48 protein-coding genes are annotated in these 57,671 nt (G+C 61.6%); 21 read left to right on the forward strand and 27 right to left on the reverse strand.

Annotated elements, in window-relative coordinates; translation table 11 throughout:
* Positions 1–169 precede the first annotated feature (169 nt).
* On the forward strand, positions 170–370 hold the full coding sequence (locus JL39_RS10100; protein ID WP_037149325.1) for a DUF2735 domain-containing protein: 201 nt from the start codon (positions 170–172) through the stop codon (positions 368–370).
* 62 nt (positions 371–432) lie between these two features.
* On the opposite strand, the gene JL39_RS10105 is transcribed toward JL39_RS10100, so the two are convergent.
* Positions 433–1,473, reverse strand: a complete 1,041-nt coding sequence (locus JL39_RS10105; RefSeq protein ID WP_037149327.1) for a YeiH family protein — start codon at positions 1,471–1,473, stop codon at positions 433–435.
* 109 nt (positions 1,474–1,582) lie between these two features.
* Here JL39_RS10105 and JL39_RS10110 point away from each other — a divergent pair, with 109 nt between their 5' ends.
* Complete coding sequence (locus JL39_RS10110) at positions 1,583–2,485, forward strand: LysR family transcriptional regulator (protein ID WP_037149686.1); 903 nt, start codon at positions 1,583–1,585, stop codon at positions 2,483–2,485.
* 571 nt (positions 2,486–3,056) lie between these two features.
* On the opposite strand, the gene JL39_RS10120 is transcribed toward JL39_RS10110, so the two are convergent.
* The 7 genes from JL39_RS10120 to JL39_RS10150 all read right to left on the reverse strand — a co-directional run bounded on the left by JL39_RS10120 (position 3,057) and on the right by JL39_RS10150 (position 9,400).
* Positions 3,057–3,299 carry an acyl carrier protein gene (locus tag JL39_RS10120; RefSeq protein WP_037149331.1) on the reverse strand — a complete coding sequence of 81 codons (243 nt, stop codon included), beginning with the start codon at positions 3,297–3,299 and terminating at the stop codon, positions 3,057–3,059.
* Positions 3,296–4,540, reverse strand: coding sequence for a dihydrolipoamide acetyltransferase family protein (locus JL39_RS10125; RefSeq protein ID WP_037149333.1), 1,245 nt, complete (start codon positions 4,538–4,540; stop codon positions 3,296–3,298). The genes JL39_RS10120 and JL39_RS10125 overlap by 4 nt, the downstream gene beginning before the upstream one ends.
* Entirely contained in the window at positions 4,537–5,544 is a 1,008-nt protein-coding gene (locus JL39_RS10130; protein ID WP_037149334.1) for a pyruvate dehydrogenase complex E1 component subunit beta, read from the reverse strand. The genes JL39_RS10125 and JL39_RS10130 overlap by 4 nt, the downstream gene beginning before the upstream one ends.
* Positions 5,541–6,527: a pyruvate dehydrogenase (acetyl-transferring) E1 component subunit alpha gene (gene pdhA / locus JL39_RS10135; RefSeq protein WP_037149337.1), complete on the reverse strand. Its 987-nt coding sequence runs from the start codon at positions 6,525–6,527 to the stop codon at positions 5,541–5,543. Before pdhA ends, JL39_RS10130 begins: the two co-directional genes overlap by 4 nt.
* The gene (gene acsA / locus JL39_RS10140) at positions 6,524–8,311 is read right to left on the reverse strand and encodes an acetate--CoA ligase (protein ID WP_052182795.1); all 1,788 of its coding nucleotides are present in this window, start codon (positions 8,309–8,311) and stop codon (positions 6,524–6,526) included. The genes pdhA and acsA overlap by 4 nt, the downstream gene beginning before the upstream one ends.
* Positions 8,312–8,370: 59 nt before the next feature.
* Positions 8,371–8,877, reverse strand: coding sequence for a hypothetical protein (locus tag JL39_RS31925; protein ID WP_081952781.1), 507 nt, complete (start codon positions 8,875–8,877; stop codon positions 8,371–8,373).
* Positions 8,878–8,980: 103 nt separating this feature from the next.
* Positions 8,981–9,400 carry a CBS domain-containing protein gene (locus tag JL39_RS10150; RefSeq protein ID WP_037149339.1) on the reverse strand — a complete coding sequence of 140 codons (420 nt, stop codon included), beginning with the start codon at positions 9,398–9,400 and terminating at the stop codon, positions 8,981–8,983.
* Positions 9,401–10,260: 860 nt separating this feature from the next.
* On the opposite strand from JL39_RS10150, the gene JL39_RS10155 reads away from it, so the two are divergent.
* Both JL39_RS10155 and JL39_RS31520 read left to right on the forward strand, forming a co-directional pair.
* Complete coding sequence (locus tag JL39_RS10155; protein ID WP_037149340.1) at positions 10,261–10,905, forward strand: alpha/beta family hydrolase; 645 nt, start codon at positions 10,261–10,263, stop codon at positions 10,903–10,905.
* Between the two features lie 214 nt (positions 10,906–11,119).
* Positions 11,120–11,413 carry a phosphoribosyltransferase family protein gene (locus tag JL39_RS31520; RefSeq protein ID WP_152601093.1) on the forward strand — a complete coding sequence of 98 codons (294 nt, stop codon included), beginning with the start codon at positions 11,120–11,122 and terminating at the stop codon, positions 11,411–11,413.
* An 81-nt stretch (positions 11,414–11,494) separates the two neighbouring features.
* Here the strand turns inward: JL39_RS31520 and JL39_RS10165 are convergent, their stop codons facing one another.
* From JL39_RS10165 to JL39_RS10180, 4 genes are all read right to left on the reverse strand, one after another.
* A complete protein-coding gene (locus JL39_RS10165) occupies positions 11,495–12,031 on the reverse strand; it encodes a hypothetical protein (protein ID WP_037149344.1) in 537 nt (178 codons plus the stop codon).
* Between the two features lie 19 nt (positions 12,032–12,050).
* Positions 12,051–13,415, reverse strand: coding sequence for a nicotinate phosphoribosyltransferase (locus JL39_RS10170; RefSeq protein ID WP_052182796.1), 1,365 nt, complete (start codon positions 13,413–13,415; stop codon positions 12,051–12,053).
* 118 nt (positions 13,416–13,533) lie between these two features.
* Entirely contained in the window at positions 13,534–14,685 is a 1,152-nt protein-coding gene (locus JL39_RS10175) for a CapA family protein (RefSeq protein WP_200883935.1), read from the reverse strand.
* A gap of 986 nt (positions 14,686–15,671) precedes the next feature.
* Positions 15,672–16,406 carry an IclR family transcriptional regulator gene (locus JL39_RS10180; protein ID WP_037149346.1) on the reverse strand — a complete coding sequence of 245 codons (735 nt, stop codon included), beginning with the start codon at positions 16,404–16,406 and terminating at the stop codon, positions 15,672–15,674.
* A 302-nt stretch (positions 16,407–16,708) separates the two neighbouring features.
* On the opposite strand from JL39_RS10180, the gene JL39_RS10185 reads away from it, so the two are divergent.
* The 8 genes from JL39_RS10185 (at position 16,709) to JL39_RS10225 (ending at position 28,828) form a co-directional block, all read left to right on the forward strand.
* A complete protein-coding gene (locus JL39_RS10185; RefSeq protein ID WP_037149348.1) occupies positions 16,709–20,566 on the forward strand; it encodes a hydantoinase B/oxoprolinase family protein in 3,858 nt (1,285 codons plus the stop codon).
* Positions 20,567–20,637: 71 nt separating this feature from the next.
* The gene (locus JL39_RS10190; RefSeq protein WP_037149350.1) at positions 20,638–22,194 is read left to right on the forward strand and encodes an ABC transporter substrate-binding protein; all 1,557 of its coding nucleotides are present in this window, start codon (positions 20,638–20,640) and stop codon (positions 22,192–22,194) included.
* A 55-nt stretch (positions 22,195–22,249) separates the two neighbouring features.
* Entirely contained in the window at positions 22,250–23,257 is a 1,008-nt protein-coding gene (locus tag JL39_RS10195) for an ABC transporter permease (RefSeq protein ID WP_037149351.1), read from the forward strand.
* A gap of 14 nt (positions 23,258–23,271) precedes the next feature.
* Entirely contained in the window at positions 23,272–24,162 is an 891-nt protein-coding gene (locus JL39_RS10200) for an ABC transporter permease (protein WP_037149352.1), read from the forward strand.
* Positions 24,163–24,175: 13 nt separating this feature from the next.
* Complete coding sequence (locus JL39_RS10205) at positions 24,176–25,063, forward strand: ABC transporter ATP-binding protein (protein ID WP_037149354.1); 888 nt, start codon at positions 24,176–24,178, stop codon at positions 25,061–25,063.
* Positions 25,060–25,887 (forward strand): ATP-binding cassette domain-containing protein, encoded by an 828-nt coding sequence (locus tag JL39_RS10210; protein ID WP_052182797.1) that lies wholly within the window; start codon positions 25,060–25,062, stop codon positions 25,885–25,887. The genes JL39_RS10205 and JL39_RS10210 overlap by 4 nt, the downstream gene beginning before the upstream one ends.
* 467 nt (positions 25,888–26,354) lie before the next feature.
* Entirely contained in the window at positions 26,355–27,332 is a 978-nt protein-coding gene (locus JL39_RS10220) for a tripartite tricarboxylate transporter substrate binding protein (RefSeq protein ID WP_081952782.1), read from the forward strand.
* Between the two features lie 92 nt (positions 27,333–27,424).
* Positions 27,425–28,828 carry an MmgE/PrpD family protein gene (locus JL39_RS10225; protein WP_161784751.1) on the forward strand — a complete coding sequence of 468 codons (1,404 nt, stop codon included), beginning with the start codon at positions 27,425–27,427 and terminating at the stop codon, positions 28,826–28,828.
* Positions 28,829–29,047: 219 nt separating this feature from the next.
* Here JL39_RS10225 and JL39_RS10230 read toward each other — a convergent pair whose 3' ends face one another.
* From JL39_RS10230 to JL39_RS10275, 10 genes are all read right to left on the reverse strand, one after another.
* Entirely contained in the window at positions 29,048–30,547 is a 1,500-nt protein-coding gene (locus JL39_RS10230) for a tripartite tricarboxylate transporter permease (RefSeq protein WP_037149357.1), read from the reverse strand.
* A gap of 1 nt (position 30,548) precedes the next feature.
* Positions 30,549–31,007, reverse strand: a complete 459-nt coding sequence (locus JL39_RS10235; protein ID WP_037149359.1) for a tripartite tricarboxylate transporter TctB family protein — start codon at positions 31,005–31,007, stop codon at positions 30,549–30,551.
* 469 nt (positions 31,008–31,476) lie between these two features.
* Positions 31,477–32,739 (reverse strand): benzoate/H(+) symporter BenE family transporter, encoded by a 1,263-nt coding sequence (locus JL39_RS10240; protein ID WP_037149360.1) that lies wholly within the window; start codon positions 32,737–32,739, stop codon positions 31,477–31,479.
* Positions 32,740–32,816: 77 nt separating this feature from the next.
* Entirely contained in the window at positions 32,817–33,623 is an 807-nt protein-coding gene (locus tag JL39_RS10245; RefSeq protein WP_037149362.1) for an enoyl-CoA hydratase/isomerase family protein, read from the reverse strand.
* 37 nt (positions 33,624–33,660) lie between these two features.
* Complete coding sequence (locus JL39_RS10250) at positions 33,661–35,178, reverse strand: AMP-binding protein (protein ID WP_037149364.1); 1,518 nt, start codon at positions 35,176–35,178, stop codon at positions 33,661–33,663.
* A complete protein-coding gene (locus JL39_RS10255; RefSeq protein ID WP_037149366.1) occupies positions 35,171–35,683 on the reverse strand; it encodes a (2Fe-2S)-binding protein in 513 nt (170 codons plus the stop codon). The genes JL39_RS10250 and JL39_RS10255 overlap by 8 nt, the downstream gene beginning before the upstream one ends.
* Positions 35,671–36,498, reverse strand: a complete 828-nt coding sequence (locus JL39_RS10260) for an FAD binding domain-containing protein (protein WP_037149367.1) — start codon at positions 36,496–36,498, stop codon at positions 35,671–35,673. The genes JL39_RS10255 and JL39_RS10260 overlap by 13 nt, the downstream gene beginning before the upstream one ends.
* Complete coding sequence (locus tag JL39_RS10265) at positions 36,495–39,464, reverse strand: molybdopterin cofactor-binding domain-containing protein (protein WP_037149370.1); 2,970 nt, start codon at positions 39,462–39,464, stop codon at positions 36,495–36,497. Before JL39_RS10265 ends, JL39_RS10260 begins: the two co-directional genes overlap by 4 nt.
* Positions 39,465–39,568: 104 nt before the next feature.
* The gene (locus JL39_RS10270) at positions 39,569–40,423 is read right to left on the reverse strand and encodes an AraC family transcriptional regulator (protein WP_037149373.1); all 855 of its coding nucleotides are present in this window, start codon (positions 40,421–40,423) and stop codon (positions 39,569–39,571) included.
* Between the two features lie 118 nt (positions 40,424–40,541).
* Positions 40,542–41,306 (reverse strand): GntR family transcriptional regulator, encoded by a 765-nt coding sequence (locus JL39_RS10275; RefSeq protein ID WP_052182800.1) that lies wholly within the window; start codon positions 41,304–41,306, stop codon positions 40,542–40,544.
* A gap of 164 nt (positions 41,307–41,470) precedes the next feature.
* Between JL39_RS10275 and JL39_RS10280 the strand changes: the two genes are divergently transcribed.
* Genes JL39_RS10280 through JL39_RS10310 form a run of 7 tightly spaced genes read left to right on the forward strand, consistent with a single transcriptional unit; the run spans position 41,471 to position 50,138 of the window.
* Positions 41,471–42,736: a M20/M25/M40 family metallo-hydrolase gene (locus JL39_RS10280; protein WP_244446861.1), complete on the forward strand. Its 1,266-nt coding sequence runs from the start codon at positions 41,471–41,473 to the stop codon at positions 42,734–42,736.
* 21 nt (positions 42,737–42,757) lie between these two features.
* A complete protein-coding gene (locus JL39_RS10285; protein ID WP_037149378.1) occupies positions 42,758–44,308 on the forward strand; it encodes an ABC transporter substrate-binding protein in 1,551 nt (516 codons plus the stop codon).
* A gap of 60 nt (positions 44,309–44,368) precedes the next feature.
* A complete protein-coding gene (locus JL39_RS10290; protein WP_037149709.1) occupies positions 44,369–45,316 on the forward strand; it encodes an ABC transporter permease in 948 nt (315 codons plus the stop codon).
* Positions 45,309–46,133, forward strand: coding sequence for an ABC transporter permease (locus JL39_RS10295; protein ID WP_037149381.1), 825 nt, complete (start codon positions 45,309–45,311; stop codon positions 46,131–46,133). Before JL39_RS10290 ends, JL39_RS10295 begins: the two co-directional genes overlap by 8 nt.
* Positions 46,134–46,143: 10 nt before the next feature.
* Entirely contained in the window at positions 46,144–47,775 is a 1,632-nt protein-coding gene (locus tag JL39_RS10300) for an ABC transporter ATP-binding protein (protein ID WP_037149383.1), read from the forward strand.
* Positions 47,776–47,797: 22 nt separating this feature from the next.
* A complete protein-coding gene (locus tag JL39_RS10305) occupies positions 47,798–49,018 on the forward strand; it encodes a M20/M25/M40 family metallo-hydrolase (protein WP_037149384.1) in 1,221 nt (406 codons plus the stop codon).
* A 1-nt stretch (position 49,019) separates the two neighbouring features.
* Entirely contained in the window at positions 49,020–50,138 is a 1,119-nt protein-coding gene (locus JL39_RS10310) for a Xaa-Pro peptidase family protein (RefSeq protein ID WP_037149386.1), read from the forward strand.
* Between the two features lie 299 nt (positions 50,139–50,437).
* On the opposite strand, the gene preA is transcribed toward JL39_RS10310, so the two are convergent.
* Positions 50,438–51,751 carry an NAD-dependent dihydropyrimidine dehydrogenase subunit PreA gene (gene preA / locus JL39_RS10315; protein ID WP_037149387.1) on the reverse strand — a complete coding sequence of 438 codons (1,314 nt, stop codon included), beginning with the start codon at positions 51,749–51,751 and terminating at the stop codon, positions 50,438–50,440.
* A 15-nt stretch (positions 51,752–51,766) separates the two neighbouring features.
* On the reverse strand, positions 51,767–53,128 hold the full coding sequence (locus JL39_RS10320; RefSeq protein WP_037149388.1) for an NAD(P)-dependent oxidoreductase: 1,362 nt from the start codon (positions 53,126–53,128) through the stop codon (positions 51,767–51,769).
* A gap of 225 nt (positions 53,129–53,353) precedes the next feature.
* On the opposite strand from JL39_RS10320, the gene JL39_RS10325 reads away from it, so the two are divergent.
* Positions 53,354–53,767 carry a DUF2325 domain-containing protein gene (locus JL39_RS10325; RefSeq protein WP_037149391.1) on the forward strand — a complete coding sequence of 138 codons (414 nt, stop codon included), beginning with the start codon at positions 53,354–53,356 and terminating at the stop codon, positions 53,765–53,767.
* Entirely contained in the window at positions 53,748–53,969 is a 222-nt protein-coding gene (locus JL39_RS32115) for a hypothetical protein (protein WP_037149394.1), read from the forward strand. The genes JL39_RS10325 and JL39_RS32115 overlap by 20 nt, the downstream gene beginning before the upstream one ends.
* 32 nt (positions 53,970–54,001) lie before the next feature.
* On the opposite strand, the gene JL39_RS10335 is transcribed toward JL39_RS32115, so the two are convergent.
* The 3 genes from JL39_RS10335 to JL39_RS10345 are packed head-to-tail and all read right to left on the reverse strand — an operon-like array spanning position 54,002 to position 57,602.
* Positions 54,002–55,651 (reverse strand): ABC transporter ATP-binding protein, encoded by a 1,650-nt coding sequence (locus JL39_RS10335; RefSeq protein ID WP_037149397.1) that lies wholly within the window; start codon positions 55,649–55,651, stop codon positions 54,002–54,004.
* Complete coding sequence (locus JL39_RS10340; protein WP_244446863.1) at positions 55,648–56,595, reverse strand: ABC transporter permease; 948 nt, start codon at positions 56,593–56,595, stop codon at positions 55,648–55,650. The genes JL39_RS10335 and JL39_RS10340 overlap by 4 nt, the downstream gene beginning before the upstream one ends.
* Positions 56,595–57,602 carry an ABC transporter permease gene (locus tag JL39_RS10345; RefSeq protein ID WP_037149398.1) on the reverse strand — a complete coding sequence of 336 codons (1,008 nt, stop codon included), beginning with the start codon at positions 57,600–57,602 and terminating at the stop codon, positions 56,595–56,597. The genes JL39_RS10340 and JL39_RS10345 overlap by 1 nt, the downstream gene beginning before the upstream one ends.
* Positions 57,603–57,671 lie beyond the last annotated feature (69 nt).

Here is a 57,671-nt window from a genome sequence, read left to right on the forward strand (position 1 = left end):
TCCTGATGCTCTGCGATGCGAGATTACTCGCGGGGAATTTTGGCATCTCATTTAGTGCCTAGCGTCACGGGTGCGTTTGATATAAAATAATGCAATAAGCACAAAAAATGTGCAAATTTGTGCTCTGTGTGCGTTAGATGCACGGCCTAGGAACGTAGGAGACGATAGGATGAAGACGAACATCCATCGTGAAACGGCGAAGATCTACCAGTTCCCGATCCGCCCCCGACAGCGGCCGGGCAACGGCAGGACAGTGCCGGGCGATGAAATCCATGAGGTCGCGGCAAACGTGTTGGATACTTGCTGGTATCATGACGAAGCTGTGCGCGACGACGAAACTCGCTCCAACGACCGTCCGAAGCCTTGTTGATCCGCCTGGAAGCGAAGACCGCGCCATTTCCGACGCAGCCCTGATTTCGCAAGTCCTCGTTCTTAGAACGCGAACAGTTTCAGCATCGCGTAACCGAATGCTGCGATGAAAAGCCATCCGAAGGCGCCGAGCGCGAGTGGTCGCCAACCTTCGGCCTTCAACTTGCGAATATCCGTGTGAAGGCCCATGGCGGCAAGCGCCATGGAGAGCAGGAAGTTGGTCAGCGTCACCAGCGTCTGGCTGGCGCCTGTGGGGATGGCGACCGCGCTGTTGACCAGCATCATTCCGATGAACCCCAGCACGAACCACGGCATGGGTGCCGAAGCCTTGGCCGGACCTTCCGCGCCCGAACGCATGGCGAATGCAAGCGTCATGATCAGCGGCGCCAGCATGACGACGCGGGCGAGCTTGGAGATCGTGCCGAACTGGCCGGCGACATCGCCTCCCTGGAACGCGGCGGCGACGACCTGCGCGACTTCATGGATCGTTGCGCCGGTCCAGAGCCCATAACCGCGTGCATCAAGGCCGAGCGGGCCAGCCAATAGCGGATATATGAGCATCGAGAGCGAACCGAACAGCGTGACGCAGGCGACGGCGTAAGCGACATGCTCCTGCTTGCCGCGCACAACCGTGTTGGCGGCGATGACCGCCGATGCGCCGCAGACCGAGGTGCCGGCAGCGATAAGATCGGTGAGTTCCTGCTCCACACCCATCGCCCTTCCGACGATGCGGATCGCGAGGAAGGTCGCAACCAGCGTCAAGGCCACCATCGCCAAGCCTGCTCCGCCCAGAGAAAGGATCTGGGCAAGCGTCACCTGCAAACCCAGCAACACAATGCCGAAGCGCAATATGCGTCTCAAAGAGAAGGCTATGCCTGGTTCAGCGGTCGCCGAAAGGGGCAGGGCGTTACGGATCAGCATGCCGATGAGGATGGACACGATAAGCGGGCTCAGCGCCATCCAACCGGTCAGATTGCGGATGACGATGGCCGTCGTGGCAATCGCGGCGGTGAGAAAGAGGCCAGGAAGAAGCTGTGTTGTGGGGGCGAGGCGGATCGTGGACAGAAGGGGACGATGTTCTGCGGACGTCGGTGTCGACTTCATGATTTTTCCAAGTATTTTCTATTTTGTCGAAAATCATTCTCCATCTTGCAAAATCACAAATCCAATTGATAAGTTTTCTGAAATTGTTCGATTTTGGCGATTGATGTCGATGACGCTTGAACAGCTCAAGATTTTTCTGGAAGTGGCGGCTCGCGAACATGTTACGCGGGCGGCCGAGGCATTGAACCTCACTCAATCGGCGGTAAGCGCGGCAATATCCGCCCTTGAGGCGCGGCACGCAGTGATCCTGTTCAACCGTGTCGGACGGCGGATCGAACTTACAGAGGCCGGCAGGCTCTTTGTCCCGGAGGCGCGCGATGTGCTTGAACGAGCGCGATCCGCCGAGCTTATGCTTGCCGATCTTGGCGGCTCGGCCTCCGGAACCCTGCGCATCCATGCCAGTCAGACTGTCGCAAGCTACTGGCTTCCGGCGCGGCTCGTAAGTTACCACGAACGGTTTCCGAGGGTCGACGTACGGCTCACGGTCGGCAATACCCAGAGTGCGGCGGATGCGGTGCTGACTGGCACTGCGGAGCTGGCGGTCGTGGAGGGGCAGGTTTTTCTAGCCGGCCTTAAGCGCCGCAAGGTTGCTGAAGATCGGCTTGTTCTGGTGGTCGGCAGTCGCCACCCCTGGGCCGATGGACGCAGGATCCATTCGGTCGATCTTCTGGAAACCAACTGGATCATGCGCGAGCAGGGGTCCGGCACTCGAGCGGCCTTCGAGGCTCAGCTTGCCAATCTCGGCATCGAGCCGCTGTCGCTTTCAGTGGTCATGGAAATGCCGTCGAACGAGGCCGCGATGGCCGCCGTCGAAACCGGGCTTGCCGCCACGGTGCTTTCCAGCCGCGCGGCGGCGGTACATTCCCTTTCCGGTCGGCTGCATATTGCCGATTTCGCGATGCCGCTCCGGCAGTTCTCGGCGCTCTATCATGCGGAACGACATGTCACCCGGGCAGTGCGGGCCATGCTCGACCTGTTGGGCGAACCGGAGGATACGGTTGGGGGGCGTTAAGTCACTGCTTATTCCATGAGCCCGGGGGCCTTCCTTCGCGAGCGTACCGACCGCCAGATGCACTTTAGGAAGCATGGCGGGGGATTTCGGCCGAACCTCATACGTATCGAATGTCGCCGCGGGTACCGATTTTCAATATCTGCCGTAAACTCCTAGCTGCCACATCATCGCGCGCCAAGCAGCAGGGCAGCCAAGCGAGGCACATCTCCGGCACGTGCGGCATCGCGCGGATCGTCTCCAGATCGTCGAGCCGCAGTCTGGAGCGCGGGAAGCGCTCAGCCAAGATCGACCGGCGCCGGACATATCTGGGTCCGGTTACTGTCGCGTCTTCAGTAGACGATCCCGTCATTCCGACGAGGTCCTCCAGAGGCGCAGACGGCCAAACACTTCCGCTCAGGGAAGAACGCATCAGTACGCATCGAATCTATTCAGTCGGTATGCCGGCGATCCATGTCAAGAGAGGCGGCAGAAAAGATCGTTGGGGTTCTGCGAAGCGCTCCTATGTCAAGTTCGGAGGGGAATAGGTCGCGCGTCATGCCGAGGACTGATCAGGGTTTCCTTGCGCGAGCAGCTAGCGCCGCTTCGTTAGATATTTGACGATGCCGTCCATGGTGAATAGCTTCGGATAGTCCTCCTCGGGAATCGCTACACCAATCCGCTTGTGGAGCGCGATCACAAAGTTGAGGAAGTCCATTGAATCGATGTCGAGTTCCTCGCGGATGTCCTTGTCACCAGGAAGCGCGTCCGGATCCGTTTCTGGTGCGATTTCGGAGAGGAGCTCGCAAGCAAGCTTGCGGATATCAGCTTCGGTCATAGGGCTTCAGGGTCCTGCAGAAAGCGGTCTACGGCAGAAAGGAACAGGCCGCCGGCATGGCCGTCGCTCACGCGGTGGTCGGCGGCGAGTGATGCCGTGACGAGGGGGCGAGCAGTGATCTGGCCCCCTACAGCCCACGGCCGCTCGAGCACCTGGCCGAAGCCCAGGATGGCGACCTGCGGCGGATAGATAACGCCCAGAACGGACTCGACACCGCGCTCGCCGAGGCTGGTAACCGTGAAGGTCGGGTCCATCATCTCCGAGCCCCGGATGCCACCGCTGCGGGCGCGCGCCACCAAGTCGCGCAACGCTTTCATGAGGCTCGGCAGGGAGTGTTTGTCGACCTCGTGAATGGCGGGAGCAATGAGACCACCACCCCGCAGCGAAATCGCCCAACCGATGTGGATGCCGTCCGCCGGCCGGAACCGGCCACCCTCCCCAAAACCGTTGAACCGCGGATTTTCACGCAGAGCAAGCGCTGTCGCCTTAAGAAAGAGGACAGCCGGTAACAGTCGCTCCGCCGGTTCGCGCTTCCTGTTGAACACCTCCAGCCAGGTGAGGGGCCGGCTCATATCGATAGTGTTCATGAGATAGTAGTGCGGGATTTCCCGCTTGGAGCGCGACATGGCGGCCGCGATGGCCTGGCGCATCTCGTCGGGGTCGAAACCCTTGTTGCGCGCAGCAGAGGAGGCCGCCTTCGCCGGCGCGCCTGTTGCCGCCGCCAGTTCGACGTCGGCAAAGGTCACTGAACCGTCGATACCGGTTCCCTGAAGCAGGTCCGGATTGATGCAGAGCTTACCAGCTCGCCGACGGGCGGCCGGGCTCACCTTAACCCGGGCCGGACCGATCGACGGCTGGGGCGCGGGAATGATCTCCTCTGGTGTCGTAGCTTCCGCTGCCGGTGCCCCGGTAGGCGGCCTCTCCACATCCCTGGCGGCGCCCTCGGGGGGGCGTTCGGCCTCGGCCGTCGGCCTCGCAGCTCGTTTGGGGGCCGCTTCCTCCGCGACCGGCGTTGCCAGGTGCGCAAGAACTGCGCCGACAGGCAGTTCCTCACCCTCCTTGGCGCGGAGTTCGGAGATGACGCCGTCCTCGAAAATGTCGATCTCGAACGCGCCCTTATGCGTCTCGACGACGGCGATGACATCGCCTTTCTTGACGGTGCTGCCGGGTTTCACGAGCCACTGGACGAGCTTGCCGCTCTCCATATCGGCGCCCAACGATGGCATCACGAAATCGCTCATTGTGGCGTCACCAGGCTGCGGGCGGCATGCACGATCTGTGAGATCTGCGGCAATGCCGCCTCTTCCATATGCGCCGCATAGGGGATCGGCACCTCGCGGCTGCAGATGCGGCGCAGCGGAGCGTCGAGCTCGAAAAACAACTCTTCCGACAGACGCGCCGCGATCTCGGCCGAAATAGACCCGCTCTTCCAGCCCTCATCGACAATGACGCAGCGACGGGTACGGGCGACGGATTCGAAGATGGTGGCGTTGTCCAGCGGGCGCAGTATGCGCAGATCGACGACCTCAGCCTCGATTTCTTCTGCGGCCAGCGTCTCGGCAGCGGCCAATGACTTCGGCAGGCCGTTGCCATAGGTGAGGATGCTGATGTCGCGGCCGGGCCTGCGGATCCTCGCCTTCGCGATATCGACCTCGGTAATGTCCGGGTCCAGCTCGCCCTCCGCGTTGTAAAGTACGATATGCTCGAAGATCAACACCGGGTTGGGATCGGCCAGTGCGGCCTTCAGCATGAAGCGTGCGTCCTCGATCGTGCCGGGCGCCAGCACCTTGAGGCCGGGAATGTGGGCGAACCAGCCCTCCAGGCTGTGCGAGTGCTGTGCGGCAAGCTGTCGTCCCGCGCCCGTCGCCATGCGGATGACCAACGGTACGGCGAATTGCCCGCCTGACATATGGGGGATCGTGGCGGCATTGTTCATGATCTGGTCGAGCGCGAGCAGGCTAAAGTTGCAGGTCATAATCTCCACAATCGGCCGCAGGCCCGCCATCGCAGCGCCTATGCCGGCACCGACGAAGGCGGCTTCCGCAAGCGGCGTGTCACGGATGCGGTCGGGGCCGAACTCGCTGAGGAGGCCCTTGGAGACGGCATAACAGCCGCCATAGAGACCGATATCCTCGCCCATCAGGAAAGTGCGCGGATCGTTGATGAGGGCTTCGCGGATCGCCTGTCGGCAGGCCTCGCGATAGGTTAAAAGGTTCGTGCCCGCTTTGGCCGTCTGGCCGTTCATTTCGGCACCTCGTCGATCACAACGAAGCGGTCGAGGTCTTCGATCTTTTCCCATTGGCTCTGTTCCGCGAAAGCCACCGCCTCCTCGATCTCGGCTTCGACTTGCGCCTCTATCTCGCTTAGCACCTGCGGCGAGACCATGTGGTTTTCTTCCAGCCACCTCCGCATGCGTGGGATGGGGTCGCGCTGCTTCCAGAGGTCGATCTCCTCGCGTGTGCGGTAGAGCTGGGCATCGAACATGGAGTGGGCTCGGAAACGGTAGGTGCGGCATTCTAGAAAATAGGGTCCGTTCCCGACGCGAATCGACTCGACCGCTTTCCTGGCCGCTGCCTCCACGGCAATCGGATTCATTCCGTCGACCGCTGCGGCTGGAGTGCGATAGGCGGCGGCCTTGCGGAAGATGTCCGTTTCGGCTTCTGCCAGCTCAAGCGGCATGCCCATGGCATAGAGATTGTTCTCGCAGACGAAGAGCACCGGCAGATCCCAGAGCTCCGCGAGGTTCATGCTTTCGTGGAACTCCCCTTCGCCGGCAGCTCCCTCGCCAAAAAAACAGGCCGTCACGGCTCCCGGGCGAAGCTGTTTGTCGGCCATGGCGATACCGACGGCGAGCGGCAGTCCACCGCCTACGATCGCGTTGCCACCGTAAAAGCGCCTGGAGCGATCGAAGAAATGCATGGACCCACCGCGACCGCGTGAGCACCCATCCACCTTGCCGTACATCTCCGCCATGAGCACGCCCATGGGTAGCCCCTTGGCGAGAGCATGCCCATGGTCGCGATAGGTGGCGACGACTGCGTCGCCATCTTCCAGGGCCTCCATAATGCCGACGGCGACTGCCTCTTCGCCGTCATAGAGGTGCAGGAAGCCGCGTATCTTCTGCGTCTGATAGAGTTCGGCGCATTTGCCCTCGAAGCGCCGGATGCGCAGCATCCGCCGGAACAGATGCTGGCCGTGTTCGGGGCCGAGATGCGGCTTCTGTGTCATTTCTCGTCGCTTTCAAGGGTTGACAGGTCGCCTTCGGGAAGGCCGAGTTCGCGCGCCCTCAGGAGCCGCCGCATGATTTTGCCGGAGCGGGTCTTGGGCAGGTTGGCGCGGAAGTCGATCTCCTTGGGCGCCACGGCCGGCCCCAGGCGCTTGCGCGCGTGGCCGAGAAGTTCCTTGCGCAGCGCTTCCGAGGGCTCATGGCCGGGCTTCAGCGCGACGAAGGCCTTGACAACCTCGCCGACGGTGGGATCGGGCTTGCCGATCACGCCCGCTTCGGCGACCGCCGGATGCTCCATCAGAGCGCTTTCGACCTCGAACGGCCCAATCAGGTGCCCTGCCGACTTGATGACATCGTCGCTACGGCCGACGAACCAGTAGTAGCCGTCCGCGTCGCGCTTTGCGAGGTCGCCCGTCAGATACCAGTCACCGGCGAAGCACTTGCGATAGCGTTCATCCTCATTGAGGTAGCCGCGCATCATAGAGGGCCAGCCCCTCTTCAGCGCCAGTTCGCCCTCGACCATCGGCTCCTGTATCACCTCCACGTCCTGACCTTCGTCATGGCGTAGGATCGCCGCCTCTATGCCAGGCAGCGGAAGGCCCATTGAACCGGGTTTTATGTCAAGAGCCGGGAAGTTGGCGATCATGATGCCGCCGGTCTCAGTCTGCCACCAGTTGTCGTGGAACGGCAAGTCGAAGGCGTCAATGCCCCACACGACGGCCTCGGGATTGAGCGGCTCGCCGACGCTTGCCGCGAAGCGTAGCGCGGAAAGATCGTAGCCCCTGGCGGCATCCGCGCCGAGCCGCATCATCATCCGGATGGCGGTTGGCGCGGTGTACCAGACCGTCACCCGCTCGTGCTCAAGCGTCGAATACCACGTCTGGGGATCGAACTCGGCCTCGACGACAATACTGGTGACGCCATTCGTAAGCGGTGCAAGAATCCCGTAGCTCGTCCCGGTAACCCAGCCGGGATCTGCCGTGCACCAGTAAATATCGTCCTCGTGCAGATCGAGCGCGTAGAGGCCCGTCACATGATGTGCCAGCACCGCGCCATGCACATGGATTGCCCCCTTCGGCCGCCCCGTCGTGCCGCTGGTGAAATGCAGGAGCGCCATATCCTCGGGATTGGTCGAGGCGATTTCGAAGTCGGGCGACGCCGCCTCGACGAGCGCCGACCAGCGATGGATGCCGGGGCCGTCGGCTTCGCCGTCTCCGACAAGGATGATATGCGACAGGCTCGGCATCCGGTCGCGCACGTTTTGAACCTTGCGGCGATAAAGCTCCGGGGTCGTGATGAGCACGCGGCCCTCGCCGATGCCGATCCGGGTCGCGATAGGTTCGGGACCGAAGGCCGAAAAGAGCGGCGAGGCCACGCACTGGGCCTTTAGCGTCCCGAGGACCGCCACGTAGAGTTCAGGCAGCCGTCCCATGAGAAGGAAAACCCTCTCTCCCGGCTTGAGGCCGAGACTGACGAGCGCGTTGGCAAAACGGTTCGTATCGCGGCGGAGATCTATATACGTCAGGTCACGCCGCGCTCCTGTCTTGCCGATCCAGCGGATCGCCAGCTTCTCGGCGTGCGATCCGGCCGCATGGCGGTCGACGGCCTCATGGGCGATGTTGTAGCCCGTGCCGCCCGGCAGGCCATCGAGCAACGTCCAGGCGTTGGCCCAGTCGAAACGTGCCCGCTCCGCCTCGTAGTCGTACAGATGCGGCCGCGGAGAAAGGGCGGTGCGATCCTTTCTGATGCGCTGATCGGATGTTCTGGGTTGAGGGTTTCCATTCATCGCTGGCCGTGCTTTCCCATCAGCTTGACGGTGCTTGCCTGAGGACCTTTCTCACCGACCTATTCGGCGAAGGTGACGTGAACACCGGGCTCGAGCCGATCGAACGCGCCCTTCAGGACGTTGTTTCGATGAAAGCAGATCTGCTGGATGTCCGGGGTGGTGATGAAGCCGAATTCGCCCGAGGGGTCGATGCTTGCAATCGTGCTGGCCGGCCGCGGCTCATAGTGCTTCGTCTGGCCCCGGAGCCGCCGGGCCTCGGCCTGCAGCAGCCGGCGAGCCCGCTTGAACGTGTCGTTGCTCGCGAAGTGGATGTCGGAGTAGCGTTCATCGCCGTGATCGATACGATCGACCGCAATCTCCCCCCGGTCCGGCAACGCCCGATGAATACGCATATCGTAGAGCCCGCCGGAACGGTGTCTATGCGCCGACCCGGTAACAACGATGCGGCCGCTGGTGATAATACGCCCGGAACCACTCGCTAACTCGCCGATATGCCCCTCCAGGACCTCGCCAATAGCAGGTAACACGTTGATCCCGTGAACCTCGATTTCGACCGGTGTTTCCATGGCTCCCACCCGAGTTCGTCCAGTAAACTGCCCTGTGGGCAGGTGGATTCCTGCCGACAGCCGTCCCTGTCTTTACCCGACTCCTCCCCCCAGGGGCGGCTCCCTAGGGATGGTGTTCGCTCACCGCCTTCATAAGCTCGTCGGTGAGGCGCTTCCTGCCAAAATGAGATACGTCGCCGACGCTTAGGATTCCGACCATCCGCTTGTTTGAGTCGATGACGGGCAGCCGTCGGATTTTCTTCGTTTCCATCAGTTGGACAGCCTCTTCGAGGGTATCCTCCGAGCGGCAGTAGGAGATGTCTGGCGTCATCACATCGCGTGCGCTCATGGACGATACGTCACGTCCGTCCAGCAATGCACGGATCGCGATATCGCGGTCCGTCACCATTCCGATCAGGCGATCATTGTCGCCGACGGGCACGGCTCCAATATCCTGCTCCTTCATGATTTTCGCGATTTCCGGAATGGGCATCGTCGGCGGTACCCAGGAAACATTCTTATGCATGGCTTCCGAGACTCTCATCCCTTCTCTCCTTTGCGAAAGTTCGCTCCTTTGCGAAAACGTGTAACAATACCGCAGTTTTCCGACGCGGGTTTTGACGCTGATCAATGCAACGCCGTTCGTCGCCAGCGACTAGCCTCGATGGCTGTCCAGAACGGCCGACAGTGCAGCCCTCTTCAATCAAATGGCGGATCTCCTCGAAATAGAGGTGCCAATCCGTTGCGCATACATGCGTATCAACGTACGGTGGCGACGCTTGAGGACCTGCCGGAAAGTGTCGCCGCGATGATCAGGAAGCCGGTGGCTTGCAGAGCTCCAAGACATGCGGGGCCTCGAGTGTAAGATGGAGGGAATTTTCTGGCAGGGCACTTGGAGGAAGTGGAGGCGTGAACGCCTTCAACGCGGGCGGTGCTGACCGCAATCCCAGGTCATGGCCGAACGCGGCCAATATGCACGAGGGTGAACGATTGTCCCTCCGGAATACCAGCGTGAGGTCACTGGCCGTTCAGACAGGTTCCATGCCGGCCCCACGGCGACGGACCGTATCGGTATCAGTTTCATCTGCTTGCAATGTCGATCAGACATTTGCGGATCAAACCACAGTCCCACTGGACAGGAGTCGAAGAAGCGGCCCGAGCCCACGTTCTCGACGAGGCTGTTTTTATGGGCATCTTTGAGCACAAGTAAGCCCATTGCCAATGCCTAGTCGTGGGAGGCGATCATCGATGTGCGCCCAACAGTGTACGCGCCTCTGGGAAATGCGCTTCGAACGTCACAAGTTCGGAGCCATCGTCCAAACAGCTTGATGGGGATCAATGCCACAGATGGAATAGTGCGGTTGTCTTGTCGTCAGGCAATCGTCACTTTCCGAGGTCGTGAATATGACTGCTCGCGACATTTTAATTCCGCCACTCGGTCTTCCGGGTGTTTTGCGGCTCCCGAAAGCATCGAGGGCCATTGTTGTCTTTGCCCATGGCAGCGGCTCAAGCCGACTGAGTCCGAGGAATACCTACGTTGCCGCGGCGTTGAACAAAGCCGGATTCGCGACATTGCTCTTCGATCTTCTTTTGGCGAATGAAGAGGCCGACAGGAAGAACGTGTTCGACATTTCCCTCCTGGCGGCGAGACTGGTCACCGTGGTCAGATGGACTTCCGCCCGGTCCGATTTGACGGGGATGTCGTTTGGCCTGTTTGGCGCCAGTACCGGGGCCGCGGCCGCTCTGGTCGCGGCTGCCGAACTGGGAGATGCGGTCGGGGCCGTCGTCTCACGCGGCGGGCGACCCGATCTTGCAGGCGAGGCTCTCGAGGCCGTCCGTGCTCCCACTTTGCTCATCGTTGGCGAAGACGATCGTGAGGTGCTGTCGCTGAATGAGCAAGCGTTCGTCCGATTGAACTGCCAGAAGGCTCTGAAGATTGTTTCCGGTGCGACCCACCTGTTTCCCGAACCGGGAGCCCTGGATTCAGTGATTGCGGAAGCGACGGCGTGGTTCACGACACATCTTACTGAATCGAATGCGAGGAGTTGAAAAATGTCCTTCGTCGATCGTTCCGATGCGGGTGGAAAGCTCGCGCTGGCCCTTAAGGGACACAAAGACGAAAATGTCGTCATGCTCGCGCTTCCGCGCGGCGGAGTAGAGGTCGCGGTCGAGGTCGCGAGATATCTTGGCGCACCTCTCGATCTGTTGTTGGTGCGCCAAGATCGGGGTACCTATCCAGCCAGAGCTCGCCATGCGAGCTGTCATGGACGGCCCCGAGCCGATTGTCGTGCGTAACGAGGAGGTCATTCGCCTGGCCCGGGTTTCACCGACTGAGTTCGAGGGCGTGCAGCGGCGCGAAATAGCAGAGATCGAATGCCGGCGTCGTCGCTATCTCGGCGGCCGGTCTGTTCAAGACGTTTCCGGTCGCGTGGCCATTATCGTTGATGATGGAATTGCCACGGGGGTGACGATGCTGGTGCGATCCGGGATTGAGACGACGCAAACCGAGCAAGATCGTCGTGGCGGTGCCGGTCGCACCGTTGGAAACGGTGGCTAGGCTGAAGCTGGAGGCCGATGACGTGGTGTGCCTTATGACCCTGGACGTTTCGCTGAACAAGATCTGATGTCGCCCATGTCCTCATGTCGCAACGACCTTTACATCGGCGGCTGCGAGGCGCTGGTACAAGCGGCGTCGGAGGGCGATAGACCACCAATCATAAAGGAAGATTTCGAGCGGCCGCCAATTCGCGACCCAGCCGAAAATAAGGAGACTTTCGCTGAAAACTCTGGCCAGCGTCGCTGGTCCCGTTGTGTTTATAATGAGCTGGCTTGCCGCGATGCTCAATGCCAGGATGGGAACTCCGACAAGAAGTTCACGGCGACCTTCCCGAATAAGCTCGCGCAGTTCCCGGCTGGTACGAGCAATGCGGTCCTCGAAATTATATCGAATTGCCTGTCGCATCGTCAGGGCCGCCTCGGCTCCGGCTTCCTGCCCTGGAACTTGTATCACAATTTCGAAACGCATGCTGCGAGGCGCGTCTTGGGCCCATTCGACGATGAAACGTTCGGCCTCCGGGTCCAAATCCCTCTCTCGGAACGGCGTTGGATCAAGGGAATTGAATAGACGCGCTGCGCGGTCGACTTTCACAATGATCGTATATCTTTCACCTTCCACCGGATGTGCGCCGATCTTTCTATAATGAGGGGTTGCTAGGCAGCGATCCGCCCGCCTGTTCTGCCAGATTTCTCGTGTGCACCTCATATGCGTTCAGAGCTGAGCTGATTTCAACGGAGAAAGGGGGCGCTGTGGGTTCAAGTAAGCGAACAGGGTCCGGAAGTTCAGCGATCCAGGCAGCCGCGGCAGATCGGATTGCAGACAAATCCGATGCGCGGTTCCGGCGCCTGCCTCTGGACACCATGAGCTGAAGCAACGGCCGCTGCCCGTGCGGCTTCTCCATGGCTGTGGTGATGGTGTCACCCGTTGCGTGGCTGCCCATGAAGTGGCGGAAGACCTGTTTGCTGCCGGGAAGATTACGCTTGCCGACAGAGAGCTTCATGCGACCGATGCCGTCGTATTCGCAAAGCTTGTAAGCGATGTCGAAAGCGGGAGCGTCGACGGACACGATCATGTCTGTACCGACACCGAAAGCGTCTATCGGTGCTCCCTCCGATAAAAGCCGGGCGATCTTCCATTCATCGAGGCCACCACTTGCGAAAATCCGCACATTTCTCAGGCCGGCCTCGTCGAGGATTTGCCTGGCGCCGCGGGCAAGCTGGAGCAGGTCGCCGGAATCCAGCCTGACCGCCTGTACCTTGAAGGAGGGGCCAAGCTCTCTTGCCAGAGCGGCCACGTTATTGACGCCGGCAAGCGTATCGTAGGTGTCGACGAGCAACGTGGTCTCCGGAAACAAATGGGTGAACGCCCGAAAGGCTTCCATCTCGGTTGGGAAGGCTTCAATAAAACTATGTGCAACCGTTCCCGTCACCGGAATGCCGTAGAGGCGCCCAGCCTCCACATTCGAGGTGGCGGAGGCTCCGGCGATGAAGGCTGCGCGTGCACCCTTGATAGCCGCGTCTATCCCGTGAGCACGGCGCCCGCCGAAATCAACGATCGCACGGCCTTTAGCCGCCGCGACCACCCGCGCCGTCTTTGACGCGATCATGGTCTGGAACCCGACTTGATTGAGAATGAGCGTCTCGAGCAGTTGCGCTTCGGCAATGGGGGCGGCCACTTCCAGAATAGGTTCGTTTTCGAAGAAGGGCATGCCTTCCGGCAGGGCATAGATGTCGCCGGTGAACCGAAAAGACTTAAGCCAGGACAGGAACTCCGGTCTGAACCGCTTCAAGGAAGCGAGGTATGCGACGTCTTCGTCGCGAAACCGCAATTCCTCAATGTCTTCGATCAGGCCCTCAATGCCGCAGGCGATCAGGAAATTGCGGTTTGTGGGAAGTTTGCGCACGAACAGGCTGAAGACAGCGGTCCTTTCCATGCCGAGAGCATGATATGCATCGAGCATGGTGAACTCATAGAGGTCGGCAAACAGAGAAGATGCGGGCATGGCAACTGTATCTGCTCCGATGGTAAAGGGGCTTATACCAACAAATAACACGGCCGTTCATCGATGGTCGCATTGATGCGCATCAATAATGCGGCAGGCTCTATGGGAGTGCATATCCTCAGCTGCTGTCGGTATCGGTCAGCGGAGACCACAACAGCGTATTCTGCTCATCAAGCCGGACATGTCCGCCAAAATGCCGGCATTCTCGATCCAATGTCTCGCATAGCCAAAGGGCTTCCTCATAAGTGGCTCGGGTAAGCTGAAAGCGTTGCAGGCGGAAGGGGATCATCTCGAGGCGGCGCAGATGATGTGTTTCGTCGTCAACATCGACGAAATAGGCCAGCGTAAGGTCGGGTCGGAAAGCCTGATGTCCGCCGATACCTTCATAGTCGTTGATGAAATCGCCGCATCCGTAGAAGACTGGCCTTTCCGCATGGACCTCGATTGCCAAGGGGTGATGCGAGGAGTGACCGTGAACGATGTCGACATTGGCGAAGTCGATAAGGTTGCGGGCGAAGTCTCGATGTTCCAAAGATATATCATAACCCCAATTGGCTCCCCAGTGCAGAGAAACGAGGATGATGTCGCCCGATCGCCGCCACGCATTGATGGCATGTGCGACGTTCATACGCGAGGCTTGTGCAAGATCAGGAAGCAAATTCACGCCCGGCAAATTACGCCCCGCAGCCCAGTGTTCCGGGACGCCGGCAGAGACGCAGGCAAAGGCAAAGACGAGCAGTCGCTTACCTGAAGCCGCCTGAAGCACGGCTGGGCGAATGGCGGCATCTGCATCGAGACCGGCGCCCGCCGATGCGATCCCGGCCGTTTGCAATGCCAGCAAGGTGTCCTTCAGGCTTTCCAGTCCCCAATCTGCGACGTGGTTGTTGGCAAGGACGCAGCAGTCGATCTTTGCTGCATCGAGGCAACCGATATTGCCGGGATGCATGCGATAGTTGATTCCTTTATGTTCGGGTAGGCCGTCTGCTGTGATGCACGTTTCGAGATTGATGATCTGCAACTCCGGATTGCGTTGTTCGATTTCGGCAAGCGCATCGCCCCAGATATAGTCGAAGGGAACGTGCCTTGGGATTTCGCCGGAGCGGCGTTCCGCCAACCTGACATAGTCGAGCGCAGAGCGAGCATAGGGCTCGTATAGGACCGGATCGGCAGGATGCCGCATGATCTGATCGATACCACGTCCCGTCATCACGTCGCCGCACAAAAAGAGCTTCATGTCCTTCGGCTCCTGTTCGCTGGAAAGGCGTGTCATCAAACTGCGGGGCAGTGCAACAAACTGCCGGTCGGCAAGCAGCGGAAGCCATTATTGACGGCAGATGCCGCCGCCTCCGCTCTTCCACCTTAAGGTCTCCTCGGAGGCGCTCGATTGAAGGGCGGTGGGTCCGTCTTGCAGACGTCACAGCCGATCCGGTCCCTTGCTGCCGCTGATGACGCTCCAAGCGCATCGTTGCGGGAGCTTCGCGTGACCCGGCTCGATCCGGCAGAGGTATAAAAAAGGACGTTCGGGCGAAGGTGGCATTGATGCGGATCAAGCTATAGGCAGGCGGGAGGATTATTGCTCGGTTTCATCGAGAGTGCGTTTCACCTTGCGGATAATGACACCGCGCCTTTTCGTCGGCCGCCTTGTCCAATCTTTCTTGCATGTCCGCAGCCAGCGATTGAGCATCGTTGTGCCGATCCTTCCGTCCGAACTGGAGTGCGCAAGCCGGGAAGGTGCCAGATATTTGAAATGTCCAACACGTCCCTAGAAGCGAGTTCGTAGGTCGCGTCAGGACAGGGGTCGACGATCGTAAGGTGGGGCTGCATTGCCGAAAGACGTTCCCTCATGCCCGCGATTGCCGCCAGTTCGCCATGTGCCAGAACGACGGTTTTCTTCATCGGCCGGCGGTCGATGCCGCGAGTTCCGGTTCGTCGGCATGGCCGCTATCTCACCGAGATGTGGAAGACCTCCTTGGTTCGCCTTGAACACCTTTGAACCACTCTGGTTCGTCAAGGCTTGAATGGTTATTCTATCAAGGCTCCCCGTGCCCCCAACTGGTTACGGTTGGCCAATTGAAGGTTGCGTAACGATTTCCTCTCAAGGGCCTGACACGTGGGCGATGAACAAACATTGATGGCTGCCAAACCGTCCGTCGTTGAAAGATGCGAGAAGCCTGCCAACATCATGTGAGCCCCTGCTCAACGACTGGGTCAACGGTTCGCATCTGTTGTCTCGATATATCCGTATGACGCGGCGGCCTACTTATGGCGAAGCAGATTGGTCTTCATGTTAGCCAAGAGGCGCGTTATCTTATCCTGCAGTTCAGGTGTTCCCATCACTGTAGGGTAGGAAATTGCCACTCCGATAACCTCTCCGGTGCCTGGATCGCGGAAAGCCATACCTTCAGAAGAGACGCCATCGTAGGAATCGTTGGTGGAATGTGAGCGTCCGGTTTCATGAATGATCCGGATCCGGTCCAGCAATTCTGCATGGTTCTGCGGCGCTTGCGTCGTCACGAAGGGCAACTTGTCTGGAACGCGAAGCTTCCATTCCTCCTCGTTCAGCAGTGCCAGCATGGCGCGTCCGTTTGAGGTCGCATGTGGCCAAGCACGATATCCGGGCGTCGAGGTGATCGCCAGCGGGCTTGAGCCGCGCACCATGCGCAGCACGACGAGCTGATATCCGTCAAATACGGTCACATAGGCCGTATGCCCGCCGATGGCGCAGACCTCCTGCAGCTCGGTATTCACTAGATCCAGGAAATTATGGTTCGAGCGACAGATCTGCCCAAGCTCGAAGAGGCGGACACCGGGCGTGTAGAGGCGCGTCACGGGATCGAAATCAAGAATTCCGTTTTCGCGCAGAACCTTCATCACGCGTGATGCCGTCGCCTTGGGACAGTCGGTGCGGCGCGCCAGTTCCGCCTGCGACAGAGAAGGCTCGGCCAGCGAGAAGCAACCGAGAATGGAGATCGCATCTTCGAGAGAGCTCATGTTTCGTCCTATGCGCGTAAATCACCCTGCATAGTTCCATTATTGGAACTTGTTGTCAAATATGAAACTAGCGCTAGACTCCTTTGATCTTGCCGCCTATAAAGATGTCAAAACAATTCATGCTTAAAAAAACGGCGGAACAGGCAGGCATTAGATCCATCCCCTCTGCAGGGGGAAGGTTTACCCATCCGCATGCCGGGCACCCAGAACCCGAGATGAATGAGCCATGCGCGCCGCGAGAAGATGACGGCGTTGATCGGGCCGTTGCGCGTCTTCGGCCATCCGTTATGGGGAACATACGAATGCAAGAGACTTCCAGGAGCTTCCGTGCCGGCGTCGATATCGGTGGCACTTTCACCGACTTCATCCTGTTCGACGAAAAGGCGGCTTCCATCCGCCTGCACAAGTGCCTGACGACGCCAAAAGATCCCTCCCAGGGCGCATTGGGCGGTCTCGGAGAACTGGTCGACGCAGCCGGAATTTCGGTTGCAGACCTCTCCGAGATCGTTCACGGCACGACGCTGGTGACGAATGCGGTGATCGAGCGCAAGGGCGCCCCGGTCGGCCTGATCACCACGGAAGGTTTTCGCGATGTTCTCGAGATCGGTACCGAGCAGCGCTACGACATCTACGACCTTTTCATCGAATTCCCCGAGCCGCTGGTCAGCCGTTCGCGCCGCATCGAGATCTCCGAGCGCATCGGCGCCGATGGTGGCGTCATCAAGCCGCTGGACGAGGTTTCGGTCCTCCGCGCCGTGAAGAAACTGGTCGCCGACCGCGTCGAAGCGATCGCGGTCTGCCTCATGCATTCCTACCGCAATCCCGCTCACGAAAAGCGGGTCCGCGAAATCATCAAGCACCACTATCCGGACATGTCGGTGTCCATCTCTTCGGAAGTCGTCGCCGAAATCTCCGAATATCCGCGCTTCGTCACCACCTGCGCCAATGCCTATGTGCAGCCGCTGATGGACCGTTACCTGAAGCGTTTCGAGCAAGAACTGAAGGCCCGCGGCTTTACCGGCGCGTTCCGTCTGATGCATTCGGCCGGTGGTCTCGTCTCCGTCGATGAAGCCCGCGAATTCCCGATCCGCCTGCTCGAATCCGGCCCCGCCGGCGGCGCGCTGGCGACCGCATGGTTCGGCAAAGCGGCCGGCCAGGAAAACGTCATCGCCTTCGACATGGGCGGCACGACGGCCAAGGCCTGCATGATTGAAAACGGCATGGCGCATATCGCCTCCTATCTCGAAGCCGGCCGTGTGCGCCGCTTCCGCAACGGCTCCGGCCTGCCGATCAAGGCGCCGGTCGTCGACATGATCGAGATCGGCGCCGGTGGCGGTTCGATCGCCGCGATCGACGAAGTCGGTCTGCTGCAGGTTGGTCCGCATTCGGCCGGCGCGTCTCCGGGTCCGGCCTGCTACGGCGCCGGCGGCACCAAGCCGACGGTCACCGATGCCAGCGTCGCGCTCGGTTATTACGATCCGGCCTTCTTCCTCGGCGGCCGCATGACGCTCGATCTCGATGCCGCCGAAAAGGCGCTGAAGACGATTGCCGAACCGCTCAACATTTCCACCGTCGAAGCCGCCTGGGGCATCCATCAGGTGGTCGGCGAGAACATGGCAAGCGCCACCCGCATCCATCTGGTCGAAAAGGGCAAGGATCCGCGCGGTTATTCGATGATCGGTTTCGGCGGCGCCGGCCCGGCGTTTGCCGCCCGTGTCGCCCGCATTCTCGGTGTCGGCGAAGTCATCATTCCGCAGGCCAGCGGTGCCGCTTCGGCCTTCGGCTTCCTGACGGCGCCGCTGTCCTTCGATCTCGTCCGTTCACGGCCGATGGGCCTTTCGGCCGACCTCGACACGGCATCCCTGAATGCCGAGTTCGGTGAGCTTGCCGAAGAAGGCAAGGCCAAACTCATTGCTGCCGGCGCCAAGCCCGAGGACGTCGTCTTCGAACGCACCGCCGACATGCGCCTGATCGGCCAGCTGCACGAGATCAACGTGCCGATCCCGGCCGGCGAACTTGATGCGAATGCCTATGCGACCATCCGCAAGTCCTTCGAAGAGGTTTATGCCGCCCGCTATACCCGCGTTCCGGTGGAAGCCGAACTCGAAATCCTCTCCTTCCGCCTTCGCGCCAGCGGCGCGATCCCGCAGCTTTCCATCAAGCAGGCGGATATCGCTGCCTCGGGCGACGTCGCGCTCAAGGGAAGCCGCAAGTGCTATTTCGGTGAAGGTTTCATCGATGCCGCCATCTACGACCGCTATAAGCTGACGCCGGGCATGACGGTCGAAGGCCCGGCGATCATCGAGGAGCGTGAATCGACCACAATCGTGCCGCCCGGCGACGTGCTGACCGTCGATGCCGCCGGCAATCTGCGCATCAAGATCGCCACAGTCGGCAAGGGCATCGAACTGGTTACCCCGCAGATGACCAAGGCGGAAGCAATCGAGAGGATTGAGTCCGATCCGATCGCGCTCGAAATCATGTGGAGCCGCCTCGTCACCGTGGCGGAAGAAATGTGGCACACGGTCTGCCGCACCGCGTACTCGTTGATCATCTCAGAATCCCAGGACTTCGGCTGCTCGATCCTGGATGCCTCCGGCGAAACGCTGGCCCATTCGGCCCGCGTCATGCCGGTCTTCAACCTCACCCTGCCGATGGTGGTCAAGGCGGCGCTGGAGCGCTACCCGATTGATACGCTGGAGCCGGGCGACGTTCTGGTCTGCAATGACCCTTGGCTCTGCGCGGGCCATCTGTTCGACATCGCAGTCATGACCCCGGTCTTCAAGAACGGAAAGGCCGTCGCCGTCATGGGCACGGTCGGTCATGTCGGCGATATCGGCGGCACCCGCAACGGCATGAAGGCGACCGAAATCTACGAAGAAGGCCTGCAGATCCCGCCGATGAAGCTCATCAAGGCGGGTGTCGAGAACGAAGACCTCTTCCGCTTGATGGCGGAGAACATTCGCGACTCCCATCAGGTGCTCGGCGACGTCCGCTCGCTGGTCGCCGCCAACGACACCGGCGCCCGCCGCATGGTGGCGTTCATGGACGAATACGGCCTGTCCGATCTCCAGGCGCTCGCCGAGGTCGTCCAGTCCCGCTCGGAAAAAGCGATGCGCGAAGCGATCCGCGCCATTCCGAACGGCGTCCACACCTCGACCATCTCCTATAATCCACTTGGAACGCACATGACCGTGCCGGTCAAGGTGGTGATCAAGGACGACGAGATCGAGCTCGATTTCGAAGGCGCTCCGCCGGAGGTGCCGCTTGGCGGCATCAACTGCACGCTGAGCTATACGACGGCGCATTCGACCTATCCGCTGAAATGCATGCTGACGCCTTCGGTGCGCGGCAATGCGGGCTGCTACCGACCGCTGACTGTCAAGGCGCCGAAGGGTTCTGTGATGAACTGCAATAAGCCGGCCCCGGTTAGCCTGCGCACCCGCACCGGCTGGTACACTTCGCCGAACATCTTTCGGGCGCTTTCCAAGGCCGCTCCGCAAAAGGTCATCGCCCATACCGGTCTGCCAAGCCTTTTGACCGTCTACGGCAAGACCCCGGATGGCAAGATCTTCTACGACCACCTGCTCTCTGGCGGCGGACAGGGCGGCAGCTCCGCCAAGGACGGGAAGTCGTCCGTTCTGTGGCCAACCTCCGCGGCGACCTCCTCGATCGAAATGCTGGAAAGCCGCTCGCCGGTCGTGATCCTCGAAAAGGGCTTCGTTCAGGATTCCGCCGGCGCCGGCGAGTTTCGCGGCGGGCTTGGCGCGCGCATCCGGCTCGCCAAGCGTTATGACGACGGCACCTCCGTCACCGTCTTCGTCTCGCCGGAAGGCGTCAACGCGCCGATCGCCGGCCTATTCGGCGGTCAGAATGGCCTCCTGTCGCACGGTTATGTCCGCGACGAGGAAGGCAATGTGCTGGAAGATGTCGGTACTGGCGGGCTCTTGGTCGTGGACCGCACCGATCGCGTGGTGGAGCTGCAGCTCGGCGGCGGCGCCGGCTTTGGCGATCCGGCAAACCGGTCGGTAGAACTGATCGAGGAGGACGTCGAGGAAGACTACGTCAGCGCCGAGGCCGCCGAAGCTATCTATGGCCTCAGCAAGCGCAAAAAGGAGCTGGCGGCATCCGCCCGCCTTTCGCCAGCGGCGAGCCGGTAGTCACTGGCTCACGTCGTGTCCTCTCAGGGACGACCACACAAGCAATGCAGACAAAAAAAGGGGAATGGAACATGCTCAATCTGAATAAACGTCAATTTCTGATCGGCGCTGCAGGCATGACCGCCGCCGCGACAATGCCCCGCCTCGCCAATTCGGCCGGCAGGAAGATCCTGGTTCTCGCCAGCACTGTCGACATTCCGAACTTCGATCCGCATGTGGCCACCGGCTACGCGCCGCAATGGCTGTTCCGCAATACCTACGATCCGCTGGTGCGCGTGGTGAACAATCCATCGGTTCCGGCGCCGGGCCTTGCCAAGAGCTGGAACCAGTCCGATGACGGCCTCGTCTACACATTCGAGCTCGACGGAAATGCCAAATTCCATGATGGCACGCCGGTGACCGCCAAGGATGTCGAATATTCCTTTGCTCGCCTGCTGCGCCTTGCCAAGGGGCCGGCCTGGATGGTGTCGGGGATCCTCGACGAAAACAGCATCCGGGCGACCGGCGAGACAACGGTGACGATGACGCTGAAGAAGCCCTTCGCGCCGCTTCTCTCCGTCCTGCCTTGGATGTTCGTCGTCAACTCCAAGCTCGTCGAAGCCAACAAGGGGACTGACGACGGGCAAGCCTTCCTGCTCGCCAACATGGCCGGTTCGGGTGCCTTCAAGATGGGACGCGTCAAGCCGGGCGACCTTTATGAACTGAGCCGCGTCGAGAACGACTGGCATAAGGGTGGCAATCTCGACGGCGCGATCTGGAAGATCGTCCGCGAGGCCTCGACCGCCCGGCTGATGCTCCAGCGCGGCGAAGTGCATTTCGCGCTCGACATGTTCGCCGAGGACATGGACGCCATCAAAGACATGCCGCATGTCGTCCGTATCATGGAACCTGACTACCGCACGTTTACCATCAAGATGAACACGGCCAAGGGCCCGCTGATGGACAAGAACCTGCGCAAGGCAGTGTCTTACGCGTTCAACTACCAGGGCATGCTGGATGCCGCAGGCCCGGCCCAATTGATGAAGAGCCCGCTGCCCATCGGCATCTTCGGCTTTGATCCGGACCAGAAGGGCTATGACCAGGACATGGCGAAGGCGAAGGAATATCTCGCCAGGTCGCAATACAAGGACGGCGGCATCACGCTCTCCATACACCACGCCGCCGGCTACGAGAACCAGCGCCGCTGGTGCCTGATCATGCTGGAATCGCTGAAGGCACTCAACATCAAACTCGACATCCGTGCCATGACCTGGCCGGACACCGTGGCGATGGCCCGTTCGCCGGAGACGATGGTCGACTTCTACTCGATCTTCCAGTCGCCCAACTATGCCGACCCGGACAATACCGCGTTCGCCGCCTACCATTCCTCGCGCAATGGGCAGTGGCAGAATCCGGTCTACAAGAACCCGGAGGTCGACAAGCTGATCGAGGATGCCCGCGCCGAAGTCGATACCGCCAAGCGTGCCGAACTCTACAAGAAGTTCCAGGCGGTAATCGTCGAGGATGCGCCCGATATCATCGGCATTCTCGAACTGCGCAAGTTTGCGATGCGCGACAACGTAAAGGACTATGTTTTCAGCCCGGTTGCCGCCAACACGATGGAAATCTGGCCGCTGTCGATCGCTTGAACCCTTGCCGCCGGCGGGTTTTCGGTACGGAAGCCCGCCGCTCCGGAGTTTGCGAATGCTGCTTTATATCTTGCGCAGGCTTGTCCTGCTCTTACCGGTCCTGCTCGGCCTGACCCTGCTTCTGTTCATCGTGGCACGCATCCTGCCCGGCGACCCGGTGGGCCTTGCCGCGGGTCCGAATGCGACGCCCGAGCTGATCGCGCAGATGAAGCGCGAATTCGGCCTGGATCAGCCTTTGCCAGTGCAATACTGGGATTATCTGACCGGTCTCGTTTCCGGCGATTGGGGCATGTCGGTCTTCACGCGTCGTCCAGTCTTCGCGGACATCGTGGAATATCTGCCGGCGACCATAGAGCTCGTCTTCGCCTCCCTGTTCATTGCGGTCGTCATCGGCATTCCGCTCGGTCTGTTGACGGCCGTCTACAAGAATGGGGCGCTTGATTATGCGACCCGCACGGTGGCGCTCGGCGGCATCGCCATGCCGCGTTTCTTCCTCGGCCTCCTCCTGCAGATGGCCTTTGCCGCCTGGCTGGACATCCTGCCGCTGTCCGGCCGCTACCCACTGATCGAAAGCCCGCCGGACCACGTGACGGGCCTCTATACGATCGATGCTGTGATCGCGGGTGACTGGTACGCGTTCCAGATCGCGCTCTCACATCTGGCACTGCCGGCGATCGCCATGGCGCTTTCGCCGCTTGCCACCATCATGCGGATGATGCGCGCCTCGACGATCGAAGTGCTGCAGCAGGACTATGTCATGACCGAGCGGGCGCTCGGTCTTTCCAACCGGCTGATCCTCTTCAAATACGTGCTCAAGAACGCCATGACCTCGACGCTGACGGTGATCGGCCTCTACGTCTCCTGGCTGCTCGGGGGCACGGTTCTGGTGGAGACGGTCTTCGACTGGCCGGGGCTGGGCCTCTACGCCACCCAGGCGATCCTGACCCAGGATTTCATGCCGGTGATCGGCGTGACGCTCATCATCGCGATCATCTATCTTGTTACCATGCTCGTCGTGGACCTTCTTTACGGCGTCTTCAACCCGAAGGTACGCTACGCATGAGCAGGACTGAGCAAATGACCCCCATTGCCATACCCGAGCGCAGCCAGTCCGCGCGTCTCGAAAACTGGAGCCGCGCCTTCTATCGGTTTCGCCAGAGTTGGCTGTCGATCATCGGCCTTGCGATCGTCATCGCACTGATCGTCATCGCCATCCTCGCACCGTGGATCGTGCCGCATCCCGAGCATGTCGTCGGCGGCACGAATACCGGTGCGAAATTCCAGCCGCCGTCGGCTACGGCTTGGTTCGGCACCAATGCGCTCGGCCAAGACATGTTTTCGTTGGTGCTGGTCGGGTCACAGGTCTCGCTGTTTTCCGGTCTCGCCGTTGTCTTCATCGCTATCGTCGTCGGCACGATCGTCGGCGCCATTGCCGGGTATTTCGGCGGCTGGATCGACGAAATCCTGATGCGCATCACCGATCTTCTGCTCACCATCCCAAGCCTGATCCTTGCCATGGCCGTGGCGGCAGCGCTCGGCACGGGCGTCTGGAACATGATCATCGCCATCTCGATCACGTGGTGGCCGGCCTATGCCCGTCTCGTGCGCGGCGAAGTGATCGTCAAGAAGGAAGAGCAGTTCGTCGTCGCGGCCCATGCGCTCGGCGCCGACTGGCCGCGCATCCTCGGCAGGCACATCTTGCCGAACATCGTCTCGCCGATCGTCATCAAGGCCTCGCTCGACATGGGCTTCGCGATACTGACCGTCGCCTCGCTCGGCTTCGTCGGCATCGGCGTGAAGCCGCCGATTCCGGAATGGGGCACGCTGCTTTCCGGTGCGCGCAGCTATATGCCGGATTACTGGTGGACGGCGGTGGCTCCTGGCGTTGCGATTTTCTTGGCAGTGCTTGCCTTCAACCTGCTGGGCGACGGGCTGCGTGACGTGCTCGACCCCAAGGCTCGACGATAGGGGAGGGATCACGATGACGCTTCTCGACATCAGGAACCTCAACCTCGCCATGAAGAGCTACGAGGGCGAGACGCAGATCCTCCACGGCATCGACCTGAAGATCGAGCGCGGCGAGATCTGGGGCATGGTCGGCGAGACGGGCAGCGGTAAATCACTGACGGGCTTATCCGTCTCACGGCTCGTTCCGTCGCCACCGGGGCGCTATGTCGCCGGTTCGATTAAGTTCCAGGGCAAGGATGTGCTGAAGGCGACCGACAGGGAGATGAGGGGCTTGCGTGGCCGGCATATCGGCATGATCTTCCAAGATCCGACGACCAACCTTAACCCGGCCTTCCGGATCGGCACGCAGTTAGTGGACGTGGCGCTGCATGCCGGCCATGCGGACCCGTCCGTGCTCGGGCTCGATCCCGGTGCCTCGCGTGGCGATCTCAAGAAGGCGGCCCGACGTGTGGCAGTCGAGATGCTGGAAAAGGTCGGCATTGCGAAGGCCGCCGAGCGTATTCATGACTATCCGCACCAGTTCTCCGGGGGCATGCGCCAGCGCGCACTGATCGCCATGGCGATGATCGGCAAGCCCGACCTGCTGATCGCCGATGAACCGACGACCGCGCTCGACGTTTCGGTGCAGGCGCAAATCCTGCGGCTGATCCATGATCTTGTGGCTGAACGCAATATCGGAGTGCTGCTGATCACCCACAATCTCGGCGTCGTGGCACAGATCTGCAGCCACGTGGCCGTCATGTATCGCGGCCGCATTCTCGAAGCAGGAAAGGTGGACGATGTATTGAAGCGGCCAAGCCACAGCTATACCCAGGCGCTTTTGCACTCCGTGCCAACCGCCCATACCAAGCGCGGTGAATTGAAGGGCCTGAACGGGCTTATGCCGGAGACCGCCGCATGATCCTCGATATCCAGAACGTCACAAAAAACTATCCCGGCCCGCGCCAGGGTTTCTTCGGTCGCGGCGAGGGTTTTACCGCGCTGGACAATGTCAGCCTGTCGATCAGGAAAGGTGCGAGCTTCGGTCTGGTCGGTGAATCCGGGTCCGGCAAGACGACGCTGACGCGTTGCATCCTGCGGCTCGAAACGCTGTCGGCGGGCAATGTCTTGTTCGACGGCGTGGACATCCACAAGCTGACGCCGCTCGAGATGCGGCGCCTGAGATCGCGCCTGCAGATCGTCTTCCAGGACCCTTACGCTTCGCTCGATCCGCGCATGACGATCCATGATATCGTCGCCGAGCCGCTGGTCATCCATGGCGACGTGGTGAACCTTAATGCCCGCCAACGCACCGAGCGGGTGCTGGAGCTGCTGCTGCAGGTCGGCCTTCGCCCGGAGCATCTTTTCCGTTATCCGCATGAATTTTCTGGCGGCCAGCGGCAGCGTATCGGCATCGCCCGGGCGCTTGCCGTCGGGCCTGAATTCCTGATCCTCGACGAACCCACCTCGGCGCTCGACGTCTCGGTCCAGGCGGACGTTCTCAATCTCCTGCACCGGTTGCAGGAAGAACTCGACCTCACCTATTTCTTCATCAGCCACGACCTCGGCGTCATCCGTTATATCTGCGACGACGTCGCCGTGATCTATCGCGGCAAGCTGGTGGAACAGGGACCGGTCGCGGAGATATTCGATCATCCGAAGAGCGACTATACGCGCATGCTTCTGGACGCGATGCCGGACCCCGATCCGGATCGTTCGCCGTTCCGCCGGAAGGCTGCCGTCTGAACGCACAGAAGAAGAGGAAAGCATGGCGCCCCCGAAGCGATGAGCGAGATGGCCGCCCGCATTGCCTCACCCGATAATGTTACTGAGGTTGAGAGCGTTGAGATGGCCCGTATCTCCGCCCGCCGCGGCGCATGGAGATACGGGCGGGCACTTCGTCCAGTCGCCATTGAGTATGATCTGCCCAGCTATTTCCATGCGCCAAATCTTGACGGCTATTTGCACCGTCCGAAGGCTGTTCTCCTTGAAGCGTGACGGATCGGCGCTCTTCAGACGCTGCAGGACCGAGGCTGCCGAGACGAAACTGGCATGACCGGCCTTTGCCCGACGACATAGGCGTTCGCTTTGGTCCGCCTGCCGCTCTTTATCGCGAATTTCGCAGCTCGGAACGCACCCGGCGAGATTTTGCATTTGTTCAGAGCGGCTGCCACTGTGCGTTCAAGATAACACCATGATGTGAGGAGGAATCGATGGTAGTTTGGACAACGGGGATGAAAAACGGCCTGGTGGCGGCAGCGATCGCGCTGGCAAGTGCAGTCGGAGTCTCTGCTGAAGAGCAATATCCCGTTTCGACGGTGCGCATGATTGTCCCCTACGCGCCGGGAGGTGGCGGCGACATCACCGGCCGCATGATCGCAGAGGAGATCAGCAAGCGCCTCAAAACGACGGTCGTCGTCGAGAACATCGGCGGGGCAAGCGGGACGATCGGCACGGAAAAAGCGGCCCGCGCCAAGCCGGACGGGGCAACGCTGCTGCTTGCCGGCAGTGCCATCTTTACCACCGCGCCCCATCTCACCCAGATCGGTTTCGATCCTCTCAAGGATTTTGTAGCGATCGCCAATATCAGTGAATCGGTCCGCATGCTCAGCGTGCCGCCGGAGCTCGGCGTCAAGACCTACGAGGAACTCGTGGCCTATGGGAAAGCCAATCCTGGCATACTGAACTATGCCTCCGTCGGCGTCGGCTCGACCGGCCATATCATTGGGGTCGATTTCCTGCGCAGCACCGGGGTCGAGGCGCGGCATATTCCCTATAGCGGCGCATCGCAGGCCGTGCAGGCACTCTTGTCGGGTGACGTGCAGTTCGTCATCGACGCCATGGTGATTCCGCCCACGCGGGAGGGGAAGCTGGTGCCGATCGCCGTGCCCAGCGAGACCCGTCTGGCCGATTTCCCCGATGTCCCGACGTTCCGGGAGGTGGGGCTGAAGGATGTACGCACCGGCGGTTGGCAAGCGGTCATGGCGCCCGCCGGTACGCCTCAGGAACTGGTCACGATGATTGAAGGAGCTTTGAAGGATGCCGATGAGAGCCAGGAATTCCGCGCGGCCCTTACCCGCGCAGGCTTTTCCCCGCGGTTCCGCACCGGCGTGCAACTCCAGCAGGAACTCGAGGCCGAATATGCCTATTTCGGCTCACTGCTGAAGAGCATGGATATCAGCAAGAAATAGCCGCTGCCGGCAACCGGATTGCGAAGATGCCGCGATACGCGCCAGCGGGTTGGTGCGTATCGCTTTCGGTATCAGCTACAAGGATCTGCCCGATGCTCGACAGACGTCTCTCCGCTCCGACCTTAAGCGCAGTTGTTGCGGAATGGATGACAGGTTTTTCGCTCGCTAGCGTTCCCCAGGCGGTTTTGGAAAATACCCGGCTTAGGATTCTCGATGTGATTGGTGTGATGATCGCGTCATGCCGGCTTGACGTCGTTTCCGCCGCGCGGCGGGCCGTTGCCGAATCCGACGGTGCCGGGGGGCAGGCCTTTTCTCTCATGGATGCCGCGCCGACCACGCCTGCCAATGCGGCTTTCCTTAACGGCATCATGTCTGGCGTGCTCGAATTCGACGACACTCACATCCAGTCCAATATTCATCCAACCGGTGTCGTGCTGTCGGCCCTGCTGCCCGAATGTGAACGGCTCGGCCTTTCGGGAAAGGATCTTCTGGAGGCCGTGCTGGTCGGCAGCGAACTTCTCTGCCGTCTCGGTATGATCTCGCCGGTCAGGATGCACGAAGTCGGTTTCCATCCAAGTTCGGTCTACGGCGTTTTTGGTGCGGTGTGGGGGCTCGCGCGTGTCAGGCGCTTTTCGATCGAGCAGACTATGCATGCGATCGGCACGGCTGCCAGCTTGTCGGCCGGGTCTATTGCCTCTTTTGAGGACGGGACATCGACCAAGACCCTGCACGTGGGCATGGCGGCATCAGCGGCTATTCGCGCGATTGCCTTGGCGGGGCAGGGCATTTCCGGTCCCCACCCGGTATTTGAGGGGAAATTCGGCTGGTTCAAGAGCCATGTCCAGTCCGGTACCGAGTTTCGTTTCGCGGCCCTGACCGACGAGCTCGGCGAGCGATGGGAGGTGCTGAACATTGCCTCGAAGGCCCATCCCTGCGCCTACACGATGATCCCGTTCATCGCTGCCACCATCGCACTTCGCGAGGCCCATAGTGTGAGACCGCAGGATGTCGACGTCATTTATTGTGATATCATGCCCCGTTCCTTCGCCACCGTCTGCGAACCTGTCGAGGAGAAACGTCGGCCAAAGACGAGTTGGCATGGCCGCATCAGCCTGCAGCACACCGTCGCTGAGGCGCTGGTTCGAGGCCACATGGACAAGCATGCCTATGCGCCTGAGAGCCTCATCGATCCGGTGGTCAATACGATTGCCGACAAGGTCGTCCACCGCCCGGATCCGGTCGCCGCCGCCGATATCAGCAGATCGCGTGCCAGCGTCTCGATCCGTCTGAATGATGGACGGGAACTCACCCATACGATCGACGACATGCCGGGAACCCGGCGCAATCCGATCCCCCGTGAAGGCTACCTGCAGAAGTTCCTGGCCAATATTGACGGTGTCATCTCGAAGGCCGTGGGGGAGGAGCTGGCAACCGCCTTGCTAAGGCTCGAGGAGCTTGACGATGTTGGTGCAACGTTTCGAGGACTGCGGGTGTAGGCGCCGGTCGGCGTCTTGCTAGTCCGCCAGATCGATGTTGTGCCCCGTGCGCAAAATGGCCCCAGCGCGTGCTCATCCTCGCTTGCCGACGGCAGAGGGCGCAAACGACGATCGGATTTGTTCCTGTTTGCTGATCCTCACTTGATACAGACCCGAAAAAAGGGCCGGAGCATGGTTTGATGCTCCGGCCGAATTGTCCCCGGGAGGACGATACGTGTTTCAGTCCGTTGCCTCCTGCGCACCCTTTCTGACGAGCGACGTGGTGGCGGCGAGCAAGATCGCGATGCCGAGCACGAGGAAGGTGAGGCTGATCGGGCGATGGATGAAGGTCATCGGATCGCCGCGCGACAGCGACATGGCGCGGCGGAAGTTTTCCTCGAACATCGGTCCGAGCACGAAGCCGAGGATGAACATGGCGAGGCTGCAGTCGGCCCGCTTCAGGAGATAGCCGACGGCGCCGAAAACGACGAGCGTCAGGATCTGAAGGGATGAAAAACCGATCGAATAAACCCCGACGCACGCAAAGGCGAGCACAAAGAGGTAGAGCCAGTGATAAGGAACCGCGAGAAGCTTTACCCATAGACCGATCAGCGGCAGGTTTAGGATTACGAGCATCAGGTTGCCGATCCACATGGAACCCACTAGGCCCCAGAAGAGGGCAGGATTGTTACTGATCATACTCGGCCCGGGGTTGATGCCCTGGATCATTAACGCGCCGAGGAATAGGGCCATCACGGGGCTCCCGGGAACGCCGAGCATCAAGGTCGGGATGAAGGCGGTCTGGGACGCGGCATTGTTGGCCGCTTCCGGTGCAGCTACGCCCTCGACGGCGCCGGCCCCGAAACGATCTGGGTGTTTGGAAATGCTCTTCTCGACCATATAGGCGGAGAAAGAGCTCATCGCGAGACCGGCGCCGGGCAGAATCCCGAGGAAGGAGCCGAGCGTCGTGCCGCGCAGGACGGCCGGCCATGCGCGGCGAAACTCGTCACGGCTTGGCCAGAGCCGGCCGACTTTCGAGGTGGCGATCTCAGGCTTTCCCGCGCCGCCAATCGTCGTGATGATTTCCGAAACCGCAAAAAGCCCGACCGCCAGCACGGCAAAGTCGATCCCATCGCGCAGTTCCGAAAGGCCGAAGGTGAAACGGAAGACGCCGGAGGCGACGTCGGCGCCCGCCAGACCCAGCAGCACGCCAAGGACGCCCGATCCGATGCCCTTGATGAAGCCGCCCTTGGCGATGGAGGCCGTGGCGACGAGGGCACAGAAGACGAGAGCTGCATATTCGGCGGAGCCGAACCTTGCCGCGATCGAGGCCATAGCGGGCGCGGCAGCAGCGATCAGCACCGTGCCGACGGTGCCGGCAAAGAAGGAACCTAGAGCGGCAATGGCAAGCGCCGAGCCGGCGCGGCCTCGCCGTGCCATCTGGTGTCCGTCCAGGCAGGTCACGGCCGATGAGGCTTCGCCCGGCAGGTTGAGCAGGATCGATGTGGTGGATCCGCCATAAGCCGCGCCGTAGTAGATGCCAGCAAGCAGGATCAGCGATCCGGTCGGCGGCAGGCCGAAAGTCAAGGGCAGGAGCAGCGAGATGGTGATGATCGGCCCCACGCCCGGCAGGACGCCGATTGCGGTTCCGAGCGTCACCCCTAATAGGCAATAGAAGAGATTGTCGATGCTAGCGGCGACCTGCAGCCCCAAGACGATGGATGAAAAGAAGTCCGGCACGCTAGATGCTCCAGTCAAGCAGATGGAAGGGGATGCCCAGGCCGAAGTAGAAGATCGCGACGATGATCGCCCCGATGGCGAGGAGGAGGAGCGGGAGTTCCTTCAGCCGCCCCCGCCTGTCGGCAAGCCAGCCGATGCAGACGAGCGCGAAGAGACCTGGAAGAAGACCTGCGCTGTCAACCAGCAGCCCGAATACAAAAAGAGCAGCCAGGATGGCCACGAAAGGCCGCAGTTCCTCGCGTGGCATAAGGGCGATGGACGGTCTCCCCTCGCTGGCCAAGTGCGCCTGCAGCAGAAGTGCAACGCCAAAGATCAACAGCGTGGCGCCAAGCAATATCGGCAAAGCGCCCGGTCCCATTTCGGAAAGGCTGCCGAAGCCGTAATCTACACCGAGATAGGCGGCGACGCCGCCTGAAGCGATGAAGAGAACACCGACTGCATGATCTGCATGGAATTTCATATTCTCCCCCCTCATATCCGACTGCGCCTTGCGGCGTCTGGTCGATCGCCAACCCTTTTGCAATCCGCAGCGGTTGTGGATGGCCCCTAAAAACTCCGTCAGATCGTGCTCCTATCGCAAGCAGCGCCTCTGCGGCAAAGGCGAAAGCCCGGCGTTCCGATGATCGGAATGGCTGGCCCTATGCGGCCGGCGAGTTCGTGCGACCTGGGCCAGGATTGATCTCCCGAGGTCAGTCGCATTTGTCGGACGTCGCTCCCCTGTAGGACGTCTCTCCCAGGGCAGAACTAACTTGCCTATTAGAGCGCGGCCGGGATCGGCAAATCGATCGTGATGTGGCGCAGCGTTGGGACGTCATTCCTCGACCGAAGCACCAACGCTATCCAGGCCTCAACCGTCTTCCCCAAGAACAAATGTCCTTGGGGAAGGGTATGCGTTCAAATTCGACGCCGGCTCGAAAACCGTCGCGGCGTCATGCAGCCTGCTTTTCGTTGAGGGTCCTGGCTTCGACAACCGCCGACACGATGACGCCTGCGAACAGGGCCCAGAAGGGGGCGCTGATGCCCAGGAGCGAGATGTTCGACATGGCGACGGCGAGCGCGACGAAAGCCCCGGTCTGGTTACCGAGCGACTTGCCGAAGGCATTCTGGAAGGCGGATAGCAGCACGCCGATCATGGCAAGACCGGCGACGGTGCCGATCAGCGCAGACGGCAGGCTGAGCACGATCGGAACGGCAGCGCCGGCGATGAGACCGAAGGCGGCGAAGAGTAGGCCGTTGACGACGGTCGCGGCATAGCGCCCCTCCTTGTTTTCTCCGGCCTGTTCGGATGAGCATATCGCCGTCATCGGGCCTGCGATGTTGGCATTGTGGCCGCCGAGGAGGCCGGCCGCGATGCCGCCGATGCCGGAAATGATGGTCATCGCGTTGACCGGCGGCCTGTAGCCTTCGGCCATGAGCACGCCGGTCGCCTGCGCGTTCTCCGCGCCGATCACAAGAAGGGCGAGCGGGACGGCGATCGCGAAGAAGGCGTCGACGGAGAAGACCGGCAGCGTGAATTCCGGCGCGGCGAAGGCGATGTTGGCCGTGCCGCCTCCGACCGCACCGGTCGCAAGCGCCGCGATCAGGCCTGTGACGAGGGCGGCCAGCACCGGCGGAATAGTCTTGGTCAGCCGCATCGAGACAAAGAAGGCGAGGATCGCGGCGCCGGCAATCAGCGGAGCATTGCCGAGTGCGGTGACGGTTCCGATCGCAAATCGGATCAGCGCACCGGCGATCATCGCCATGACGATCGGCATCGGCAGCCAGCGCATCACCTTACCGATGAGCCCTGTGACGCCGAGCAGCAGAACCAGCAGGCCCGCCAGGATGAAGGCGCCAACGGCTTCATTGAACGGAATGGTCGCAAGCGAACCGGCAACGAGTGCTGCACCCGGGATCGAATAGGCGCCATTGATCGGCTGCTTGTAGTAGAGCGCAAGCAGCAGGCTGATAATCCCGCCGAGAACGTAGATCGCAAAGAGCCAGGCGACAGTCTGCCCGTTGGTCAGGTGGCCGGCCTCGGCCGCGCCGATGACAATAAGGGCCGGGCCGGAGCAGCCGAAGATGGCGGCGACGAGCCCGGCGCTCATCGTCTTGATTCCGAGATGTTTTGGCAGGTCGCGCAGACCCGACGCAATGCCAGGCCCCCTTTCGACAAGGGGGCTTTCCTGGGTTGTCTGCGGTGTCGTATCCATGATTAATCCTCCCGAAGCGGTTCCGAGGCCGCTCCCTCCTCGTGGAAATGAAGCCGGGTTCCCCTCCGGCCGATGGGTCAGCGGCCGACGAAGGCCGGCGCGCGCTTCTCGTGGAAGGCGAGTACGCCTTCGCGGAAATCCTCCGATGTCCGAAGCCGGCTGTAGCAATGGCCCTCGAGTTCGATGGCCGTCGACAGCAGCGCGTCGTCCGTGTCGTTCAGGAGCTTTTTTGCCGTGCGCTGGGCGAGCGGCGAAAAGCCAATCAATTCCTCGACAAGCGCATCAACGGCCTTTTCCAGGTCGCCATCCGCGACGATCTCCGAGGCGATGCCCCAGTCGTAGGCCTCCTGACCGGTGATCCGCTTTGAGCGCATCACGATGTTCTTAGTGCGAGTGACGCCCACCATCTTTTGCAGGCGGGCCGAGCCGCCGGAGCCCGGAATCTGGCCAAGTTTCTGCTCGGGCAGCGCGTAGCGCGTGGTGTCGGTCGCGATGCGGAAATCGCAAGCAAGCGACAGTTCGAAGCCGACGCCGAAGCAATAGCCACGGTTGGCCGCGATGACGGGCTTGGAGCAGCGGGCCGGGGCTGCGATGTTCCAGGCAAGGTGCGAGACGTGTTCCGGGCTTGCCTCGAGGAAGCCCTTGATATTGCCGCCGGACGAAAAGTGCTCGCCCTTGCCGGCAACGATGACGATGCGCACGCGCTCATCCTCATCGAGGGCCTCGAAGACGAGGCGCAACTGGTCACGCGCTAACATCGAGACGACGTTATAGGGTGGACGGTCGAGCGTGATGTCGGCGCGCTGACGGGCCGCGTCGATCGTGACGGTGAAGCCGTCGAGTTCGGCAAGGCGCGGGTTCTGGAATGCGGCTGGTTCAGTCATGGGTTTTCCTTTCGTTGGTCTGGCGGCGTTTGGTCGCTCACTGGTGTTCGGGAGTGCGTTCCTCGATGTACTCGCCCGCCACCAGAAGGCGGCGCAGGAGCTTGCCGACGGGCGATTTCGGGATTGCCTCGACGAAGACGAAGCGGCGCGGGCGGCGGAAATTGGCAAGGCCGGAATCGCGGCAGTGGCGGTCAAGATCCTCGGCCGTGACGGCGCCGCGTCGCTTGACGAAGGCGACGACGATCTTGCCCCAGCGCTCGTCGGGCAGGCCGACGACGGCGACTTCGGCGACACCCTCATGCAGCGACAGGCAGCTTTCGACCTCGACCGGCGAAACGTTCTCGCCGCCCGTGATAATCATGTCGTCGGCCCGGCCGGTGACGAAGAGATCGCCGTCACGGTCGACGAAGCCGGTGTCGCCGGTGAAGTACCAGCCGTCATGAAGCGCCTTGGCGTCCGCGTCTGGACGGTTCCAATAGCCCTCGAATGCCTCGTCGCTCTTCATCAAGGCGATGATCTCGCCTTCCTCGCCAACGGCCGCCCGCTCGTCCGGGTGGCGGCTGCCCAGTTTGACCACACGGATCATTTGGTTGATGCCAGCGCGGCCGGCGGAGCCGGGCTTCGTTGCCGCCTTCTGCTCGATCGTGAAGGTGTAGATTTCCGACGAGCCGTAGTGGTTAACGAAGAGGTCCGGCCGAAATGTCTGGTCCAGCCGCCTCAGCAGCCCGTCGGTCATCGACGCGCCCGCATAGCCAAGTTTGGTGACGGAGCCGATGCGCTCGGGCGAAAAGGCCTCGTGATGCACGAGGTCGTGGTACAGCGTCGGCACCAGATAGAGATTGGTGATCTTTTCGCGCTCGATCAGGTCGAGCGCCTTTGGCACGTCAAAACGCGGCAGGCAGACGAAAGTGCCGCCGATCAGCGAGGACGCGACTAGCGAGCGCACGCCCATCGTGTGATAAAGCGGCATGACGCCGAGCGTCCGCTCGCCATGGCGGTAGAGGTTTTGCGCCACATGGGCGAGGGCGCCGGCGCGTTCGGCGCGGTGCCGGCGCGGAACGCCCTTCGGCTTCGAGGTCGTACCGGACGTATAGAGCATCAGCGACCAGTCTGCGGCGTCCGCCACAGGTACGATATCCGGGGCGTTGCCCTCCATGAGGCCGGATAGCGCATCGGCGGAGAACCGTGGCAGGTTCTGCGCGAGGCGCGACAGGCGCACGGCCTCTTCCGTCGAGGCTTCGTAGAACACGGCTTTCGCGCCGGCATCCGCGATGCCGAAGTCGATTTCGTCGGCCTTGGCCCGCCAGTTGAGCGGCGTGACGATCAGGCCGAGGAACTGGCAGGCCCAGTGCAGTGACGCGTTTTCCCAGCGATTCTGCATGGCAGTGAGCACATGGTCGCCCCGTTTAAGGCCGGTCTCGTCGAGTGCGGCGGCAAGCGCCGAAATCCCGCTATACCAGCCGCGATAGGTCAGTCGCATATCGCCGTCGACGATCGCGAGCGCATCCGGGTCGCGCTCGACGCTTGCGAGGAAACTGGTTCCAAGGTCAAGCATTCGGTGTCTCCTCCTTCCGTTGTTCCTCCGCGGCGTCAAGCGCCGCCTCGATGATGGTCGCGTAGCCCGTGCACCGGCAGAGATGACCGGAGAGGTGCTCGCGAATTTCCTTCCGGCCAGCGTCCGGGCGCTCGCGCAAAAGGGCGTCGAGCGACATCAGAATTCCGGGGGTGCAAAAGCCGCATTGGAGGCCGTGGTGGCGGCGAAAGGCCGCCTGGAGCGGGGAGAGCACCGCCGGGTCGGTCGCCAGCGCCTCCACGGTGCGGATGTTGCTGCCGCGGATCTGCTGGGCGAGTGTCAAGCAGGCCCGCGCCGGCTTTCCGTCGATCTGCACGGTGCAGGCGCCGCATACGCCATGCTCGCAGCCGACATGGGTGCCGGTGAGGCCGATCTCGTGGCGCAGCAGGTCCGAGAGCAGCATGCGATTTTCGACCTCGGCGCGGATCATTCGGCCGTTGAGCGTGAAGTGGACCAGGTGCCTCCGGGCAGCGTTTAGGTGCGGCATCGGCTTGCCTCCTTAAGCGTCTCGCGGCCGAGGCTGCGGACCAGTTCGCGTCGGTAGCGGGCGCTTGCATGAATGCCGTCGCGGGCATTCAGGGACCAGGCGATGTCGTTGATCGCATCGTCGAACTGGTCGTTGTCGAGCGCCGGGAGCCGGAAGACGCGCGGTCGGTCGTCGACCCCTGCAATGCCGAGCCGCAATCCCTCGTCGTCGGCGATGGCGGCGCAAGCGACGATGGCGAAGTCGCCATGCCGGCGCCCGATCTCGCGGAAGGAAAAGCCCCAACCGGGCCGGGCCTTTGGAAAGTGCACGGACTCGATCATCTCGTCCTCGGCGAGGTCGGTGGCCATCATGCCGATGAAGAAGTCGTCCGCCTTGACCTTGCGCCTCCGGCTGCGGCTACGCAGGCTGACGGTACCGCCGAGCGTCACCAGTGCGAGCGGTAATTCCGCACTGGGATCGGCATGCGCGACCGAGCCGCAGACCGTGCCGCGCGCCCGCGTCTGCACGTGGCCGAGCCAGGGGAATGCCGCGGCAAGGAGCGGCAGGTGCCGCGAAAGGTCTGGCCGGGCTTCCAGTTCCGCTTGGCGCACGCCCGCGCCGACAACGATCTCGTCGCCTGATGTCTGGATCTTGTGCAACGGATTTAGCCGCATGATGTCGACGAGCAGGCCGGGACGGGCGAGCCGCATGTTGAGCATCGGCACCAGCGACTGTCCGCCGGCGATCACGCGCGCCTCGCCGCCGCCTTCGGCCAGCGCGGCAAGAGCCTCCTCCAGCGTTTCCGGACAGAGGAAGTCGAAGGATGCGGGCTTCATCGGCGTCTCCTGAACAGAGTAGAGAGGCGTTTTTTCAGGCCGATGGCGCCGGGGGCGACACCGCCGGCGTGGCGGGCAAGCGCCTGGAAAAACTGGCCGATCACCACGCGCGCTGCGCCGTCGAGCAGGCGTCCGCCGACCGAGGCGACCTTGCCGCCGATCGCCGCTTCGTAGCGATAGTCGATGCGAGTGCCGGTCTCGGTTTCGATCAGTGTGACGCGGCCCGTACCGCGGCCGGAGCCGAGCGCGCCTTCCGTGCCGCCGGACAGCGTGACCGCTTCCGGTTCGACCAGGTCGGACAGGCGGATGTCGGCGCGGTACCGGCCTTTGACCGGGCCAATGCCGAGCGTGACCTCGGCGCGAAAATGTGTATCGGATACCTTTTTGACCTCGTGCGCGCCGGGAATGATCGCCATCAGCGTGTTCGGGTCGAGTAGCATCGCCCAGACGGCCTCGCGGTTGGCGGCGACCTCGGACGAGCCCGAGCCGGTCAGCATTCGCTCGCCAGAGGCATAGGTGGCGACAGGGAGCGCGTCCTGCTGCTTCGACGGCGGGCGCTCCTCGCCATAGAGCCATTCGCTGACCCGGCTCGGCGACAGCGGCAGCTGGATGTCTTCGATACCGAGCGCGTCGGCAACGGCGTTGGCGATGCAGACGGGCGTCGACATGCAATTGCCCTCGCCGACCCCCTTGGCGCCGAGCGGTGTGAAGGGCGAGGGTGTCTCGTGATGGAGGATCAGCGGCTCCGGCGTCTCCATCACGGTCGGGATCAGGTAGTCGGCGAGCGTGCCGGTCAGAAAGCTGCCATCGCCGCCATAGGCATACTCCTCGTAGAGTGCGGCGCCGACGGCCTGGGCGAAGCCGCCGCGGACCTGGCCATCGACCATGCCGGGATGCAGGATGCGGCCGCAGTCGTGCATCGTCACATAGCGGTCGATGTGCACCTGGCCGGTCGTCCGGTCGATCTCCACGCCGCAGAAGTCGAAGATGAAGCCGTGGCAGAGCGACGAGTTGATGCCGTCTGCCGCCGTCGGAGCCTGAAGCTCTTCCGGCGTCCAGAAGACGGTCTCGCGGATCGTTTGGGCGGTGCCTTCGGGCAGGGTGCCGGGCGCCCAGTGGCTTGCCGCCGCCACGCGGCCGAAAGAGACGGCATTGTCCGGATTGTCGCGATCGACGAGCTTTCCGGCCCGGAAGTCCACGCGGTCCGCCGTGACGTTGAGCTGCGCGGCGGCGATTGCGGCAAGGCGACCCCGGATACGGTCGGCCGCAAGTGCTGCGGCGCCCGCGACTGCGGGAGCGAAGCGGCTCGCATAGTTACCCGAGGCGATCGACCAGGCGTCGCGCGCCGTGTCGAGTTCGGTGTTGACGCGCACCGCCTCCAGGGAAAGCCCGAGCCGCTCGGCGACCACCTGCGCGAGAACGGTGCGGTGCCCTTGGCCCTGCGGTACCGAGGCGACCTTGACGGTGACGGAGCCAAGTGGGTCGATGGCGATCGTCGCGACAGCTTGCGCGCCGTTCTTCGGACCCGCCTTCGCCCGTTCCTCCGGCGTCAGGACCGTCGTGATATAGCCCATGTTTGAGACGCTCGGCTCGACCACCGCCGCATAGCCGATGCCGTAAAGCCGCCCTTCGGCGCGCGCCTCGTCCCTTCGTAGCCGCATTGCCTCAAGGCCGCCTTCCGCTAAGGCCCGATCGAGCGCGACACGGTAGTCGCCCGAATCGAGCAGCCCGCCGGTCGCTGTGCGATAGGGAAAGGCGTCGGCCGGAACGAGGTTGCGGCGAATGACGTCGAGCCGGTCGAGGCCGAGCTCGACGGCGATCTTGTGCACCAAGCGCTCGAGCGCGAAATAGACCTGCGGTCCGCCGAAGCCGCGGTTCAACCCAGTCGGTGTCTTGTTGGTGAGCACCACGCGGTTGCGGATCGCGACGTTTTCGATCGCGTAGGCGCCGGTCATATTGCCGTGCATGCGGTAGAGCGTTGCCGGCTCCGGTGCGCGCAGATGGGCGCCGCAATCTTCCAGTTGATCCCAGAAAAGCGCGGTGATGCGGCCGTCGGCGGCGACGGCGGCTTCCAGCGTCGTCACGCGATTGGTTGCCGAGACGGACGCCGTCAGATGTTCAAGCCGGTCCTCGATCCATTTCACCGGCCGTCCGGCGACGCGTGCGGCGACGGCGGCAAGGATGACATAAGGAAAGACACCCTGCTTGATGCCGAAGGAACCGCCGGAATCGGGCGGTGCGCGCAGCCGCATGCGGTTGCCGGGCACGTTCAGCGCACGGGAAATCACCGCATGGATCGAAAATGGACCCTGAAAGTTCGCCGTGACGTCATAGGCATCCTCGCCCGGATCGTATTCGGCGATGACGCCATAGGTCTCGATCGGCGTGCAGGAATTACGCGGATATGCGATGCGGATGGAAATGCGGTGTGCAGCCGTGGCAAGAGCCGCCTCCGGGTCGCCGTAACGAAAGATGCGCTCGTTGATGAGGTTGGTGCCGAGCGAGGGATGGAGGACCTGGGCGTCTGCTGCGAGTGCCTTTTCAGGATCGATGACGGCGGCCAGCTTCGCGTAGTCGACCTCGATCAGGTCGAGCGCATCTTCGGCGACATAACGGTTTTCGGCGACGACGAGGGCAACGGGTTCGCCGACATAGCGCACCCGGTCGCGGGCAATCGGCCAACATTCGACATTGGCCTTGACCCCGACCGTCATGCTGCGGGTGAGCCGCGCCACGTCGTCGCCGGTCAGCACGGCAAATACACCGGGCAGCGCGCAGGCCGCAGTCGTATCGATCGCCCTGATTTCGGCATGACCGTGCGGCGAGCGCAGGATTGCCAGATGCGCGGTGTCGCGTCGGACGGGCAGGTCGTCAATGTATCGGCCGCGGCCGGTCAAAAGTCCGGCATCTTCGACCCGTTCGATGGTTCGCCCGATCAGGGCTCCCGTCGTCTCCAATCTCGTCATTCGCTCCTCCCGCACCCATCCGTGAAGGGGTGCCGTGGCGCGAAGGGTGGAGGAGGGCGGGCGATCAGGCGATACCGAGGCGTATCAGACCTTACCGAGGAGTCTCAAAATCCTGGGGCCGAGAGCCGGGTGACGCTACGGAAGATGCTTGGTGAGGATCCGGCATGATCGTGAAAAAAGCGCGAAAAATGCGCCGGCACAGAAAAGCCGAGCCGGTCGCTGATCGTGGCGAAACTGTCCCTCCCGTCGGCGACGGCCGCGACGGCCTGCTCTAGTCGCTGCACATTGAGGAAGACGCGCGGGGTCACCCCTATCGACGTTTCGAACAGTCGGAAGAAATGCGCGCGCGAGAGACCGACGTCGATTGCCAATCGGTCGAGATCGGTGATGTCGCCCGGTGCCGCCTTCATGCGCTCGACGGCATTGCGGATGCGGAAGTCGAGCACGGAGCGCGATGCCAGGTCGCGGATCGAATTCGGCACCGCACGCCATTCGGCGAAACGCTCGATGACGGCGGTCATCAGCTCGCCGAGAAGAATCTCGTGGGCTTTGCTGCTGTTTGGCTCCTGTACCATGGCCTCCGCAAGCGTGCGGGTGCGCGAACGTATGTCCGGGGTGATTAAGCCTATATTGGAGGCGAAAAAATCGGGCGCATGGCTCGCCGCCCAGTTCGGTCGGAAATGACCGAGCCATTGCGGTTCAATATAAAGCGCAAGGATCACCGTCTTCGGGCGAGTCTGGTCGTGCGCATAGGCATGCGGCTCCCAGGCATTGATGAGAACGGCGCTTTCGTCGGTGAGCGGCACGAGCCTGTCGCGCACAGAAAACTGCGTATTGGCGCCCTCGACCTTCAACAGGACGTGGCAATGCGGGTGCGCGTGCCACACCAGGGGGCGATCCATATCCAGCAGCGCCACTCTCCCGAAGCGGCCGCGTGCGATGCGCAGAGCATTCGACATTGCTCAATTATTGGACATTTCCTAGAAACTACAAGCCCGGCAGTATCCCTCAAGGCCGATGCTAGCCTGGTCTCTTCAGGATACCTCTTTGTACTGCTAGACATTGTCAATCGCGCGCCTAACGTATCTCGTTGACGTATCTGTGATTTTGCGTCGTTGCGCGGTGCGCTGAAATCAGGACGGGCACGGCCATCTGGTCATACGCCACTTCATCGATCGTCAGCACAGCTGCCGGGAGTTTAAGATCCAGCCATCGCGCATCGATGTCGGTTGCGAGATCGGCGCCGATCTGCTCGCGGATCGCGGAGATGCGAATCCCGTATTTATCGAGCAGGTGAAGATAGAAGAGCGGCGGGATGTCCTCCTTCCGCTTTGGAAAGTCGGGAACCCGTTCAACAGGCAGCGTCAGTGTTTCGTGCATGATGGGCCGATCGTCGACGCTTCGATAGCGGTGAAAACGAACAATCGACGCATCTTTTGCGATCTGCAGCTTGTCTGCGTCACTGGCGGATGCCGTTTCGAAATCAAGCGACGTCACCGTTGTTACCGACTTGCTGAGTGATCCGTCGAGACCATGAAGACGGAAATACTGGAAGAACAGTCTCAGGCTGTGCTGGGGTTTGCGGCCGGTGACGATCGTCCCGGTCTTGCGGCGTCGGCTGAGCAGACCGTCGTTCGTGAGGTCCATCAAGGCGCGGCGGATGGTGCCGACGGCGACGCCGTAGGTTTGTGACAGGGCCACTTCACTGGGCAGGACGGAGCCGGGCTCCAGCGTGCCGATCATGATCGCTTCAGTGATTTGTCGCTTTACCACTTCGTAAAGCGGCAACGACAACTCGGTGAGCCTCGGTGCGTCTGATGAAATGTTGGGCGATTGTGGCAATCATTTGCCTCTTCTTTGGAGTTGACACGCGGTCTTTGTCTACGCAGTATTACTATATAGTTTATATTAATGCGCAAGCTGAGAGGCTTGTGCCGGAGGCCCTCCCGGGGGGTGCTATGATCGATCAGCAACCTGCTTCGCCGCAAGGCTCCCTGATGTCTGCCATGGCAGCGATTGACCGTGATGTCGAGATCGCCTTGCAGGCTTTGGCGCGAATGGTCGCGATCGACACATCTTTCCCTCCGGGGCTCGGCTACGATGCCTTCGCCGACCTGATGATGGAACTGCTGACGTCGTTGGAGTTCGAGTTCGAGCGCATTATCGTGCCGCGTGAGCTGTGGCATGTTCCGGGGGCGCCGGCTGCGGGGGGGCGCACCAATCTGATCGCGCGCCGTCAAACCGGGCAACCGGTCTGCGGCCTTTACTACCATGTCGACACGGTCCCCGTCGCACCTGGCTGGACACGTGATCCTCTTTCGCTGACGATCGAAGGCGACAATCTCTATGGGCTTGGCGCGGCGGACATGAAGGGTACGATCGCGGCGACGCTTCTGGCGCTGCATGCGGCCCAACGCTGCGGGGTGGCGTTGGCCTATGATCCGGTTCTGCTTTTGTGCACCGACGAGGAGGGGGGACTTTATCCCGGCATTCGTTATCTGGCCGAACAGCGGCTTCTTGAAGGTCACATCCTCAACTTCAACGGCACGGCCGCGCCGCGTATATGGGCGGGTTGCTTCGGCATCTTCAATCTTCAGGTGACGATCACCGGTCATGCCGTTCATGCCGGCGAGGGTAACCGAACTGGCACCGGCGTCAACGCCATCGAGGGTGCCTTGCCGATTCTAAACGCGCTCGCAGCCTTGAAGCCGGGCGTCGCCGCGCGAGCCTCCAAGCTCGCCCCGCCGCCGCATGCCACCGGACCGTTGCGCCCGCAGCTGACGATTTCCGCCATCCACGGCGGTACTGCGGGCGGTCAGGTGCCGGCCGAGCTCAAGATCCTCGTCAGCCGCCGTTATGCGCCAGAAGAAGCCTTTGAGGAGGCGCGAGCGGAGATCGAGGCGGTTGTCCGCGGTTGTATTGACGGTACCGAGCTCGGGCTCGCCATCGATCTGGTCGGACATCTTATTCCCACCGACGATCCCGAAGGCCCGCACTGGCCGCGATGGCAAAAGGCGCTGTCGCTCGGCTTCGGCTATCAGCCGGAGGATTTCCGTAAGTGGGGCGCTGCGAGCTGTTCCGATTTTGGCTACGTCCAGAAGGCTGGGTTTGGTCCGGAGGTGCTTCTCGGTGGATTGGGCCGACCGGAAAGCTGCATCCACAGCCCGGAAGAACATACGACCCGCCAGGATATTATCGCGCTCGCCAAGAGCATTCTCGCCTATCTCTCGGCAGATTTTGCCGCAGACGCCATTCCTGAAAATCGCACCTAGAACATCAAAGGGAACTCGAAAATGCTGGAAATGAAACGTCGCTTCTTCCTTGCTGGCACTGCCGCCGTCCTCGCCGCACCGCCGCTGAGTATCGCTCAGGCCGCAACCCCGGCCAAGGGCGGCACGCTGCGCATCTCCGTCGACCAGGCGGCAAGCGTCATTCATCCGCTGCTGACCCGCGTCAACCCGGAATATCTGGTGACTGAGCTGCTCTACAGCAACTTGACACGCCTGAAGGTCGATATGTCGATCGAGCCGGATCTCGCCGAAAGCTGGGCCGCGAATGATGGTCTGACCGAGTGGACTTTCAAGCTGCGCAAGGGCGTCGTCTTCCACGACGGTTCCGCGTTCACCGCCAGAGACGTCGTCGCCACCTTCAAGGCGATCCTCGATCCTGCGACCGCTTCCCCGGGGCGCAACAATGTCGGCCCGATCTCCGATGTCGTTGCCGTTGACGATACGACGGTTCTGTTCAAGCTGTCAGGCCCGTATGCCGACCTCCCCGTCGCCATGGCCTACACCAACGCTCGCATCATCCCGGCCGCGATCGCGACCGGCGACCTGAAGAGCCTTTCTACCAAGGCGGTCGGCACCGGCCCGTTCAAGCTCGTTTCCTATGAGCCCGATCGCCTGATCGTCGTTGAGCGCAACCCCGACTACTATGATCCGGCGCGTCCTTATCTCGACCGCATCGAGGTGCAGGTCTTCCCCGACATCTCTGCAGAAGGTTCGGCCCTGATTGCCGGCGATGTCGACATCATCTCGACCATTCAGCCAACCGAGTTTCTGCGCATCGACGGAACGGACGGCATCGATACGTTGCGCACGCCATCGGGCCAGTTTTGCAACATCAACTTCGGTTGTGACATGGCACCGTTCAACGATGCCCGCGTCCGCAAGGCGATCGCGCTTACCGTGGACCGCGAGGCGATGGTCGGTTTCGTCACCGAGGGCTTCGGCACGCCCGGTAACGACACGCCTCTGAACGCGTCCTACCAATTCTTCAAGGGCGTCAAGCAGCGCGAGAAGAACATTGCCGAAGCGAAGAAGCTGCTAGCCGAGGCTGGACATGCAAACGGCCTCGAATTGACCTTGATCGCTTCCGACCGGCCTGCGGTTCGCACGCAGCTTGCTGTTGCCTTGCGCGAGATGGCCAAGGAAGCTGGCATCACCATCAATGTCCAGACCATGCCGCACGCGACTTACCTCGAACAGGTCTGGAAGAAGGGCAGCTTCTACGTGGGTTTCTACAATATGCAGCCGACCCCGGACGGCATCTTCAAGTTGCTTTATACCTCCGATGCGTCCTGGAACGAGACGCGTTGGAACAACAAGGCTTTTGACGCGCTGGTCGCCGAAGCCCGCGGGACGGTCGATCCAGCCAAGCGTACCGAGCTCTATACCAAGGCGCAGGAAATCATGAACGAGGACGTTCCCTCGATCATCCCATCCTTTTTCGACGTGTTGGCAGCCAAGCGTAGGTGGGTGCAAGGGTTCGAGGCTCACCCGCGTGCGTCGGTATTCCGCCTTGATTATGTTTCGCTTGCCGACAATGCGCCGAAGCGCGGCTGATTTGTCAATGTCACCGGACGCCCCGCCGGGTGTCCGGCCCCCTTGCCAAGGAACACGCTCCTGTCTGCGAACTACATAGCCAAGCGATTGGCGATGATCGTCTACACGCTATTCGTCGTGTCGCTCATCGTCTTCGCCATCACTCAGATCCTACCAGCCGATGCAGCCGTCATGATGTTGGGCGAGAACGCCACCAAGGAGGCACTCGATGCGCTGCGTCAGACCATGGGGCTCGATGCTCCCGTCTGGCGGCAATACGCAACTTGGCTCTGGCACGTGCTGCAGGGCAACCTTGGTACTTCGCTTCGCACAGGCCAGCCAGTTGGCCCGGCGATGTTCGAAGCGCTCGGGCGCTCGCTGCTTCTGGCAGTGTTCTCCATCGGTCTGATGCTGATCCTTGCCGTTCCGCTTGGGATCATTGCTGCCATTCGCCGGGGCAAGGTTGCCGACATCGTGGTCAGCCTCGTCTCCTACGCCGGTGTCGCGTTGCCGGAATTCGTTACCGCGACGATTGCCGTGCTCATCTTCGCCGACTGGATGAAGTGGCTGCCACCGACTGGTTATGTGCCGCTGACGGAAAACTTTGTGGACGGCATCGTCCATCTCGTGCTGCCGGTCTGCGTCATCTCGATCATTCTCATCGCCCACGTCTCGCGCATGGTCCGCTCCGAGCTGGTCGATGTGCTGCATACGGATTATATTCGCGCTGCCCGGTTGAAGGGCATTTCATCGGGCCAGGTTCTTCGTCGTCATGCGCTGCGCAATGCGCTCCTGCCAACCATCACTATCGTGGCCCTCGATGTCGGGTACCTACTCGGTGGCGTGATTGTCGTGGAGGAGATCTTCGCAATACCGGGGATCGGCCGCCAGCTGATCGTCGCCATCCAGGCGCGCGACTTGCCGGCCATCCAGGCAGGCGTGCTGATCATGGCCGCCACCTATTCAATCGTCAATTTCATTGCCGACATCCTCTACGCTTGGCTCGACAAGAGGATCCAGTATGACTGAGTTCATGAAACGTCTCCTGAGGACGCCGCAGGGTGCCATCGGCATCTTGCTCGTGGTACTCGTCATGCTGATCGTCGTCTTCGGTCCGATGGTCGCACCGCACGACCCGGAAGCTCTCTCCCCGCTCTCCCGCTACAAGGGGCCGAGCCTTTCTTATTGGCTCGGAACCGACCAGTATGGCCGCGACATATTCAGCCGTCTGCTGATCGGCGCCCGCGCCACCGTCGTCATGGCCGTGCTCGCCACCATCGCGGGCACTTTGATCGGCGCCCTGATCGGCACCGCGTCCGCCTTCCTTGGCGGCCGCGCCGACGAGCTGATCATGCGCACCATCGATGCTGTCATGTCGATCCCGAGCCTGCTCTTCGCTTTGCTGGTGGTGAACCTTCTCGGCTCCAGCACGATCAATGCGTTGATTGCCGTCGCCATCGCCTTTGCACCGGGCATGGCACGCATCACCCGCAGCGTCGCGCTCTCCGTCCGCAAGCAGGACTACGTCAATGCGGCCATCGCCCGCGGCGAAAGCTCCGCCTATATCATCCGCCGCGAAATGCTGCCGAACGTCATTGCTCCGATCATCGTCGAGATGACCATCCGCGTCTCGTTTGCCGTGATGCTGTTCGCGACCTTGAGCTTCCTCGGTCTTGGTGCCCAGCCGCCGGCCGCCGAATGGGGGCTGATGGTCTCTGAAGCGCGCCGCTACATGCACTTGAGTGCCGGCATCCTGATCTGGCCGAGTGTGGCGATCGCCATCGTCGCTGTCGGCTTCAACCTTCTGGGCGACGGGCTTCGCGATGCCCTCAATCCGCGAACCTGAGGTAGACATTATGACCGATACAGAAGATTGCCCGGTTCTTGCGATCGAAAACTACTCGCTGGATTACGAGACCGCGAACGGTCCGTACCACGCGCTGAAGACCATCGATCTTGCCATCAAGCGCGGCGAAATTCTCGGGCTCGTCGGTGAATCCGGGTCCGGCAAGACCTCGCTTGCGTGGTCAATCATGCGCTACCTGCCGACGAATGCGCGCGAACCCGGTGGCAAGATCCTGCTCTGCGGCGACAACCTGCTGGAAAAATCCGAACGCGAGATGGAAACGTTTCGCGGCCGGCGTATCAGCATGGTGTTTCAGGATCCGAGCACGTCGCTCAACCCGACGCTGTCGCTTGGTACCCAACTGTCGGAAGTGCTCGTGCGCCATCGCAGGCTGACACGTCAGCAGGCGTGGAAGGAGGGCGAGGCCTTGCTGGCGCATGTGGGCCTGAAGACGCCGGCACAGATGATGCATCGCATGCCTCACGAAGCGTCAGGCGGCGAAAAGCAGCGCGTGGTTATCGCCTCGGCCTTTGCCTGCAACCCACAATGCATCATTTTCGACGAGCCGACCACGGCGCTCGACGTCATCACCTCGCGCCAAATCCTCGACCTTTTTGTAGGACTGCAGGCCGAGACCGGCGTCGCGTCACTTTATATCTCACACGATCTCGCGCTGGTCGCACGCACCGCCAGCCGTGTGGCGGTCATCAGGCGCGGGGATATCGTTGAGCAGGGCAGCGTCCGCGAGATCTTCACCCGTCCGAAGCAGGCCTACACCCGCGAATTGATCGCCGCCGTCCCCGATCCCGCCCATCGGTTGGTGAAGGATGATGTCGTTGCGACTGACGAACCACTGGTGAGGGTCGAAAACGTCAGCGTCTATTTCGGCCGCAAGCCGTTCTTCGCGGCCTTGACCGGCAGGAAGATGGACCTTGTCACCGGCAACAACGCCATCAACCTCGTCGTCAATGCGAGCGAAATCCTCGGTATCGTCGGTGAATCCGGTTCAGGCAAGTCGACGCTGGCCAAGGCAATGACCGGGCTTAATCGCTTCGAAGGTAGGATTTGGTTCGACGGGCGCGAGATCCGCAGCTCGTCCGACATGGACAATGCTTACCGCAAGGACGTGCAGATCATCTTCCAGCACCCGGATGCATCGCTCAATCCGCGCCAGAAGATCTCGGAAATTCTGTCACGTCCGCTGAAACTGTTCGGGGATACCACCGATCTCGACAAGCAGATCGGCGACATGCTGGAACAGGTACGCCTGCCGCGCACCCACGCGAACCGCTATCCGCACCAGCTTTCGGGCGGCGAGAAACAGCGTGTGGCGATAGCCCGCGCATTTGCTTCCAGACCGAAACTCGTCATCTGCGACGAGATCACCTCGGCGCTCGACGTCTCGGTGCAGGCCTCGGTCGTGGAGCTTCTCTTGGAATTGCAGAAGGCGAGCGGTACGGCCTATCTCTTCATCACCCACGACCTCAACCTGATCCGCCAGATCGCCCACCGGATCGCCGTCATGTATCGCGGCGACCTGATCGAGGTGGTGAAGGCCGATGAGATCGATAGCCCTGACCGGGCGGACTATACCCGCCGCCTGATCGAGGCGGTGCCGCGCGCCGCCGCCCAATATCAATGACACCGCATCAAGGAGCATGACAATGGACCCGAAGTCCCTGCTGGACCGGATCGACGAAAAGGCCTGCCTCGATTTCCTGTCGACGATGGTCCAGCACAAGAGCCACTCGGAGACCGAGGGCGAGAAGGACCTCGCCCGCTTCATGGCGAAAGAGCTTGAAAAGATCGGCGTCGAGGCCGAACTTCAGGCCTTCGACGAAGGGCGCCGTTTCAACACGATCGGCCGTCTGAAAGGGCAGGGCGGCGGCAAGAGCCTGCTGTTCAACGGCCATCTTGATACCAACCCGGTCACCGAGGGCTGGACGGTCGATCCCTATGCCGGCCTTGTCGATGACAAGTTCATCTACGGCATCGGCGTTTCCAACATGAAGGCGGGCGATGCTGCCTATTTCTGCGCCGTAAAGACGCTGCTTGACGCCGGCATCAAGCTGAAGGGCGATGTGATCCTGACCTTCGTCGTCGGCGAATTGCAGGGCGGCGTCGGCACGCTTGCCGCAATCAAAAGCGGCGTTAAGGCCGATTACTTCATCAACAGCGAGCCGAGCGACCTCGTCGCGGTCACCATGCATGCTGCAGCGTTGAGCTATGTGATCGAGCTGACCGGCGACACTCGCCATCTGTCGAAGCGGGAGGAATCAGTTGATGCCATCGCAGCTGCTTGCGACATCATCCCGCGCATCAACGCGATGACCTTCAGCGGCGCCAGGAGCGATGTTCACCGCTCTGTCAACCGCGGCCATGTCGGCGTCGTCCACGGCGCGCTCGGTCGCAATCTGGAAGAGTGGCGTCCGCCGCAGGTGGCCGATTTCGTCCGGCTCAAGGGGTCGTGCCGTTATGCTCCGGGCCAGACGCAGGAGGGTGTTCTGGCCGATCTGGACAAGGAATTGCGCGCGCTCGAGGGCCGCTTCCCGGGCCTCAAAGCCAAGCTCGTTCCGGAAATGATCGAAGGCCGTCCGCTGATGCCGCCCTTTGAAGTCTCCCCGGATTCGCGCATCGTCAGGTCGATCAACGCCGCTTACGAAGCCGTCCGCGGCCAAAAGCAGCCCACCGGCGCGATCACCCCGACACGCTTTTACGGCACCGATGCCGGCCACCTCTATCATGAGCTTGGCATGGAAGGCATCGTCTGCGGGCCGGGCGGTCGTTACAACACAATGCCCGACGAGCGTGTCGACATCGTTGACTTCCTCGACATGATCCGCGTCTACATGCTGACCATCCTCGATATCTGCGAGGCAGTCTGAGATGTTCTCCCGGGCAGAATTTGAACGTCGCATCGCTTGCGCCCGGGGCGCCATGATGTCCGCCGGTGTGGATCTACTACTCGTCGACAGCGGCGAGCTCCTGGCCTGGCTGACGGGCTATACCGTGTCTGAAACCATGTATCGCGCGGCCTTCCTGCCACGCGAGGGCGATGCCTGGTTCACGCTGCGCGCACTCGACGAGGCGCCGTGCCGTGAGAAGAGTTGGATTACGGATATCGTCGGTTTTGCCGATACGAATGAGGCGCTGGCTGCGGTTGCCGGCAGCATCCGCGATCGCGGATTTGCCGGTGTGCGGATCGGGCTGGATACCAACTCCTACAGCATGAGCGCCCAGACGTTCATGCGTCTGAAGACGCTTCTTCCACAGGCGGCATTCGTGCCCATGCCGGGGCTCAGCGATAGTCTGCGCTGGGTGAAGTCGCAAGAAGAGATCGCATTTCTCAAGCAGGCATCCTTGATCGCCGACAAGGCCATGCTGGAAATCGCGCGTCATGCCAGGCTTGGGATGACGACCCGCGATGCGGCTGCTATCGCCTCCAGTGTCTTCCTGCGCGAGGGCGCCGATACCGGCGAAGTCGGACCTGTCGTAAAGGCGCGCGGTAACCACGAGTTCTTGCATGGCGCGTTCAAGACCGAGGAGATCGAAGAGGGCGACATCTTGCATGTCGAACTCATTCCGCGCGTCGGAAACTACGGTGCGCGCATCATGCGGCCGATCATTGTCGGTGCACCCCCTGCCGCCCTTTCTGCCAGCGCTGACAGGCTGGTGGAACTTCAGGATCGGCAGATCGCAGCGATGAAGCCGGGGGCGATCGCCCGCGACGTGGATGCGATCATGAGGCAGGGAGCGCTCGATTCAGGCCTGCGGCCGTCTTATGACAACGTCACGGCTTACACATTGGGTCTATACACCCGCACCCCGCGCACCAGCGATTTTTCCGGCGTTTTTCTGCCGACGTCGGATTGGGCGCTGGAGGAGGGGATGGTGTTCCATCTTTATGCGACTGCGCTGGGTCTCGGCTTCAGCGAGACGGTCGTTGTCAGTAACGATGGGGCCCTGCGACTAACTCAATGTCCAAGGCACATTTTGCATACGTGATGAATTGTCAGGCGGCTCCGACGGATGGTCAAGCTGTAACCATCCAGGAAGCAGTTCACTAGAGTTAAAAAGGGGCCTACGGTTCGTTCTTAAAACATCAAAAGCGCAGTTGTTGCCGGAGCGAGAGATTTCATCATATGCCTCGTTGGCCTTTGACATCCATTCTTGCAACGCTGTTCATAGACATATGAGGTGACGAATTTGTTCCCTCAAAGCAGCGCCTCATCGTATGGCACTTCTGATCCGGAAAGGGCGGTGGAAAATGCCTCGGCCAAGCTGGCCGAGGCATCACGGTTCAGCTACTCCGCTGCCTGCCTTGCCATCGGATTGTTCGGATGCGTCGTCCAGTTGGCGTAGCTCGGATCGACCACTTTGCCCGTGCGCTTGTCGAGCGCGCCGGGTTCAAGCCCGACCATGGTGATGCAGTTTTCGACCGGACAGACGTTGACGCAGAGATTACAGCCGACGCATTCCTCTTCCATCACCTCAAAATGGCGTACGCCGTCGACCATGCTGGTGATCGCCTGATGCGAGGTGTCCTCGCAGGCGATGTGACAGCGGCCGCACTTGATACAGGCGTCCTGGTCGATATGCGCCTTGGCGATGTAGTTGAGGTTGAGATACTGCCAGTCGCTGACATTCGGGACGGCACGGCCGATGATATCGTCGAGGCTCCTGTGGCCCTTCGCGTCCATCCAGTCAGAAAGACCGGTGATCATCTCCTGGACAATCTTGAAGCCATAGGTCATGGCAGCGGTGCAGACCTGCACGTTGCCGGCTCCGAGCGCTAAAAATTCCGCCGCATCCCGCCAGGTGGTGATGCCGCCGATGCCAGAGATCGGTAGACCATAGGTTTCCGGATCACGGGCGATCTCGGCCACCATGTTGAGCGCGATCGGCTTGACCGCCGGACCGCAATAGCCGCCATGCGAGCCCTTGCCGCCGACCGTCGGATTGGGGGCAAAATTATCGAGATCGACGGAGACGATCGAGTTGATCGTGTTGATTAGCGAGACGGCATCAGTGCCGCCCGCCTTGGCGGCGCGCGCCGGCTTGCGGATGTCGGTGATGTTCGGGGTGAGCTTGGTGATGACCGGCATGCGGGTGTACTGCTTGCACCAGCGCACCACCATCTCGATATATTCCGGCACCTGGCCGACCGCGGAGCCCATGCCGCGCTCGGACATGCCGTGGGGACAGCCAAAATTGAGCTCGATGCCGTCGGCGCCGGTCTCTTCCACCAGCGGCAGGATCGCCTTCCAGGCGTTTTCCTCGCAGGGGACCATGATAGAGGCCACCAGCGCCCGGTCCGGCCAGTTCATCTTCACCTGCTTCATCTCGCGAAGGTTGGTGTAGAGGTCGCGGTCGGTGATGAGCTCGATATTGTTCAGGCCGAGCAGGCGGCGATCGGCGCCCCAGATCGCGCCATAACGCGGGCCGTTGACATTGACCACCGGCGGGCCTTCTTCGCCCAGCGTCTTCCAGACGACGCCGCCCCAGCCCGCCTTGAAGGCGCGCTCGACGTTATAGGCCTTGTCGGTCGGCGGTGCGGAGGCAAGCCAGAAGGGGTTCGGGGACTTGATGCCGACGAAATTGTTGCGGAGATCAGCCATGGTTCACACTCCCCCTCAAGCGACGGCAACGGCAGGCTGCGCACCGGCAGCAAGCATGCGGTTGATGGATTCAGCGGCATCGCGTCCTTGAGCGACGGCCGAGACGGTCAGATCCTCGCCGAGCCCGATACAGTCGCCGCCGGCCCATACACCCTCAATCGACGTGCGGCCTTCGGCATCGACGGCGATCTTGCCTTTGTCCATCGTCAGCGCTCCGAGGCCAGACGCCGCGAATGTCTGGCCGATCGCCTTGAAGATCTGGTCGGCGGCAATCACGCCGGTTTCTCCCGTGCCGACGAGCTTGCCGTCGCGCATCGCGGTATATTCCACCTCGATGCCGGCCACCTTGCCGTCCTTGCCGAGGATCGCCTTCGGCGCCAGCCAGTGGCGGATGATGACGCCGTTGGCGGTTGCGAGATCCTGCTCATAGGTCGAGGCGTTCATGTTCTCCCTGCCGCGGCGGTAGCAGATCGTCACTTCATCCGCCCCAAGCAGCTTGGACTGGATCGCTGCGTCGATCGCGGTCATGCCGCCGCCGATGACGACGATCCTCCGTCCGACCGGAATGGTTGCCTTGTCCTTCGCCTGCCGAAGCGAGGCGATGAAATCCACCGCGTCCTCGACGCCGGAAAGGTCTTCGCCCTCGACGCCGAGGCCGTTTACGCCGGCAAGCCCCATGCCGAGGAAGACGGTGTCATATCTGGTCGTCAGTTCGGCAAGCGAGAAATCGCGGCCGAGCGCCTGTCCGTTCCTGATTTCGATGCCGCCGATCGCGGTCACGTAATCCACCTCGCGGCTCGCGAAGTCGTCGACGGCCTTGTAGGTGGCGATGCCGTATTCGTTGAGGCCGCCCGCCTTTTCGCGCGCTTCGAAGATCACGACGGAATGGCCATGCATGGCAAGCCGATGGGCCGCGGCAAGACCGGCGGGGCCTGCCCCGACGATCGCGACCGTCTTTCCGGTCGGCGCCTTGCGGGCATAGAACTGCTTGCCCGTCTCCATTGCAATGTCGGTCGCATATCGCTGCAATCTGCCGATCTCGACAGGCTTGTCTTCCGCAGTGTTGCGCACACAGGCTTCTTCGCAGAGCGTTTCGGTGGGACAGACGCGGGCGCACATGCCACCCAGAATATTCTGGTCGAAGATCGTCTTGGCCGAACCCAGCGGATTGCCCGTGGATATCTGCCGGATGAACATCGGGATATCGATCGAGGTGGGACAGGCCGTCATGCATGGCGCGTCGTAACAGAAATAACAACGGTCGGATGCGACCAGCGCTTCATGCCGGTCGAAACGTGGGTGCAGGTCGGCGAAATTCGACTCATATTCCGCCGGCGTGAGGCGGCCGGCCTCAATACCGTTTCCCAGTCGATCCATCTTGGTTCCCTCTTTTATGGATTCATGGACAACTATTGATCAAAGCGTATCACAGCCAAAAAATTTATCAAACGGTAAATTTTTGTCGTAGCCGGCCTGTCAGGTGACTGAATATATCCTGATAAAAAGAGTCGACTTTAATCTTTACTATGAAAATCAAGTTTAATAAGGTGCGCTCCATCGAGGGATTGTCCCACCAGATTCGGCTGCCAAACGAGGAGCGTCATGGCGAAGAAACAGAAGCGGAAGAACGGCAATAGCGGCGCGGAGGAGACCGGCAAGACGGCATCCTCTGTCGCCAGCGGTAGCGCGATCGACGTCCGCAGCTTTCTCTATGTCGGAGGGAGGGACTGTCAGGTTGCGCATCTGCGCGAGATCGCCAGCAAGCATGGCGCCGAGTTGATCCATCATGACGGCGGCCTACGCGAAGCTGTTTCGCGCATCGATACGGTGTTGCCGTCGGTCGACTGCGTTTTCTGCCCCATCGACTGTATCAGCCACGATGCGTGTCTGAGGGTGAAGACCGGCTGCAAGAAATTCGGCGTCACCTTCGTTCCGCTGCGCAACGGCTCGAAATCCAGTCTGGAGCGGGCGCTCCAGACCATGAAGGAACGCAATGATGAACGAAGAACGTCGTGACATGAGCCTTTTCATCGGTCTGCACAAACTTGCCGAACAAAACGGCGATGGGCTCGTGCCGGAACTTTATGCGCTGCTATCCGCCCGCGCAAATGCAGGGCCGGATATGACCAATGTGGTGACTTTTTCCGCAAGCGTGTCTTCTCAGAAATCCTTATTACCGCCGGACCAGACGGGCAGGCTGCTGGCATTCCGGCGATAGTTCATTCAACCTCTTAAAGGATATGATCGGCTCTAGGCCCCCAGGCTTGCTGCCCGAGAGGTCTTCCTGCCGCTTTCGATGAGTGCCGTTGTGTAGTCCTGACGGGGCGACAGGAATATTTGTTCCGTGTCGCCCTGTTCAACGATCTCGCCGCGCTTCATGACGATCGTCCGGTCGCAGATCTGGCGAATGACTGCGAGATTGTGCGAGATGAAGACGTAGGTCAGGTTAAGCTCCGCGCGGAGTTGTTGCAAGAAATCCAGCACCTGTGCCTGTACCGAGATGTCGAGTGCTGAGGTCGGTTCGTCGAGGATCAGCAGGCGCGGATTGAGTGCGATCGCGCGGGCGATGCAGACGCGCTGTTTCTGGCCACCGGAAAGCTCGTGCGGATAACGATATTTGAACATGGTCGGCAGTTGCACGATGTCGAGCAGGGCCTCGGTGCGTGCTTCGATGTCGCGACGGCTCATGCCGGTCTGGATGCGCAACGGTTCGCCGATCGCATCGCCGATCGTGTGACGACCGTTGAGTGCGGAATGCGGGTTCTGGAAGACGAACTGCATGTGCCGGCGCATCTGCCTGAGCGGTTCGCCGGTCAGGCTCGTGATATTCTGTCCGTCGAAGACGATGTCGCCGGATGTCGGCTCGATGAGGCGGAGCAGCATGCGTGCCAGCGTCGATTTGCCGGAACCGGATTCGCCCACGACACCGAAGATTTCGCCCGTCTTCACGGAAAGGCTGATGCCATTGACGGCCGCGAATTCTGTGCCGGACTGGCTGCGGTAAACCTTCTTCAGATCGATCGCCTGAAGGAGCGCGCCGGGCTTGGCGGGGTTGGCCGGTGATGGTTCGGCGGCAACCTTCTCAGCCGCGGCGTCGATATCCGGAACGGCGGCGAGCAGGCGTTTGGTATACTCGTGCTGCGGACGGCTGAGGATGTCGGCCGTCAGGCCCTGTTCGACGATCTCACCCTTGTACATGACTGCGCAGTGTTTCGCGATCGTTGCGATCGCGCCGATGTCGTGACTGATCATGATGACGGTGAGGTTCAGCTTCTCGACCAGTGAGTTGATGAGATCGAGCACCTGTGCCTGGACTGTCACGTCGAGGGCGGTCGTCGGCTCGTCGGCGATCAGCAGGTCCGGCTTGCCGGCGAGCGCCATGGCGATCAGCACGCGTTGACGCATGCCGCCGGAAAGCTGGTGCGGATATTGGGAAAACAGCATGGCCGGGTTCGGCAGCCCCACCTGGTCTAGCAGTTCCTCGGTACGGGCGCGGCGTGCCGCCTTGGAGGAAACGCCCTGACCGGCAGCCTTCTCATGCGCGGCGATGACGTCGGAAATCTGCCGTCCGACCGTGAAGAGCGGGTTGAGATAGGTCATCGGGTCTTGGAAGATCATCGAGATGCGGATGCCGCGGATCTTCGTCCAATCCTTTTCCGACAGCCGAGTGATGTCCTGCCCGTCGAAGGCGATGCTGCCTTCGACGACTTTGGAGTTTTTCGGGCCGATGCCGAGCACGGAGCGGACCAGCACCGTCTTGCCTGAACCGCTTTCGCCCACGATGCCGAGCGTGTCGCCGCGATTGACTGTGAGGTTGATGTCTTTGAGCACATGCACCGGACCATCGAATGTGCCGATGTCGAGCCGGTAGCTCTTGATGTTGAGAAGAGGTCCGGTCATCGGTCGCGACTCCGGGGATCGAGGATATCGCGCAGGCCGTCGCCCAACAGGTTGAAGCCGAGCACGGTGAGGAAGATGGCCGCACCGGGAAAGAGCGAATACCACCACCAGTCCGGCATGTAGGTGCGGGCGACCGAGATCATCGCGCCCCATTCAGGCGCCGGCGGCTGGGCCCCCAGACCGATGAAGCCGAGGCTGGCGGCGGACAGGATCGCCATGCCCATGTCCATGCTCATCTTGACGATGATCGGCGAGAGGCAGTTGGGCAGGATGTGATGCCAGAGGATCCACGGCGTCCTGGCGCCGATCGAACGGGCCGACTCCACGAAAAGCTCCTCCTTGACAGAGAGCGTTTTCGCCTCGACCAGTCTCACATAGCCTGGCCACCAGACGAGCGAGAGCGCCAGCACGCAATTGGTGATGCCGGGGCCGAGCGCCGCGACGATCGCCAGCGCCAGTGCCAGGCCCGGTACGGCCAGGAAAAGTTCCGTGATGCGCATGATGATCGCGCGCACCCAGCCGCCGTTATAACCGGCGATGATGCCGAGCGGCACGCCGATCAGTGCGCCGATGCCGGTGATGATGAGGCCGATCCAGAGCGAGGTGCGGGCACCCATGATGACGCGGGAGAAGATGTCCGCGCCCATCTCGTCGGTGCCGAACCAGTTGACGCCGCCTGGCGGCATCAGCTTGTTGGACATGTCGATCGCACCGCTTGCCGCTTCCGGAAAGGGCGCGACCAGCGGGCCGAAGGCCGCGAGCAGCAGAAAGAGCACGACCAGCGTCAGGCCGAGCATGGAGGAGAAGCTCTTGCGGAACATGTGGCCATAGAGCCGCCACTGGCGGATCTGGCTTTCATGCCGTTCGCGGAAGGTCAGTGGGCGGGGAAGCGCCGCCGGATCGTTGATCGGGGCGGAGACCGGCGTGGTCATCTGGGTCGTCATCACGCGCTCCTGAGACGGGGGTCGATCCAGGCATAGGCGAGATCGACAAGGGTGTTGGCGACGATGAAGAAGAAGCCGATCATCAGTGTCACGCCGATGACGGGCTTGAAGTCGGAAGAAAGGGCGGAAGACACGGCATAAAGACCGATGCCCGGCCAGTCGAAGACGGTTTCGACCAGCACGGTCGAACCAAGCATCCAGCCGAAGCGCAGCCCGATCATCGCAAGCGTCGGCAGCATGGCGTTCTTCAGCGCGTAAAGCCCGACGATGCGGAAGGAAGCAATGCCGTGGGCGCGTGCCGCGACGATATAATCGGACTGCAGCACCTCGATCATTTCGGCGCGGTTGACGCGCAGGATGGAGGCAAGGCAGGGGAAGGAGAGCACGACGGCCGGCAGAATGATGTGCTGCAGCGAGGTCCAGAAAGTCGAGAAGCGGCCGGAGATTAGGCTGTCGACAAGGAGCAGGCCGGTGTAAGCCTCCGGCGGTCGGGTGACGAGCGGCAGGCGGCCCGAGACCGGCAGCCAGCCGAGATCGACCGCGAACATCAGCTGCAGGATGATGCCGAACCAGAAGGCCGGAAGTGCGACGCCCGAGATTGAGAAGATGCGCGTCACATGGTCGAGCGGTCCGTCCTTGTAGACGGCCGAGAGCATGCCAAGCGGTACGCCGACGACGATGCCGAGCGCCATGGCGACGAAGACGAGTTCAAGCGTCGCCGGCGCATAGCGCAGCACCTCTTCCATGACCGGACGGGTGGTGACGATGGACTGGCCGAGATCGCCGCGCACGAGATCGCCCATATAGACGATGAACTGTTCGGGCAGCGACTTGTCGAGACCATATTCGGTCCGGAGGGTCGCCACCATGTCCTCGGTGGCGTTGGGGCCGGCCACGAGACGAGCAGGATCGCCCGGCGCGACATTGGTGATGAGGAACGTCAGCGCGGCAATGCCGATCATCGTGCCGACCAGCGTCAGCAATTTGCGGAAGGCGAATGTCAGCATCGTCTTCTCCATTCAATTATAATTGCGCATGGCCCGAAACTGGGAGCCGGGCCATGCACCATTCTGGCT

Source organism: Rhizobium sp. YS-1r, assembly GCF_000757525.1.
Lineage (GTDB): Bacteria > Pseudomonadota > Alphaproteobacteria > Rhizobiales > Rhizobiaceae > Neorhizobium > Neorhizobium petrolearium.

Coding starts and splice junctions, on each gene's coding strand:
- JL39_RS10100 (WP_037149325.1), top strand. CDS start 170: ATGAAGACGAACATCCATCGTGAAACGGCGAAGATCTACCAGTTCCCG.
- JL39_RS10105 (WP_037149327.1), bottom strand. CDS start 1,473: ATGAAGTCGACACCGACGTCCGCAGAACATCGTCCCCTTCTGTCCACG.
- JL39_RS10110 (WP_037149686.1), top strand. CDS start 1,583: ATGACGCTTGAACAGCTCAAGATTTTTCTGGAAGTGGCGGCTCGCGAA.
- JL39_RS10120 (WP_037149331.1), bottom strand. CDS start 3,299: ATGACCGAAGCTGATATCCGCAAGCTTGCTTGCGAGCTCCTCTCCGAA.
- JL39_RS10125 (WP_037149333.1), bottom strand. CDS start 4,540: ATGAGCGATTTCGTGATGCCATCGTTGGGCGCCGATATGGAGAGCGGC.
- JL39_RS10130 (WP_037149334.1), bottom strand. CDS start 5,544: ATGAACGGCCAGACGGCCAAAGCGGGCACGAACCTTTTAACCTATCGC.
- pdhA (WP_037149337.1), bottom strand. CDS start 6,527: ATGACACAGAAGCCGCATCTCGGCCCCGAACACGGCCAGCATCTGTTC.
- acsA (WP_052182795.1), bottom strand. CDS start 8,311: ATGAATGGAAACCCTCAACCCAGAACATCCGATCAGCGCATCAGAAAG.
- JL39_RS31925 (WP_081952781.1), bottom strand. CDS start 8,877: ATGGAAACACCGGTCGAAATCGAGGTTCACGGGATCAACGTGTTACCT.
- JL39_RS10150 (WP_037149339.1), bottom strand. CDS start 9,400: ATGAGAGTCTCGGAAGCCATGCATAAGAATGTTTCCTGGGTACCGCCG.
- JL39_RS10155 (WP_037149340.1), top strand. CDS start 10,261: ATGACTGCTCGCGACATTTTAATTCCGCCACTCGGTCTTCCGGGTGTT.
- JL39_RS31520 (WP_152601093.1), top strand. CDS start 11,120: ATGGACGGCCCCGAGCCGATTGTCGTGCGTAACGAGGAGGTCATTCGC.
- JL39_RS10170 (WP_052182796.1), bottom strand. CDS start 13,415: ATGCCCGCATCTTCTCTGTTTGCCGACCTCTATGAGTTCACCATGCTC.
- JL39_RS10175 (WP_200883935.1), bottom strand. CDS start 14,685: ATGACACGCCTTTCCAGCGAACAGGAGCCGAAGGACATGAAGCTCTTT.
- JL39_RS10180 (WP_037149346.1), bottom strand. CDS start 16,406: ATGAGCTCTCTCGAAGATGCGATCTCCATTCTCGGTTGCTTCTCGCTG.
- JL39_RS10185 (WP_037149348.1), top strand. CDS start 16,709: ATGCAAGAGACTTCCAGGAGCTTCCGTGCCGGCGTCGATATCGGTGGC.
- JL39_RS10190 (WP_037149350.1), top strand. CDS start 20,638: ATGCTCAATCTGAATAAACGTCAATTTCTGATCGGCGCTGCAGGCATG.
- JL39_RS10195 (WP_037149351.1), top strand. CDS start 22,250: ATGCTGCTTTATATCTTGCGCAGGCTTGTCCTGCTCTTACCGGTCCTG.
- JL39_RS10200 (WP_037149352.1), top strand. CDS start 23,272: ATGACCCCCATTGCCATACCCGAGCGCAGCCAGTCCGCGCGTCTCGAA.
- JL39_RS10205 (WP_037149354.1), top strand. CDS start 24,176: ATGACGCTTCTCGACATCAGGAACCTCAACCTCGCCATGAAGAGCTAC.
- JL39_RS10210 (WP_052182797.1), top strand. CDS start 25,060: ATGATCCTCGATATCCAGAACGTCACAAAAAACTATCCCGGCCCGCGC.
- JL39_RS10220 (WP_081952782.1), top strand. CDS start 26,355: ATGGTAGTTTGGACAACGGGGATGAAAAACGGCCTGGTGGCGGCAGCG.
- JL39_RS10225 (WP_161784751.1), top strand. CDS start 27,425: ATGCTCGACAGACGTCTCTCCGCTCCGACCTTAAGCGCAGTTGTTGCG.
- JL39_RS10235 (WP_037149359.1), bottom strand. CDS start 31,007: ATGAAATTCCATGCAGATCATGCAGTCGGTGTTCTCTTCATCGCTTCA.
- JL39_RS10240 (WP_037149360.1), bottom strand. CDS start 32,739: ATGGATACGACACCGCAGACAACCCAGGAAAGCCCCCTTGTCGAAAGG.
- JL39_RS10245 (WP_037149362.1), bottom strand. CDS start 33,623: ATGACTGAACCAGCCGCATTCCAGAACCCGCGCCTTGCCGAACTCGAC.
- JL39_RS10250 (WP_037149364.1), bottom strand. CDS start 35,178: ATGCTTGACCTTGGAACCAGTTTCCTCGCAAGCGTCGAGCGCGACCCG.
- JL39_RS10255 (WP_037149366.1), bottom strand. CDS start 35,683: ATGCCGCACCTAAACGCTGCCCGGAGGCACCTGGTCCACTTCACGCTC.
- JL39_RS10260 (WP_037149367.1), bottom strand. CDS start 36,498: ATGAAGCCCGCATCCTTCGACTTCCTCTGTCCGGAAACGCTGGAGGAG.
- JL39_RS10265 (WP_037149370.1), bottom strand. CDS start 39,464: ATGACGAGATTGGAGACGACGGGAGCCCTGATCGGGCGAACCATCGAA.
- JL39_RS10270 (WP_037149373.1), bottom strand. CDS start 40,423: ATGTCGAATGCTCTGCGCATCGCACGCGGCCGCTTCGGGAGAGTGGCG.
- JL39_RS10280 (WP_244446861.1), top strand. CDS start 41,471: ATGGCAGCGATTGACCGTGATGTCGAGATCGCCTTGCAGGCTTTGGCG.
- JL39_RS10285 (WP_037149378.1), top strand. CDS start 42,758: ATGCTGGAAATGAAACGTCGCTTCTTCCTTGCTGGCACTGCCGCCGTC.
- JL39_RS10295 (WP_037149381.1), top strand. CDS start 45,309: ATGACTGAGTTCATGAAACGTCTCCTGAGGACGCCGCAGGGTGCCATC.
- JL39_RS10300 (WP_037149383.1), top strand. CDS start 46,144: ATGACCGATACAGAAGATTGCCCGGTTCTTGCGATCGAAAACTACTCG.
- JL39_RS10305 (WP_037149384.1), top strand. CDS start 47,798: ATGGACCCGAAGTCCCTGCTGGACCGGATCGACGAAAAGGCCTGCCTC.
- JL39_RS10310 (WP_037149386.1), top strand. CDS start 49,020: ATGTTCTCCCGGGCAGAATTTGAACGTCGCATCGCTTGCGCCCGGGGC.
- preA (WP_037149387.1), bottom strand. CDS start 51,751: ATGGCTGATCTCCGCAACAATTTCGTCGGCATCAAGTCCCCGAACCCC.
- JL39_RS10320 (WP_037149388.1), bottom strand. CDS start 53,128: ATGGATCGACTGGGAAACGGTATTGAGGCCGGCCGCCTCACGCCGGCG.
- JL39_RS10325 (WP_037149391.1), top strand. CDS start 53,354: ATGGCGAAGAAACAGAAGCGGAAGAACGGCAATAGCGGCGCGGAGGAG.
- JL39_RS32115 (WP_037149394.1), top strand. CDS start 53,748: ATGAACGAAGAACGTCGTGACATGAGCCTTTTCATCGGTCTGCACAAA.
- JL39_RS10335 (WP_037149397.1), bottom strand. CDS start 55,651: ATGACCGGACCTCTTCTCAACATCAAGAGCTACCGGCTCGACATCGGC.
- JL39_RS10340 (WP_244446863.1), bottom strand. CDS start 56,595: ATGACGACCCAGATGACCACGCCGGTCTCCGCCCCGATCAACGATCCG.
- JL39_RS10345 (WP_037149398.1), bottom strand. CDS start 57,602: ATGCTGACATTCGCCTTCCGCAAATTGCTGACGCTGGTCGGCACGATG.